Below are 56,861 nucleotides of genomic sequence, written 5' to 3'. Positions count from 1 at the left end.
CCAGATGCTGCACACCGCCATCCGCAACGACCGCGACCGCCAGCGCCTGTCCATCGCCACCCGCATCGGCATCCGCCACCCCCGCCTGGCGACCGTGGTGGAACGGATCGAGGCGAATCTGGAAACCCCGGTCAGCCCGTCGCAACTGGCCGCAGACGCGGGCATGTCCACCCGCCAGCTGGAACGGCTGTTCATGCGCTATCTGAACCGCAGCCCCAAGCGCTATTACCTGGAGGCCCGGCTTGCGCGCGCGCGCCACCTGCTGCTGAACACCGACCTGTCCTTGATCGAGATCGCCATCGCCTGCGGCTTCGCCAGTTCCTCGCATTTCTCGAAATGCTATCGGGAACGCTATGGAACCTCGCCCTATCGCGAACGGGGGGTGCAGAAGGCCCTGCCGGCGCTGGAATGGGGCGTGCTGGCGCTGGCAAGCTAGGCGGGCGCGCCAGATCGGACGCGAAGGCTAGACCCCTTCGCGCTGCCCCTTGCGCCATTGCTCCGGCGTCATCCCCATCATGTCGCGGAACACCCGGATCAGGTGCGAGGCGTCGCAGAAGCCCGTCTCGGCCGCGATCTGGCTGATGGTGCGGTCGGGCCGCGACAGCAGCATGCGCACCTGCGACAGGCGGACGCGCATGAAGGCCTCGGCCGGGGACATCGACAGCGACGCCGCGAAATGACGCTCAAGCTTGCGGCGGCTGACCTGCAGGTGGGCGGCGACATCGGCCACGGCGGGCGGGGAATCCATGTTCTGCTGCAGCATCAGAAGCGCGCGGCGGACCAGCGCGTCCTGGGTCTTCAGCTCCAGCGGCAGGCCGGGCTGCGGGTCGTCGGCGGCCATCGCCTCGTCGATGATCATGATGTGCAGGCTTTTCTGCGCCGCCGCCCGGCCAATGTGGCGGTCGATCAGGAAGGCCGCCAGATGCGCGGAACTGGCGCCCCCTGAACAGGTCAGCCGGTCGCGGTCCACCACGAAGATGCGGTCGGACACGGGGCGCAGCCCGTCGAACTGTTCCAGGAAATCCTCGTGGTGGAACCAGCTCACGCAGCAGCGATAGCCGTTCATCAGCCCCGCGCGGTGCAGGATGAAGGCCCCGGTGCAGACGCCGACCAAGGGCACGCCCGCCTTGGCCGCGCGGTGCAGGAAGGCCGTGTATTCGGGCTCAAGCCGCTCGATCTCGTCGATCAGCCCGCCCACCACGACGATATAGTCGAAGCGCGACGGATCGCCCAGCTTCTCGTCCGGCGACACGGCGATGCCGCAGCTAGACTGCACCGGCTGGCTGGATGTCGCCAGCACCCGCCAGGAACAGCGGATCGGGCGGGACCGGTCGCCCTCGTCCGCGGCCAGCCGCAGCACGTCCACGAAGTTGGCGAACGCCGACAAGGTAAAGCGCCGCGCCAGAAGAAATCCGACTCGCAGGCGCAGGGAATCCGCAGGGGCTTGAGGCATGTCGCGCATGACGCAAATGTAACACTGCGCTGGCGCAGGGATCCAGTCGGCAGTGAGGTGTTTCTGTCATTTTCCGCTTATCACGGAATCGCCGCCGAAAGGTTCGCCGCATGACCCGCTTTTCAGCCTTCTCGCTTCTCCAGCAGGCGCTCAACGGCCACAAGGGCTGGCGAGAGCAATGGCCCGACAGCCAGCCCAAGGCCGAATACGACGTTGTGATCGTCGGCGCGGGCGGACACGGGTTGGGCGCGGCCTATTACCTGGCCAAGGAACACGGCATCACCAATGTCGCGGTGATCGACAAGGGCTGGCTGGGCGGCGGCAACACGGGCCGCAACACCACGATCATCCGGTCGAACTATCTGTATGACGAAAGCGCCAAGCTTTACGACCACGCACTCGACCTGTGGGACAACCTTTCGCAGGAACTGAACTACAACGTCATGTATTCCAAGCGCGGCGTGCTGATGCTGGCGCACAACGTCCATGACGTGCAGTCCTTCCAGCGCCACGTGAACTCGAACCGGCTGAACGGCGTGGACAACCGCTGGCTGACGAAAGAGGAATGCAAGGCCTTCTGCCCGCCGCTGAACATCAGCCCCGATGCGCGCTATCCGGTGATGGGCGGCGCGCTGCAGATGCGGGCGGGCACGGCGCGGCACGACGCGGTGGCCTGGGGCTATGCCCGCGCCGCCGCCGCGCGGGGCGTGGACATTATCCAGAACTGCGCCGTGAATGCGATCCGGCGCGGCCCGGACGGGGCGGTGATCGGTGTCGATACCGCCAAGGGCTTCATCCGCGCCAAGAAGGTCGCGGTGTCGGCCGCCGGCAACACCAGCGTCGTGATGGACAGCGCCGGGCTGCGGATGCCGCTGGAAAGCTTCCCCCTGCAGGCGCTGGTCAGCGAGCCGGTCAAGCCGATCTTCCCCTGCGTGGTCATGTCGAACACCGTCCACGCCTATATCAGCCAGTCCGACAAGGGCGAGCTGGTGATCGGATCCGGCACCGACCAATACACCAGCTATTCGCAGCGCGGCGGTATGCCGCTGATCGAACACACCGTGGCTGCCATCTGCGAGGTCTTCCCGATCTTCACGCGGATGCGGATGCTGCGCAAATGGGGCGGGATCGTGGACGTGACTCCCGACCGGTCCGCCATACTGGGCAAGACCCCGATCAAGGGCCTGTATGTCAACTGCGGTTGGGGCACGGGCGGCTTCAAGGCCACGCCGGGTGCCGCGCATCTGCTGGCATACACCGTCGCCAAGGACGAGCCGCACCCGCTGAACGCGCCCTTCACGCTGGAACGCTTCACCACCGGCCGCCTGATCGACGAAGCCGCCGCCGCCGCCGTCGCGCATTGAGGACCAAACCATGCTGCTGATCCACTGCCCTTATTGCGAAGACACCCTGCCGGAACTGGAATTCACCTATGCCGGAGAGGCGCATATCGCCCGGCCCGCCGATCCCTCGGCGTTTTCGGACGAGGAATGGCGCGACTTCCTGTTCATTCGCACCAACGCGCGCGGGCCGCATTACGAACGCTGGCGGCACATCGGTTGCGGGCGCTTCTTCAACGCCCTGCGCGACACGGTCAGCGACCGTTTCCTGATGACCTACAAGGCGGGCGAGGCCCGTCCCACCCTGACCCAAGAGGCCGCAGAATGAGCCGCTATCGCATTCCGGGCAAGGGCCGCGTCGATCATTCCGCGCCCGTCTCCTTCACCTTCGACGGCAAGACCTATGGGGGTCTGCGCGGCGATACGGTCGCATCCGCCCTGCTGGCCCATGGCGTCCACCTGATGGGCCGGTCGTTCAAATATCACCGCCCGCGCGGCGCCGTGACTGCCGGGTCCGAGGAACCGAACGCGCTGATCGGCACAAGCCGCGGGGCGGGCCAGTTCGAGCCGAACACCCGCGCCACCGTCCAGGAACTGCGCGCGGGGCTGGTGACCGAAAGCCAGAACAAGTGGCCAAATCTGTCCTTCGACGTCGGTGCGGTGAACGACCGGGCCTACATGCTGTTTTCGGCCGGGTTCTATTACAAGACCTTCATGTGGCCGAAATCCTTCTGGGACAAGGTCTATGAACCCGTGATCCGGGGCGCGGCGGGCCTTGGCAAGTCGCCGACCGAACCCGATCCCGACCGCTACGCCTCGCGCTATCTGCACACCGACGTTCTGATCGTCGGCGCGGGCCCCGCGGGGATTGCGGCGGCGCTGGCTGCGGCGCAATCGGGCGCGGATGTGACGCTGGTGGATGAGAACCCGGAGATGGGCGGATCGCTGCTGTCCGATCCGGCGGTGCAGATCGACGGCAAGCCGGCCTGGGACTGGGTGGACGCGCAACTGGCGCGCCTGCGCGCGGCCGGGGTACGGCTGATGACGCGGACCACGGCCATCGGATATTACCACCAGAACATGGTGGGCCTCTGCCAGCGGCTGACGGATCACCTGGACAACCCGCCCAAGGGCGCGCCGCGCGAACGCATGTGGCGGGTGCGCGCGGGCCAGGTGGTTCTGGCGCAGGGAGCGCTGGAAAAGCCGCTGGTCTTCGACGGCAACGACCGTCCTGGCGTGATGCTGGCCGGCGCCGCGCAGACCTATCTGCACAAGTACGGCGTCAAGGTGGGCGACAACCCCGCCATCGTGACCAGCCATGACAGCGCCTGGTACGCGGCCTTCGACCTGGCCGACAACGGCGCCAGGGTGGCGGCGATCATCGACACGCGCGACGTCGTCCGCCCCGACCTGCTGGACGGCGCCCGCAAGCGCGGGATCGAGGCCCTGACCAGCCACACCGTCACCACCACCAGGGGCCGTCTGCGCGTGAAATCCGTCCGCGTTGCCCCCGTCCGTGGCACCCATGTCGGCACGGGCCGCTCCATCCCCTGCGACTGCCTGCTGATGTCGGGCGGCTGGACGCCTTCGCTGCATCTCTTCTCGCACACCAAGGGGTCGCTGGCCTGGGACACGACAAGCCAGACCTTCCTGCCGGACCGCAAGACCGAGGAATGCGAGATCGCCGGCGCGGGACGCGGCCTTTGGGGCTACGAATCCGTGCTGGCCGATGGCGCGGCGGCGGGTCTGCGCGCGCTGCAAGGTCTGGGCCGCGCGGGTCATGACGCCAGCTTCACGGTGGCGAACGACCGCCCCGGCACGGGCGTCAGCCACACCGAGCTGCCGACCGACGGCAATGCCGGCAAGGCGCGCGCCTTCATCGATTTCCAGAACGACGTGACCGCCAAGGACATCCGCCTGGCCGTGCGCGAGGGGATGCGCTCGATCGAGCATGTGAAGCGCTATACCACCAACGGCATGGCGACCGACCAAGGAAAGATGTCGAACATCAACGGGCTGATGATCGCCGCCGATGCGTTGGGCAAGGCGCCGCCGCAGGTGGGCCTGACGACCTTCCGCCCGCCCTATACGCCGACCAGCTTCGGGGCCTTCTGCGGATACCTGCGGGGCGACACCTTCCAGCTGACCCGCAAGACGCCCATCGACCCCTGGGCCGAGGCGAACGGCGCGGTCTTCGAACCCGTCGCCCAATGGCGTCGCGCCTGGTATTTCCCGAAGCCGGGCGAGGACATGCACGCCGCCGTGCTGCGCGAATGCAAGGCCACGCGCGCATCGCTGGGGATCTTCGACGCCTCCACCCTGGGCAAGATCGAGGTCGCGGGCCCCGATGCGGTTGAATTCATGAACCGCATGTACACCAACCCTTGGACCAAGCTGCAACCGGGCCGCTGCCGTTACGGTCTGCTGCTGGGCGAGGACGGCTTTATCCGCGACGACGGCGTGATCGGGCGGCTGTCCAGTGATCTGTTCCACGTCACCACCACCACCGGCGGTGCTGCGCGCGTGCTGACCATGATGGAGGATTACCTGCAAACCGAATGGCCCGAGCTGGACGTCTGGCTGACCTCCACCACCGAGCAGTGGGCCACGGTCGCGCTGAACGGGCCGAACGCGCTGAAGATGCTGAAGCCGTTGGTCGAGGGCGTGGACTGGGAGGACTTCCCGCACATGTCCTGCGCCGAATGCACGGTGGCGGGCCTGCCCGCGCGCCTGTTCCGCCTGTCCTTCACCGGAGAGATCGGCTTCGAGGTTAACGTTCCCGCCCGCCACGGCCTGACCCTGTGGACCGCGCTGATGGAGGCCGGGAAGCCTTACGACATCTGTCCCTATGGCACCGAGACGATGCACGTCCTGCGCGCCGAAAAGGGCTATATCATCGTGGGCCAGGACACCGACGGCACGGTGACGCCAGCCGATGCGGGCCTGGAATGGGCCATCGGCAAGGCCAAGAAGGACTTTGTCGGCAAGCGGTCGCTGTCCCGCCCCGACATCGTGGCGAAAGGCCGCAAGCAGCTGGTCGGTCTTCTGACCGAAGACGGCAGCCTGCTGCAGGAAGGCGCGCAGATCGTGCTGGATCCGAACCAGCCCAAGCCCATGAAGATGGTGGGTCACGTGACCTCGTCCTATCAGTCCACCATGGGTCATCCGATCGCCATGGCGGTGATCGAGGGCGGGTTCGACAAGATGGGCGAGACGGTCTTCGTCCCCATGCCGGACGGCGTGCGGAAGGCCAGGATCACATCGACCGTGTTCTACGACCCGTCGAACGAACGGCTGAAGGCGTAAGGAGACAAGCGATGACCAACCAGAAGCATCAATTCGACGCCTCGCCCGTCCTGGTCGAGGACATGGCCCCCGTCCTGCGCCTGTCGCTGCGCGTCAAGCCCGCGCATCGCGCGAGCCTGGGCCAGGCGCTCGGGCTGGACCTGCCCACCCGCGTCGGCGCCCGCGTGGCGGCGGGCGGGACCGAGGCGCTGTGCCTCGGCCCCGACGAATGGCTGATCACCGCGCCCGAGGGCACGGACCTGACCACCCCTGCCCGCGCCGTCTATGCCGATGCCCCGCACAGCCTGGTGGACATCAGCGACCGAGAGGTCACGTTGCGGCTTTCGGGACCTTCGGTTCTGGATCTGCTGGCGGCCTGCTGCCCGCGTGATGTCGCGGCCATTCCCGTGGGCTCGGCTGCGAGAACGGTCTTCGACAGCGCCACCGTAGTCCTCTGGCGCGACGGCCCGACCGATTTCCGCATGGACATCTGGCGCAGCTTCGCCCCGCATGTCCGCGCCTTGCTGGCGCAGGTTCAGGAGGAGTTCGTGGCCGGGCTCTAGTCCCGGCATGGGAATCCTGCCTGGGGGCATCCCATTCCCAGTGTGCGCGGGGCACGAGGGCTGACAGGCCGACGCTTCTGCCCAGACCTGCCCGGCAATCCCCGCGCGGCGCCTCGGGCAGGTCATCGCGGCAAGGCAGCAGCCGCAGATTCTTGCGGTCCGGCATGCCCCCGGCGGGGCCGTGGCAAGGTTTCGCGGGCGCCGGGACTTGACGCCCCCGCACCGATCGGCGCTGATCTGCGGAAGGCGGCAAGGGACGGCCCATGACGAACCAGCGACAAATCCGGCCGGGATTCATCCTTCGCGGGCTTGCGGGCAATGTCTCGGGCATGGGCCTGGTCCTGGGCGCGCTGTTTCTCGCGGCCTCGCTGACCCCCAGCCTGATCCCCCGGGGCGAGGCCGTGCAGGGCGCCCTGGCCGGGATCTGCTTCGCGGCAGGATACGGGATCGCGGTGCTGCTGCGCTGGATCTGGGTCACGCTGGACCTGCCGCGGATCGGCGAGCGCGCGGGCCACCGGCTGCTGATCGGCTCGGCCATCGTGGCGGCGCTGATCGCAGGGGCCTTCCTGTTTCAGGCGGCGGACTGGCAGAACTCGATCCGCACCGCCATGCGGATGGAGCCGGTGCCACCCGAACTGCCGCTGAGGATCGGCGCCATCGCCCTGGTGGTGGCGGCGGTGCTGCTGGTCACGGGCAAGCTCATCGCGTTGTTGCTGCGCCGCCTGATCCGGCGGATCGAACGGGTGATCCCGCGCCGTGCGGCCATCCTGCTGGGGCTGGTCATCGGCGGCATCCTGCTGTGGACGCTGGCCAACGGCGTCTTGTTCAGCGGCTTCATCCGGGTTGCCGACAGTTCGGCCCGCGCGCTGGATGCGGTCATCCCGCCCGACATCCAGCCGCCCGCCGATCCCCTGCGCACCGGCAGCCCCGCTTCCCTGGTCGCGTGGGAGGACCTGGGCCGCGAAGGGCGCAACCATATCGCCACCACCCCGACGGCCGTGGACATCGCCGCCGTCACCGGCGGCGCCACCATGCAGCCCCTGCGCGCCTATGTCGGCCTGAACGCCGCCGGGACGACCGAGGATCGGGCGGCCCTGGCCGTGGCCGAACTGGCCCGGATCGGCGGCTTCGACCGGTCCATCCTGGTCGTCGCCATGCCGACCGGCACCGGCTGGCTGGACCCCGCCGCCATGACCACCCTGGAATACCTGCATCGCGGCGACGTGGCGACGGTGGCGCTGCAATATTCCTATCTGCCAAGCTGGATTTCCCTGCTGGTCGAGCCCGAATATTCGGCCGACGCGGGGCGCGCCCTGTTCAGCGCCGTCCGCCACCACTGGCTGAGCCTGCCCCCGGACCGACGCCCCAGGTTGTATCTCTATGGCCTCAGCCTGGGTGCCTACAGTTCGCAGCAATCCCTGCGGCTTTACGAGATGATCGACCAGCCTTTCGCGGGCGCCCTGTGGGTCGGCCCCCCCTTCGTCAGCCCGCTGTGGCAGACGCTGGTGCGGGAACGCGACCCCGCCTCGCCCGAATGGCTGCCACGGATGGACCAGGGGCAGACGGTACGCTTCACCAATAGGCAGCAGGGGCTGTCCCTGCAGGACCCCTGGGGCGGGATCCGTATCGTCTATCTGCAATACGCCAGCGACCCGGTGGTGTTCTTCAGCACCGGATCGCTGCTGCGCCGCCCCGACTGGATGAATGCGCCGCGCGGTCCCGACGTTTCGCCCGACCTGCGCTGGTATCCGATCGTCAGCTTCCTGCAACTGGCCTTCGACATAGCCCTGGCGCTGCATGTGCCGATTGGCCGCGGGCATACCTATGCCTATGCCGACCATATCGACCCCTGGATGGCCGTGACGCAGCCCCGGGGGTGGGACGACGCCGGGCTTGCGCGGCTGCGCCGGCACTTCCTGGCCGTGCAGGGCGCCAATGGGGACAGCGGCGACTAGCTTTCCCCGATGGAAGCGGCCGCCGGAACCCGGCAGGACGGATCACGTTGATAGGGCGCAGGACGCCCGCCTTCTGCGCACAGCCACGCCGAACGAGGTTCCGATGTATGTGATGCACATCGTCCTTGGCGGATGCATCACGCAGCCGCCGACCGGACACCCCATGACCCTGGACGGCCATATCGCCTATGTCCTGGGCGCGGCCACAGCGCAGGCGCGCCTGCCCGAGATGTCGCGCGTAGATATCCTGACCCCGATGTTCGACGACCCCTCGCTTGACCCCGATCATGCCATGCCCGTCCAGCAGATCGGCCCCAAGCTGCGCATCCTGCGGCTGAAGGGCCCCTCCAGCGGCCATCCGGACCGGAAGGTGCCGGAGGCCGAGCTGCCTGCCCTGACCGAAGCCTTCCTGGACCTGCTGTCGCTCTTGCCGCGCAAGCCCGACATCCTGCATTGCCATGTCGCGGATTCCGCCGAACTGGGGGCTGCGGCGCGGGCGCGGTTTCACATCCCGATGCTCTATACCCCCCACGCGCTGGCCACGGGCTGCGCCGCATCCGACTGCCACGCCCGGCTGCGGCGCGAGCGGGCGGCCATCGTCAGCGCGGATGCCATCATCACCTCAACCCGCGACGAGGCCGAACACCAGGTCGCCGCCCATGACCAGGACGGCCCGGGCCGCGCGTGGTGCATCAATCCGGGGACAAGCCTGCCCCCTTCCGCGGCCGATGGGCAGGCCGCGCGGATGCTGGAGGAAGGGCTGGACCGGCCCGCCCTGCCCTTCCTGCTGGCCATCGCCCCGCCCGTGGACAGGAAGAACCTGACGGGCCTGATGCAGGCCTACCTGGCCTCGCCCGAACTGCAGGCCCGCGCCAACATGGTGATCCTGGCCGGACAGGGTGGCCCCCAAGCCGAACATCGCGCGGTGCGCAAGGAACTGGCCCGGATGGCGGCATCCCTTCCGGGCAAGGTTCTGCTGCCTGCCTGCCACGACGCGGCGCTGGTCGCGCAGCTTTACCGGCGGGCGGCGGCACAGGGCGGGGTCTTCGTTAACGCCGCACTGCACGAGCCCTTCGACCTGGCCCTGGTCGAGGCCGCGCGCTTCGGCCTGCCGGTGGTCGCCACGCGGAACGGCGCGCCGGCCGAGATCCTGGCCAGCCTGTGCCACGGGCTGCTGGTCGATCCGCAGTCGCCCGAAGACATTGCCGGGGCCTGCCTGCGCCTGATCCGGGATCCCGGCGAATGGCGCCTCCGGTCGCAGAGCGGCCTTGCCCACCACGGGCAGTTCGACTGGACGGCGTGGGCGCGGCGTGTGTCGCTGATCAGCCGCCGCCTGACCCTTCGATCCGCGCCGCTGCGCCCCACGGCCTTGCCGCAGGCGGTGCTGGCCTTCGACATCGACGGCACCCTGACCGGCTGCCGGGACGGCGCGCGGGCCTTTGGCCACTGGATGGCGGGCGCCCATGCGCGCCGCCAGCACCTGGTCATCGCCACCGGCCGTTCGCTGCCCGAGGCGCGACGCATCCTGGCCGACTGGTCGCTGCCCGAACCCGCCGTGATGCTCACCTCGGTCGGCTCCGAGATCTGGCGCGCCGACCGGCGCGGGTCGCTGGCGCTTTGCGCAGACTACGCCGACTGGATCAGCCAAGGCTGGCAGCCGGACCGGATCCGCCGGGTGCTGGACCGGCTGCCGGTCGCCTGCCAGCCCCACCGCGACGAGCGGCGCTGGAAGATCGGCCTGCTGGGCCCGGAAGCCGAGGCATGGGTGATCCAGGACGCGCTGTGGGACGCAGGCCTTGCGGCGCGGGTGATCCCGTCGCACGGGCGGTTCATCGACATTCTGCCGCAGCGCGCGGGCAAGGCGGGCGCCCTGTCCTTCGAGGCCCGCCGCCTTGGCCTGACGCTGGCCGACTGCGTGGCGGCAGGCGACAGCGGCAACGACGCCTGCATGTTGTCGGCGGCGGGCCGGGCGATCGTGGTGGGCAATGCCTGGGCGGAACTGCGGCTTGCCGACCGGCCGGGTCTTTACCGCGCGCAGGCCGCCCATGCCTCGGGCGTGATCGAGGGCCTGGATCATTTCGGCCTGACCGACGCGCAGGCAGCAGGCGTCATGCCCGCCGAATGACATGACCGCGTGAGGCGCCATCCTCCACGCATCCCGGACACGGAAATCTGCACGATCTGCAAGCCGCCCCTTGTGGCCCGGCGCCCTGCGTCCTAACGATGGGCTGCCCGACAAGCCCATGGTTTTCCGACCCATGCCCCACCAGAACCCGATGCAGGGCATCCTGCTGAAATGCGCCAGCGTCGCCGTCTTCACGGTCATGGCCGCGCTGGTCAAGGCCACGTCCGAGGGTGCCTCGGTCCCCGCGGGCCAGCAGGTCTTCTTCCGATCGCTGTTCGCCATCCCGGTGATCCTGGTCTGGCTTGCCATCCGGGGCGAGCTTTCCGTCGGGCTGCGCACCGTGCGGCCCTTGGGGCATTTCTATCGCGGCATCGTCGGCACTGCGGCCATGGCGCTGAACTTCTCGGCCCTGGCGCTGCTGTCCTTTCCCGAAGTCACGGCGATCGGCTATGCCGCGCCCCTGCTGGTGGTCATCTTCGCCGCGATGTTTCTGGGCGAGGATGTGCGCCTGTTCCGCCTGTCCATGGTCGGCCTGGGGCTGACGGGCGTGCTGATCGTGCTGTCCCCGCAGCTGCGGCTGCATGGCGATCCCGATCCCTACCGGATGCTGGGCGCTGCCGTGGCCATGGGCGGCGCGGTCGGATCGGCGCTGGCGCAGATCTTCGTGCGCAAGCTGGTGCAGGAGGAACGCACCTCGGCCATCGTGTTCTGGTTTTCCTTCACCTCGACCGTTCTGGGGCTGATGACGCTGCCCCTTGGCTGGGTGATGCCCGACGCGACAACCGCGGCGCTTCTGGTCGGCAGCGGCCTTTTGGGAGGCGTGGCGCAGATCCTGCTGACCTCGGCCTATCGCCATGCCGATGCCTCGCTGGTGGCGCCTTTCGAATATGTCTCGATGCTGCTGGCCATCGTCATCGGCTGGTATGTCTTCGGCGAGGCGCCGACGGGCGTGGTCCTGACCGGCGCGGTCCTGGTGATCGGGGCAGGCATCGGGATCATCTGGCGCGAACGCAGGCTGGGCCTGGAGCGAAACCGGCAAAGAAAGGCAATGACCCCGCAGGGTTAGGGCAGCCCCGCGCGGGAACCGAAAGCCCGCATCCGCGCTATATCGTCAGCGCCCCGGAGGGGGCACGAACCGATAACGGAGGGCCATCCGATGGTCAGGAAGATGCTTTCCGCGGCCTTTGTCGCCGCGACGCTGACGACGCCGGTGCAGGCGCAGGATCTGGGAGATATCGTCGGCGGTGTCGCCCGGCAGTACCTGCAACAGGAACAGGACCGCGCCGCCTTCGCACAGGCGCAAAGCCAGAACACGATCCGGGGATATCAATCCTATTTGCAGCAGTTTCCAAGCGGGCTTTACGCCGCCGAGGCACGCCAGCAGATCTCGCGCTTGGGCGGATCGGTGGACACGCGGGACGATCCTTATGCGGGCGGCAGCAACAGTGCCGGGCTGTCGCGCGACCAGCGCGTCGCCGTGCAGCGGCGCCTGAACGCGCTCGGCTACAGCACCAACGGGGCGGACGGCAATTTCGGCCCCGGCACGCGCCGCGCCATCGCGCTGTGGCAGCGCGACCGCAACTATACCCAGACCGGCAGCCTGACCACCGCACAGGCGAACGAAATCCTGCGCGGCACCGCGGTCGCCGGCAGCAGCAGCAGTTCGGCCGGCGCCTCCAGCGGCAGCGCGGCGCGGGCCGAGGACGATATCGGCCTCAGCCGGTCGCAGCGGGCGGCGATCCAGGCCGAACTGACGCGGCGCGGCTATGACACGCGGGGCATCGACGGCGTGTTCGGGCGCGGCACACGCGGTGCCATCGCCTCGTGGCAGCAGGCCAATCGCATGAGCGCCACGGGCTATCTGACCGTGCAGCAAGCGGATCAACTGGCCCGCTGATCACGCGCCTCGATCCTGTCGCAGCCCTCTGAAGCGCGCGCCGGGGGGCCGCTTTCGCACAGGCGCAGCCGCAGTTCCGCCCGGAGCCCGCGCCCGTCGGGCCTGTCCAGCAGCGCGAAACTGCCACCAAACAGCGCCGCGATCTCGGCTACGATGGCAAGGCCAAGGCCAAGCCCCTCGGCACCCTCGGTCCCGCGGGCAAAGCGGGCGCCCAACCGGGCACGGGCGTCGGGCGGGATACCGGGACCGTCGTCGGTCACGGCCAGGATCGCCCGGTCACCCCTGGTCCCCACGCTGACCGTGACCACCGCGCCCCGGCCCGCATAGGCCAGGGCGTTGTCGATCAGGTTCGCCAGAGCCTCGGCCAGCAGGACGGGTTCGGCGCGGATCTGCGCTTGTTCCCCTTCAAAGCCCAAGTCGATCCCGACCTCGGCCGCCCGCGGTATCGCCTCGCCCGTGACCTCACGCGCCAAGGCGGCCAGATCGACGGCAGCCAAGGCGCCCTGCCCCGGCGCGGCATCGACGCGTGCCAGCAGCAGCAGTTGCGCCAGGACCCGTTCGGCATGGGCCAGCGCCGCGTCGCCCTTGGCCACCGCCAACCGCACCGCCTGCGGCGTCTCGGCCCGGTCGGCCAGGGCCAGTTGCATGCGCAGCACGGCAAGGGGGGTGCGCAGCTGGTGGCTGGCATTGCCGGTGAAGTTGCGCAGCGCGTCCAGCGCCGTGCCAAGGCGGGCCATGAACGAATTGACCGCCTCGACCAGGCCCTGCACCTCGACGGGCACCGGTTCGCGGATCGGGGACAGGTCGTCGGGGGATCTGGCCGCGATCGCCTCTCCCAGGCGGTGGAGGGGGCGCAGCGCCAGCGGCACGGCGATCCAGACGATCAGCGCGGCGCCGATGATCATGCCGGCCAGCCGCAGGGCGGACCGGATCAGGATAGACTGTGTCAGATCGCGCCGCGCCAGCGTCGATTCCGCGACCGTCACCGTGAAGGGGATCGACTCGACCCCGGTCGAGACCGTGCGCGCCAGGGTGGCGATGCGGATCCGCTCGCCCGCGTGAATGCCGTCGGCGAAGCCGCGCCCGTCGCGGTCGGTCGGCGCCAGCGCCAGATCGCGATAGCCGGTCAGGAACCCCAAGGGCCCATCGACACGATAGAACACCCGGTCCTGCGCGGTGGATGCCAGCATCTCCAGCGCGGAATAGGGAATGTCCACCTGCAGGCCCCGATCCTCGTCCACCGTCACGCGTTCGGCGATGGCCAGCGCCGACCCGGCCAGCACGCGGTCGGACACGCGGGTGGCCGTGGTCACGGCCTCGCCCCAGGTATCGGCCAGGGCCAGCAGGCCAAGCAGCGCGGTCGCGGCCAGCAGCCAGCCCAGCAGCCGGCGGCGCAGCGATCCCATCAGGCGGACCTGTCGATATAGTAGCCGATGCCGCGCGCGGTGCGCAGATGCACGCCGTGGGGCGCCAGCCTTCGGCGCAGCCGACTGGCATATTGCTCGATGGCGTTTTCGGACAGGCTGTCGTCAAGGCTGGTCAGCGACTGGACGATGGCGTCCTTGGTCACGACCTTGCCGGCGCGCATGAACAGCAGCTCCAGCAGCGCCAGTTCGCGGGCCGGCAGGTCCAGGGGCGCGCCCCCGGCGGTAAAGCGCCGCGCCGCCAGATCCAGCGTGACGCCGCCTACGGTGACGATGGCCGCGCGCAGCCCCGCCTGCCTGCGCAGCAGGGACCGGACGCGAGCCTCGAACTCTCCGATGTCGAAGGGCTTGACCATGTAGTCGTCGGCGCCAAGATCCAGGCCGCGGATCCGGTCCTCGGGCGTGCCGCGGGCCGTCAGGATCAGCACCGCCGCCTGGTTGTTGCGCGCCCGCAGCGCGCGCAGCACCGAGAGCCCGTCCATCTGCGGCAGGTTCAGGTCCAGGATGATCAGGTCGAAGCGTTCGGCGGCGGCCAGCGCCTCGGCCGAGGCGCCGTCGGCCACGCGGTCCACGGCATAGCCCGCGCCCGCCAGCAGGAATTGCAGCGCCTCGGCCAGCTGTTCATTGTCCTCGACCAGCAAAAGCCGCATCGCCGCCCTCCCTCGCCCGGCCACGATAGCCGCGCGCATCGGCGTTGTGAACCGGCCCCGCCGCTGCCATGATCGGGCGATGATCCTGCGCCTGATCGCCGCCCTGACGCTGCTTGCCCTGCCCGCCCGGGCCGAGCTGTTCACCTATCCCGGCGGGGACCAGATCCTGACGATCTATTCCTCGCTGGACAACCACCTGGCCGCGCCGCTGATCGCGGGCTTCCAGGCGCAGAACCCCGACGTGACCGTTCGGTACGAGGAACTTCTGACCGGCGAGCTGAACGACCGCATCATCAGGGAAACCGACGCGGGGCAGCCCACGGCGGATTTCGCCTTTTCCTCGGCCATGGACCTGCAGATCAAGCTGGCAAACGACGGCTATGCGCAACCGGCCGTGACCTCCGACAGCGCCGGCTGGCCCCGGTGGGCGAACTGGCGCGACACCGCCTATGCCCTCACCTTCGAGCCAGCGGTGCTGGTCTATCACCGCCCTGCCTTCCGCGACCGGCCCCCGCCGTCGTCCCGGTTCGAACTTGTGGATTGGCTGGCCCATGGCGGGGCGGCGGTCCAGGGCCGTGTCGGCACCTATGACATCGAAAGGTCCGCCGTGGGATACCTGTTCCTGGCCCGCGACCAGGAACATTTCCCCGACATCTGGTCCGTCATCGCCGCCATGGGGCGGGCGGGCGTGCAGCAGTTCACCACCAGCCAGCAGATCCTGGAGCGCGTGGGCGACGGGCGGCTGCTGATCGGCTACAACATCCTCGGGTCATACGCCGCCGACTGGGCGCGCGACCATCCCCATGTGGGCATGGTGCTGCCGCGCGACTTCACGGTGGTCGTCTCTCGGGTGGGGCTGGTGCCGCGCGCGGCGGCGCGGTCCGACCTGGGGACGCGGTTCCTGGGCTTCTTCATGTCGCGGGCGGGCCAGACCATCCTGGCGGAAGAACTGCGCCTGCCCGCCGTCAGCCTGGAGGTCGCCGACGAGAACAGCGCGCGCGCCATGCAGGCGGCGCTTGGCGCGCAACTGCGCCCGGTGCCCGTCAGCCCCGGCCTGCTGGTCTATCTGGACCAGGCCAAGCGCGCCCGGCTGATCCAACGCTGGCGGGGCGCGATCAGGGGCGATTAGGTCGAAAAGGCGGCACGTTCCCCTATTTTCGGGCGCCCGTGTCAGCTTGGTGACAGGTTCATCCTGTTTGGTGGGCCGCATCCGGGCTGGAGGGTCCGGCCCGCGCTTGCGCATTCGGGAGGATAAGACAAACATGAAGCATACCCTTTTCGCGGGGCTGATCGCTGCCGCCCTGGCCGTCCCGGCCTACGCCGAGAATTACACCATCATCGCTCCGGCGGCCCCCGGCGGCGGTTGGGACCAGACCGCGCGCACCATGCAGGAAGCCCTGCAGGGCGAGGGCATTTCCGACACCGTGCAAGTCCAGAACGTGCCCGGCGCGGGCGGCACCGTGGGCTTGGCTCAGTTCGTGGCCTCCAGCCAGGGCAAGCCTGACCAGCTGATCGTCGGCGGCTATGTCATGGTGGGCGCGATCCTGACCAATGCCTCGCCGGTATCGCTGGCCGACGTGACCCCGATCGCGCGGCTGACCGGCGAATACGAGGCCATCGTGGTTCCCGCCGCGTCCGAGATCCAGGACATCGGCCAGCTGATCGAGAAGCTGAAGGCCGAACCGGGCGCGGTCAGCTGGGCGGGCGGCTCGGCCGGCGGCGCCGACCACATCGCCGTGGGCCAGATCGCCAAGGCGGCGGGGGTCGATCCGACGCAGATCAACTATATCGCCTATTCCGGCGGCGGCGAGGCCCTGGCCGCGATCCTGGGCAGCCAGGTGACGGCGGGGATTTCCTCGCTTGGCGAATTCAAGGCGCAGGCCGATGCGGGCACGCTGCGGATCCTGGCCGTGTCCTCGGACGAGCGGATCGAGGGCGTGGACGCGCCCACGCTGAAGGAAGCGGGCCTGGACGTGTCCATGCAGAACTGGCGCATGGTCGCCGCCGCCCCCGGCATCACCGACGAACAGAAGGCCGCGATCTCGGCGGACATCGAAAAGATGGTCCAGTCCAAGACCTGGCAGGACGCGCTGGCGACCAAGGGATGGGCGAACACCTATCTAGCAGGCGACGAGTTCAAGGCGCAGCTGGAGAAGGACATCGCCACAACCGAAACCGTCCTCAAGGACATCGGTCTGGTGAAATGAGCGGGTCCACCCCCGGAACGCGTCGCCCCGATGGGGCGACGCTGGTCGTCGCCGTCATCCTGGCCGTCATCGCCGTCGTGATCTGGCGGGACGCCGCGCGCCTGCCGCAGGCGGGCGGCTATGCCGGCGTCGGCCCCGCCGATGTCCCGCGCTGGATCGCCCTGGGCCTTGGCGGCCTGTCGCTGTGGTCCGTGATCGAGGCCTTCCGGTCGGGCAAGGTCGAACGTGAGGCGCAGAACACCGGCCCGATCCTGTGGATCGTGGGCGGGCTGGCCGCGCAACTGGCGTTGCTGACCACGGTCGGCTTTTCCATCGCCACGGGCCTTCTGTTCGCCGCGACCGCGCGGGCCTTCGGCAAGCGCAACCTGTTGCTGACGGTGCCGGTCGGCATCGCCTTTGCCCTGGTCGTCTATCTGATCTTCGCGGGGCTTCTGAAGCTCAGCCTGCCCGCCGGTCCGCTTGAAGACCTGGTCTGGGGCCTGTTCCGGGGGACACCTGCGTGAACACATTCGATTTCCTGCTGCAGGGCCTGTCGGTCGCGCTTGACCCGATGATCCTGCTTTACGCGCTGATCGGCGTGACGCTGGGCACGGCCGTGGGCGTCCTGCCCGGCATCGGCCCCGCGCTGACCGTGGCGCTGCTGCTGCCGGTGACATACGGGCTGGATCCCGCGGGATCGCTGATCATGTTCGCGGGCATCTATTACGGGGGGATGTATGGGGGATCCACGACCTCGATCCTGCTGAACACGCCGGGCGAAAGCGCGTCCATCGTGACCGCGCTGGAAGGCAACAAGATGGCACGGGCGGGGCGCGGCGGGCCCGCGCTGGCGACCGCCGCCATCGGCTCCTTCATCGCGGGCCTTGCGGCCACCGTGCTTCTGGCCTTTGTCGCGCCGACGGTGGTGAAGCTGGCCCTGGTCTTCGGCCCCCGCGATTACTTCGCGCTGATGGTGCTGGCCTTCGTCACCGTGTCCTCGGCCTTCGGGGAAAGCGCCAGGAAGGGGCTGATCTCGCTGTTCATCGGCCTGGCGCTGGCGCTTGTGGGCATCGACCAGCTGACCGGGCAGGCGCGCCTCTCCTTCGGCGTGCCGCAGCTTCTGGACGGGATCGAGGTCACGACCCTGGCTGTCGCCATGTTCGCCGTGGGCGAGGCGATGTTCGTCACGGGCAAGCGCGATGCCGTCGATGACGAAGTGATCGCCGTCAAGGGATCGGTCTGGATGACCGCGAAGGACTGGGCGCGGTCCTGGAAGCCCTGGCTGCGCGGCACGATCATCGGCTTTCCCATCGGCGCCATGCCCGCGGGCGGGGCCGACATCGCCACCTTCCTGTCCTATGCGGCCGAAAAGAAGATGTCGAAGCACCCCGAGGAATTCGGCAACGGCGCCATCGAGGGCGTCGCAGGCCCCGAGGCCGCGAACAACGCATCCGCCGCAGGCACCCTGGTGCCGCTGCTGACGCTGGGCCTGCCCACCACGGCCACGGCGGCGATCATGCTGGCGGGCTTCCAGCAGTTCGGCCTGCAACCGGGGCCGCTGCTGTTCGCCACCAATCCGCAACTGGTCTGGGGGCTGATCGCCTCGCTTCTGATCGCGAACTTCATGCTGCTGGTGCTGAACCTGCCGCTGATCGGGCTGTGGGTAAAGCTGCTGACCATCCCGCGCCCCTGGCTTTACGCAGGCATCCTGGTCTTTGCGACCCTGGGGACCATCGGGGCCAACCCTTCGCCGGTCGAGCTGTCGATGCTGCTGATCTTCGGCGTCATGGGCTATGCGATGCGGCTTTACGGCTATCCGATCGCGCCCGTCGTGGTGGGCCTGATCCTGGGGCCGATGGCCGAACAGCAATTGCGCCGGGCGCTGTCCATCAGCCAGGGCGACCTGACAACGCTGGTCGGATCGCCGGTTTCGGCCACGCTGCTGGCACTGTCGGCGCTGGCGCTGATCGTGCCGCTGATCCTGCGCGCGCGGGGCAAGGGCGCGGTGCTGAACCAGCTTGCCTCGGACGAGGACTGAGGAAAGGCCCCGCATCGCCGGGGCCTTTTCGTTTCAGCCGAATCCCTGCCGCGCCAGTTCGCCGCCGATGCGGCCGCGCGCCCTGTCGTCGCGCAGCGGGAAGGCGGTGAAGAACAGCTCGCGGCTGGCATCGGGACGCAGGGCGCGCACATGGCGCCCCCAGGTTCCGGCCTGATCGTCGCGCCCCGCCAGGCCATTCGCGGCCATCGCGATCATGCCGATCAGGAAATGGGCATGCGGCGCCGATGCGGCGCGGTCCGCCCAGTCTGCCGCGCCTTCGGGGTCCTCGCCCTGCAGCAGGCGCAGGGCCCGGGTGCCGAACATGCCGTAAAGCAGCGGATCCAGGGGGCTCAGCTGCAGGGCCCGGTCCACCCCCTCGTCCGCCTGCTCGGGGCGGGCCAGGATGGCGGCCAGGATCGCGCGGCCATAGAAACCCTGCGCATAGTTCGGGTTCAGATCCGTGGCCCGCGCCAGCCAGCCCGCCCCCACCTCGACCTGGTCCGTCAGCCAGTAGGACCGGCCAAGCGTCAGGGCCGCGAAGGGATCCAGCGGGTCCAGCTCCAGGCTGCGTTCGGCATGGGCGCGGGCGGCGTCGGTGGCCCGGTCGCGGTCGGGGCCATAGCGCAGGAAGGCGTCCTGGAAGCTGGTGAAGGACAGCCCGGCATGGGCCCGCGCGAAACCGGGATCCAGCCGGATCGCCCGGTCGAAGCAGGCCGCGGCCTGGCGGTTCCCCTCGGCCGTGAAATGGAACATCTGCCGCAGCCCCAGGTGATAGCTGGCCCAGGCATCCAGGCTTTCGATGTCGCGCCCTTCGGCCAGCCGCGCCTCGTTCAGGGGCAGATGCAGTTCCAGGGCTGTGCAAAGCGCGGAGACGATGGTCTGCTGAAGTTCGGCCAGCCTGTCCAAAGGCTCGGACAGCCGGTCGGTCCACAGGATGCGGGCGCTTTCGGCCTCGACCAGCTCCGGGCTGACGGCCAGGGTGTTTCCCGACAGCTCGACCGTGCCGGTCAGCAGATAGCGCACCCCAAGTCGCGCGCCGATGGCCGACAGGTCGGCCCCCGCACGGGCAAAGCGGAACGACGACCCGCGCGAGATCACCACCAGCCAGCGCAACCGCGACAGGGCGCGCAGGATCTCGTGGGCAAGGGCCTCGGTCAGGATGGCGCGGTCGCGCGGCAGGCCGATGGCCCCGAAGGGCAGCACGGCCAATGATGGGGCGGCAAGCGCGGGACCCCCCTGCGGCGCGGCGCGGACGGGCTGCATCAGCCGGAAGCCCCGGCCGTGGACCGTCCGGATGACGGCCTGACGTTCGCCGTCGTCGCCCAGGGCCGCGCGGGCGGCGCGGACGCGGCTGGCGATGCTGGCATCGGACACGGCCCCGCCCCAGACCACATCGGCCAGCTGTTCCTTGCCGACCAGTCGCCCGCCTGCCCGCAAGAGTTCGCGCAAGACTAGGAACACCTGCGGCTCGACCGGAATGGACCGGCCATTCCGCCGCAGCTCGAACCGCTGATCGTCCAGTTCATGATCGCCGAAGCCGTAGATCATGCCGCAGTATACCGCCGAACGGGGCTTTCTGCATGATTCCTTCATGAACCCGTCAAGCTTTTCGGTGCCCCGCGGGCTAAGATGCGACCAGTTTCATTTTGGGAGGATCCGTTCATGTCACAGACCATCAGGACGACCCGGGGGCGCGGGCGGCTGTATGACAGCATCCTGGACACCGTGGGCGACACGCCGACCATCCGGGTCAACAACCTTGGCCCCGACGGCGTGCAGATTTACGTCAAGGCCGAGTTCTTCAACCCCGCGGCCTCGGTCAAGGACCGGCTGGCCCTGAACATCATCGAGGCCGCCGAACGATCCGGCGAACTGACGCCCGGCCAGACCGTGGTCGAGGCGACCAGCGGCAATACCGGCATCGGCCTGGCCATGGTCTGCGCCCAGAAGGGCTATCCGCTGGTCGTGACCATGGCCGACAGCTTTTCCGTGGAACGGCGGCGGCTGATGCGGATGCTGGGCGCCAGGGTGGTGCTGACGCCGCGCGCGCAAAAAGGCACCGGCATGTACAACAAGGCGGTGGAACTGGCGCAAAAGCACGGCTGGTTCCTGGCCCGACAGTTCGAGACCGAAGCCAATGCCGACATCCACGAAGCCACCACCGCGCAGGAGATCCTGGGCGATTTCGCGGGCGGGCGGCTGGACTATGTCGTCACCGGCTATGGCACCGGCGGCACGGTCAGCGGCCTGGCCCGCGTCCTGCGCCGCGAGCGGCCCGACACGAAGATCGTCCTGACCGAGCCCGCCAACGCCGCCCTGGTCGGCAGCGGCATCCCGCAGGAGCGCGGCGAAGGCCATGGCCCCGCCGCCAGCCACCCGGCCTTCGAGCCGCATCCGATCCAGGGCTGGACCCCCGACTTCATTCCGTTCGTCCTGCAAGAGGCGCTGGACAAGGGCGGCTATGACGAGTTGATCCCCGTCACGGGGGCCCAGGGCATGGAATGGGCGCGCAAGCTGGCGTCCCGGGAGGGCATCCTGACCGGCGTTTCGGGCGGGTCCACCTTTGCGGTGGCGATGCAGATCGCCGAGCGGTGCGAACCCGGCACGGTGATCCTGGCCATGCTGCCCGACACGGGCGAGCGCTACCTCACCACCCCCCTGTTCCAGGACATCCCCGAGGACATGGACGAGGCCGAACGCGCCCTGTCCGAATCCACCCCCGGATATCGGATGGAATAGCGCCATGGAAACGCTGGACCCCACGGACTGGGGCGAGTTCGCGCGCATCGCCCACAAGGCGGTGGACGAGGCCATCGCCCGCACCGCCGCCCTGCGCGACCGCCCCGTCTGGCGGCCCATGCCGCCTGCGGCGCGCAAGGCGCTGCGCCAGCCCCTGCCGGTGGAACCGACGCCGCTGGATCATGTGGTGGACGAGGCTTGGGACACCATCCTGGCCTATCCCATGGGCAACACGCATCCGCGTTTCTGGATGTGGTACATGGGCGCCTCCAGCCTGACGGGCGCGCTGGCGGATTTCCTGGCCGCCGCAGACGGCTCGAACCTGGGCGGCGGCGATCATGCCGCCGCCGAGTGCGAGCGGCAGGTGATCGACTGGCTGCGCCAGATCGCGGGTTTCCCCGAAGGCAGCAGCGGAACCCTGACCAGCGGCGGGTCCGAGGCGAACCTGATCGGGCTGACGGTCGCCCGCAACCGCGCCATCCCCGGCATCGACCTGCGCGAAGGGGGACTGGCCGCCCTGCCCCGGCCCCTGCGCTTCTATGCCTCGGACCAGGTGCACGGCTGCCACCAGAAGGCCGTCGAGTTGCTGGGCCTGGGCAACCGCGCCCTGCGGCGCATTCCCACCGGCCCCGATTGCCGCATGGATGTGGAGGCGCTGGCGCGCGCCATCGAGGAGGACCGGGCCCAAGGCTGGCAGCCCGCCTGCGTGATCGCCACCGCCGGCACCGTGAACACGGGGGCGATCGACCCGCTGCCCGCCATGGCCGACCTGTGCCGCGACCGGGGGCTGTGGCTTCATGTCGATGGCTGCATCGGCGCGCTGACCCGGCTGTCGCCCCGTCACGCGCACCTGCTGGACGGGATCGACCGCGCCGACAGCCTGGCGCTGGACCCGCACAAAAGCCTGCATGTCCCCTTCGAGGCCGGATGCGTGCTGGTCCGCGACGCGCGCGCCCATCTGGGCAGCTTCGCGCTGCATTCCGAATATCTGGATCCGGCCCTGCGCGGCATCGCGGCGGGCGGCTGGCTGCTGGATCTGGGGCTCCAGACCTCGCGCGGGTTCCGGGCGCTGAAGATCTGGATGATGCTGCGCGAACATGGCACCGCGCGCCTTGGCCGGATCATCGGCCGCAACATCGACCAGGCGCGTCGGCTGGCGGCCTTGGCCCAGGCCCATCCCCGGCTGACCCTGCTGTCGCCGGTCACGCTGGACATCGCCTGCTTCCGCTACGACCCCGGCGGGCTGGACCCTTCTGCCCTGGCCGGGCTGAACGCAGAGATCATGATGCGCCTTCAGGAGGACGGCACCGTGGCCTTTTCCGACACCACGGTGCATGGCGAACACGGGCTGCGGGCGGCGATCTGCAACCACCGCACGACGGACGAGGACATCGGCATGGCCCTGGCCGCGGTGGTCAGGACCGGAGATGCGCTGGCGACGACCCATGCCCCGACCCATGCAAGTCCTGCATGACGGATCTTCCGATTTGCTGCGTTGCGGCATGGCGTTGAAGGGCCCATCTTGAGCCTGTCAACCAAGGACAGAAAGAGAGACCTGCCATGACCGCCCTCCGCAACGCCATGATCCGCATTTTCGCGCTTCTGGACGTGATGGATGCCGCGATTTCCGCCTCGGCCGCCGTGCGCTCGCACCACGCGCCCGCCGCTGGCGACCTGCGCCGCCTGGGCATCGAGCCGACCCGCGCCGCCATGGCGGCGATGTCGCGCGCCTGATCCGCGCAGACCGCAAGACGTTTCCGGCCCGCCGTTGGCGGGCCTTCTGTTTTTCCGGACCCGCGATCCATGACGGGCGCTTGCCCTGAGCGGGTCCCGGAACAAATTCAGCACGGGATCGTTCTCCTCCAGGCGCCCGGCCAGCGCAGGCCCGCGTCGCAGCAAGGGAGAAGACCCGTGGCGCACAATCTGGAACAGACTGCAGGAACCGGACGGCCCTTTGTCATCATCGCGGTCTTTGCCGATCGGGACGGGGCCGCCTATGCGACCCAGTCGATGCAGAACGCCGGTGTGAATGGCGCCGGCATCCATGAGGTCGCCGGCCACGGCCCGGCCCATCCCGCCCTTGACCGCCTTCCCGAGGCTGAACGCCGGGCGGTTTCATCCGCCCTGGCAGAGAACGGCGTGGTGCTTGTGGTCACCACCAATTCGCAGAACGAACACGACCTTGCCTTGCAGGCCTTGGACCGCGACCATGACAGCGGCGCTGTGCCAAGCCCCCAGCCCGATGCCGGCACCGGTGACGACACCGCCCTGCCCGACGGCATCCGCGGCACCACACGGGATGTTCCCTATACCAGACCCAAGGACGAACATGCAGGCTATGGCGATACCTTCCCCGACCATATGCCCCAGGCCGCGTCCGGCAAGGGGCGGCGCGGCCTTTATATCGTCGATGGCGGCGCCTGATCCGAGGGTTTCATGAACGACATCAAGGTGCGGGCGCAGGAACTGGGCCTGCAGGCCGATTACGAGGGCGTGGGCGGCACCCGTCACCAGGTGCCCGCCGAGACGCTGGAAAAGCTGGTCGCGGCCTTCGGGGACGCCCCCGCCATGCGTCCCCAGGTTCTGGAAGCGCCGGAAGGGGTGCGCTGCCACCTGCCCGACCGGCCCAGGGGCTGGGGCGTGGCAGTGCAGCTTTACCAGGTCCGGTCGGCGCGCAACTGGGGCATCGGCGATTTCGCCGATCTGGAAACGCTTGCCACCATTCTGGCTGCGGAAGGGGCCGATTTCATCGGCCTCAACCCTCTGCACGCCATGTTCCTGTCCGATCCGGCGCGATGCAGCCCGTTCTCGCCCTCGAACCGGCGCTTCCTGAACCCGCTCTACATCGCCGTGGACCGGGTTCCGGGCTTTACCCCCGACATGGCCGACCCGAACGAGATCGCGCGCCTGCAGGCCACGGATCTGGTGGACTATCCCGCTGTCGCCGCTGCCAAGCTGCACGCCCTGCGGATGGTCTGGCAGGCCGTCGGCGCGCCGGACGCCGGCGAGGCCTTTCGCAGCCGGGGCGGAGAGGATCTGGACCGCCACGCGCTGTTCGAGGCGGTCTCGGCCCGCATGGTGGTTGAAGGGCATGGCGCGGGCTGGCGCGACTGGCCAACCGCCTGGCAGGAGGCAGGCAGCCCCGAGGTTTCCGCCTTTGCCCGCGACCACGCGCCAGACCTGGCCTTTCACCGTTGGCTGCAGGACCAGGCGGACCAGCAGCTTGCCCGTGCGCAGGATACTTGCCGGGCGGCGGGCATGGCGATCGGGCTTTACCTCGATATCGCGGTCGGAGAGGCGGCGGACGGGTCGGGCAGCTGGGGCCGCCCTGATGTCCTGGGAAGCGTCCGCATCGGCGCGCCGGCCGATTATTTCAACGAAAAGGGGCAGGACTGGGGACTGGCCCCCTTGTCCCCCGCCACCATGGCCGCCACGCAGGCGGCACCCTTCGGCGCCCTGATGGACCGCGTGATGCGCCGCGCGGGCGCCGTCCGGATCGACCATGCCATGGGACTGTGGCAATTGTTCCTGATCCCCGACGGCGCGGATGCCACCGCCGGCACCTATGCCCGCTATCCGCTGGACGACATGCTGCGCGCCCTGGCGCGTGCCTCGAACGAAAACGGCTCGGTGGTCATCGGCGAGGATCTGGGCAATGTTCCCCCCGGCTTTCGCGAGATGATGGAGGCGGCGGGCGTCCTGTCCTATCGCATCCTGTTCTTCGAACGCCACGAAACGGGCTTCATCGCACCGCAGGATTATCCGGCCAACGCCCTGGCCTGCCTTTCGACCCATGACCTGCCCACCTTCCAGGGCTGGTGGCGCGGAGACGACGTGCGGCTGCGCCAGCGCTTTGACCTGGTCAGCGAGGAAACGGGACGCGAGCAGGCGGATGCCCGGCCCGCCGAACGGCAGGCGCTGGTCCAGGCGCTTGCGGACGCCGGCCTGCTGCCAGAGGGGCAGGCTACCGATGGCGACGCTGCGCCGCTGGACGTGGTGGTGGCCGCGCACCGCTATCTGGCGCGCACGCCCTGCCGCCTGATGGCCGTGCGGCTGGAGGATCTGGCCGGCGAGATCCGCCCGGTCAACGTCCCAAGCACTTGGGACGAATACCCGAACTGGCGCCCGAAGCTGGGGCAAGCCCTCGACGATATCGTCCGCAGCGACACCTTCCGGGCCGTCACGGAGGGCATCAGGGCCGAACGCCCGCCCGCTGGGGACTGATCTATGTTTAGCCGTCCTTTCGGAACGATGCACCGGCGGGCGGGTTCAACGATATGTGCCGGCCCGAAGCAGCGCCGGTTTCTTGCAGAGGATGAATCCCATGACCAATGCCGCCGCACATGATCTTTTCGTTGACGGCCTGCGCAATGCGCATGCCATGGAGAACCAGGCCCTGTCGATCATGCAGCCGCAGCTGAACCGCCTGGAGCATTACCCCGAGGTCGCGGCCCTTCTGGATCGCCACATCCGCGAAACCGAGGGCCAGATTGCCCGCATCGACCAGATCCTGGACAGCATCGGGGAATCGCCCTCGGGGCTGAAGGATACCATGCTGTCCTTCAGCGGATCGATGGCGGCGGTCACCCACAGCCTGACCAGCGACGAGATCCTCAAGAACTCGATGGCGAACTTCGCGTTCGAGCATTTCGAGATCGCGGCGTATACAGCGCTGATCACGGCGGCGGAACTGGACGGCCAAACCTCGGCCATCCCGCTGCTGCGGCAGAACCTGGACGAGGAGCTGGCCATGGCCGCCGCCATCGACGCCGGCCTGCCGGACGTGGTTCGGCAATATGTCAGCCTCTCGGCCAGCGGCGAACGCGCCGACATCTGATCCGGGAAAGGGGGTCGCATGTCCTATTCCGAGATCCTGGCCCTCTCGCGTCAGGCGGCAGCCGGGGGCCTCGGCCCCTGGTTCGACGACCGCCTGAAGGCGCAGATCGACGCAGGCCTCTTTCTTGGGGAAGACCAGCTTGGCAAGGTGCGGGACAGGATCATCCGGCAACTTGCGGATTATCGCGACCAGGCCGGGGTGGGCACCGCCGTCCTTGGCATGTCGGGCGGGGTCGATTCCGCCGTGACGGCCGCGTTGTTCAAGCAGGCGGGCTGGCGGGTCGTCGGCTTTACCCTTCCGATCCGCCAGGACCCGGTCGAAACCGAACGCGGCGTCGAGGCCTGCGAGGCCCTGGGCCTCGAGCACTTCCACCTGGACCTGTCCCCCGAATACGAGGCGATGGTTGCGGCCCTTGGCCGCGTCGATGAGGCGCTGCCGCAAGCCGACACCAACCCGGCCAGGACCCGCCGCGGCAACCTGCGGGCCCGCCTGCGGATGATCGCGCTTTACGACCAAGCGCATCGCTTTGGCGGGATCGTCGCCAGCACGGACAACTTTTCCGAACTTTGCGCGGGCTTCTGGACGCTGCACGGCGACGTGGGCGACCTGGCGCCGGTGCAGGGCCTGATCAAGTCATGGGAAATCCCCTGGCTGGCCCGAGAGGTCGGCGTGCCGGAAAAGACCTGGCGGGCCAAGCCCACGGATGGTCTGGGTATCGGCGGAGGGGACGAGGCGCAGATCGGCGCGACCTATCTGGAATGGGACATCACCATCTTCGCCATTGCCGAGGCGCTGCGCGAGAATCCGCAGCTTACGGCCACGTCCCTGGCGGATGCGCTGGAACTGGGCGGCGACGATCACGCGCGCCGGATCCTCGACACGGTGCTGGCGCGGCTGCGGATGACCTGGCACAAGCGGGTCAATCCGATCCGCTTCGACCATCCGCTGGCCCACCGCTTCGCCCTGATCGACCGGACGGACGAAAGCCTGTTCCGGCCCGCCGTGCTGCGCCAGCAGGATGCTACGCTGGCCCCTTCCACCGATCGAGGGGGGGCGCTACTCACACCGGAAGCCAATGGAAGCAACGCACTTTGATTGCGCCGTCCTGGGGGGCGGCCCGGCGGGGATGACCGCGGCCATCTATCTGGCCCGGTTCCGCCGGCGCGTCGTGCTGATCGACGGGGGCGAAAGCCGCGCATCGCTGATCCCCAGGTCCCACAACCATCCGGGCTATCCCGACGGGATCCACGGCAACGACCTGCTGGACCGGATGCGCCGGCAGATGGACAAGTTCGGAGTCTCGGTGCTGCCGGAAAAGGCCACGGATGCCGTTCTGGGTCCGGACGGCAGCTTCCGGATCACGGCGGGCCAGACCCTTGTGGCGGATCATGTCATTCTTGCCACCGGATCGCGCGACCGCCTGCCGCCGCTGGACGACGCGCTGTCCCATATCCGCGAGGGCCTGCTGCGCCAGTGCCCGATCTGCGATGCCTATGAGCTGAGCGGCCAGCCCGTGGCCGTGATCGGCACGCGCGATTGCGCGGCAGGCGAGGCGCTGTTCCTGCGCCATTACACCCCCGATATCGCCATCCTGACCCTGGGCGACAGGCTGGAGGTCTCGACGCCGGTCATGGAAAAGCTGCAAAAGGCCGGGGTTCGGATCATCCCGGACAAAGCCTCGGACTGGGACTTTGGCGATCAGGGCGTCAGCGTCAGGCTGGGGCAGGATGTGGTCCGCTTCCGGGCGGTCTATTCCGGGTTGGGGATCGACCCGCAGAACGACCTGGCCCGCCGCCTCGGGGTGGAGCTTGCCGACGACGGCCGCATCGTCACGAACGCGCATCAGGAAACATCCGTGAAGAAGGTCTTCGCGGCCGGGGATGTCGTGACCGGGCTCAACCAGATCGCCGTCGCCATGGCGCAGGGAGAGGTGGCCGCGACGCATATCCACAACCTGCTACGGATGCAGGAGGACCGCTGCGTGGCAGACAGCCTCTAGCGGCCGGCCCTTTCGCGGATCCCGGACAGCGCCATTCCGCTTCTGGGCAGAGCCGGGATGCGCGACAGCGAGACCGTCGCGTCCTGCCGCGGCACTGCATAGTCCATCGCCTCGACCAGCAGCCGGGTGGCGTGCCGGATCACGGCGACCGTCAGACGCTCTCCCGGGCAGCGATGCCCACGGTGCGGATCGCCCGCGCCCTGCGGAACGAAATCGAACCCGAAGGACCGCCAGGACAGATCCCGCCCCGCATCGAAATCCCGGGGCGACGGGAACAGCCGGGGGTCGTGGCAGGTGCCGAACAGATCGACCATCAGCCAGTCGCCCTTCGACATCTCCAGCCCGCCCTGCCGGAAATCCCGCCGCGCGATGCCGCCGATGGCCGGGAAGAAGGGGTAGAAGCGCCGCACCTCCTCGGCAAAGCGCTGGAAGCTGTCCTCCCGGGCGCTGCGCAGCGCGTCCCGCCAGGCGGGATGCTGGTGCAGGGCAAGGGCCGCAAAGGTGACATAGCGCCCCACCGCCACGGTCGGGCGCAGGATGTTGATCAGCTCCACCGTGGCCTTGTCCGGCGACAGAAGGCTGCCATCGGCGTCGCGAAAGCCTGCGACACGGTGCAGCGGCGTCGCATCGTTGGCCCCTGACGCCCGTGCCTGGTCGATCACCCGGCGGATCCGCTTTTCGACCCGGTGCCGGCGAGCCAGGGCCAGCCACATGCGCGGGCCGATACGGCCGGTGTTCTCGACGGCCGAGGACAGATCGCCCGCCATCTGGCGCGGATTGTCCAGCGGAACGCCGGCCCACCGAAAGATCGCCCGGGTCAGGACAAGGTTCACCTCGTCGAACAGGGTGATGCGGCCCTTGGCGGTCCAGTCCCGCAGCGCGAGGCGCCATTCGGCATCGAAAACCTCCAGGAAGGACCGCTCGGCCTCGTCCGTCATCAGCAGGCCGGCGAACAGCGCCTTGCGGTGGCGGTGCGAGGCGTCGTCCAGCAGTTGCACGCTGCCCTTGTCCTGCAGCAGCCGCAGCACCGAAGGCGGCATGGCGCCGTTGCGGGTGAACAGGTCGGGGTCATAGATCAGCCGCGCGGCATCTTCGCCCCGCGCGCAGATCACGGGGCGCAGCATCAGGCGGGCGCGGAACCGGTCGGACCCCAGCCGGTCGCAGGCATTGCCGATGAAGCGATAGCCCTGCCGCAGGAAGGCCAGCGTATGGTCCGGACCCGGAAGACGGGGCAGCAAGGCGCTCATGCGGTCAGGCGAGCCGCGGCATAGCGGCTGTCATGCGGCAGGCCGAGCGCGGTGAAGTTCCGCGCCAGTTCGTTCAGCGCGGCCTGGAACTCGGGCCCCTCCACGGCAGGGCCGTGGCCGGCGATCATCGCCTGGGGATGCAGGGCCGCCAGACGGCGCACCGATTCCCCCGCCGCTTCCCAGTCGGTGGTGAAATAGGCGGGCGGCCCTTGCAGCTTCGGTATTTGCAGCGCCGCGCTGCACAGCGATTCCTGTTGCGTGGTGCTGATGGCGTCCCCCGCGATCAGCCGTCCCGTCGCCTCGTGCCAGAACGAGACATGGCCCGGCGTATGGCCGGGCGTATGGATCCAGCGCCAGCCCTCCAGGCCGGGGATGGACCCGTCCTGCGGCAACTCGCGAAGCCTGTCGCGGATCTCGATCGGCCTGCGCGGGAACAAGGGGGAAAGCTCCGCCATCAGCCCGCCGCCGACTTCGGGCGCGGGCGGAAGATAGGACCAGCTGCCGTCCAGGAAGGGCTGCTCCAGGGGATGGGCATAGACCGGCGCGTCCCAGTCACGGGCAAGCTGCTCCAGGGCGCCGACATGGTCGAAATGGCCGTGGGTCAGCAGGATGGCGGCGGGGCGCGCATCGCCATAGCGATGGCGTGCCGCCGCGCGGATGAAGGGTGCGGACCCGGCGATCGCCGCATCGACCAGGAACCATTCGCGGTCCCCTGCCCCGGGCTGGCCGATGAAGGCCACGTTCACGATGCCGCAGCGCAGCCGGGCCAGGTCGGGGCCGATGGCCTCGGCGCCGGCCACCGCGGTGGCGGGCAGGGCCACGCCCTGCGGACCCGGCGGGCCGCTCAGCGCGGCGGCGGCCAGCGAGAACTGTCCATAGCCCGTCAGGAAGGCGCGCGGTCCGGGTCTTTCCTCGCGCAGCCCCGCCGCCAGACAGGCAGCGCCTTGCGCTGCGTCCAGCAGCCGGTGCTGGGCCAGGCCGATGCCCCTGCCGGGCCCCTCGCGATACCGGGTGGCCAGCGAATAGGCCGCGACCCCCAGGCCAGCCAGCGCCAGCGGGCGCGACAGGCGGCCCGGCCAGCGCAGCGCAAGCAGCACCAGCCCCGCCGCCGAGGCGGCATCAAGCGCGGCATGAAGGCGGGGCGGGATCATGGCATGTCTCCGATAAGGGCGGGCAGGGTCATGTCGGTCTTCCTCCGTCTCAGGCGCGCGCCCAGCTGAAGCAGCCGGCTGGCATCCCCGCGCCGCTGACCATCAACGCGCCGGCAAGATAGAGTTTCCACGGATTTCCCGACTCCAGCCGCGCCCAGGTCACTTGCGACAGGGGATCGGTCCAGATGACCCGGGCATCGGCAAGACCCGCGCGGGCCAGCGCGGCTTCGGGCTGGATGCCGGGCGCGAAGACGATGGCCGTGACAGGCTGGCCGGCAGGCGGCTGCGCGGCCCAGATCCCCGCGCCCGTGGCGACCAGCCCCAGAACCAGCACAAGTGCCGCGGGTGGCGGGCCGCCCGGTCCCGCGCGGCGAAGGGCCAGCCAGCCCAGCACGATCGGCACCAACCCGAAGGCCAGCAGCCAGGCCAGGTCCCAGGCTAGCGGAACGGCGCTGTCCAGCCTGATCCGGTGGATGCCCAGCAGCCAGTGCGACAACAGCGCGTCGATGACATGCCAGGCGCCAAAGCCCGCCAGCAAGGTCCCAAGCGTCGCGCCCGCCGCAGGCGCCTGCTTGCACCCGCGCCACAACCCCCACAGCGCCAGAACGGCCAGGGCGTACATCAGCGCATGGAAATAACCGTCCCACAGGATCTGCAGCCGCAGGTCGGTCATGCCGGGCACGAGGCTCAGCAGGTGATGCCACTGCAGGATGTGGTGCAGCAGGATCCCGTCGAAGAACCCCCCAAGCGCGAAGCCAAGGACAAAGGTCCAGCGCAGCCACCGCGATCCCGTCATGGTCAGGCCCCCTTGATGAAAAGGCCCGCCGGACCCATCCGGCGGGCCATGCGATCAGCCTGCGATCTGTTCGGCCTGCGCGCCGCTGTTGGGCTTGGCAAGCCCCAGGTCGGGCTTCTGGTCGGACGGGTGCAGCTTGCCCGTGGTGAAGGTGCCCTTGCCGTCGATCGAGGTTCCCTCGGCCCAGCGGCCCGGAACCGGCGCGCTGCCATCGGCCTGGAAGCCCAGATAGGCATAGCTGAAATCGGTCTTTTCCTGCGCCTGCGGGAAGCTGTTCGGGATCGGGAAGGCGCCGGTCATGCCGCCCAGTTCCTCAAGCGCGGCCAGCCACTGGTTCTGGTGCATCGTGTCGCGGGCGATCAGATAGGACAGCATGTCCTTCATGCCGGAATCGTCCGTCATGTTGTACAGCCTCACGGCCAGCGTGCGCCCCGTGGACTCGGCGGCGACATTGGCCGTCATGTCGGCGGCGATGTTGCCGCTGGCATAGATGTGGGACATGTCGAAGGGCACGCCGTCGCTGTCCACCGGCATCGCCGACAGGCCCGAGGACAAGAGGTTCTTGAGGTTCATGCCGCCCATGATGGCGGCCACGGCGCGGTCGCCCGCCGCCATGTCCTCTTTCATCGACAGGGGCGCGCCTTCCAGGTTCATGGCCACGGCGGTCGCCAGCATCTCGATATGGCCCAGTTCCTCGGCCGCGGTATTCATCAGAAGGTCGCGGAACTTGGGATTGCCGCGCGCGCCGCAAGCCTGGAAGAAATACTGCATCGCCACGCGGATCTCGCCCTCGACCCCGCCGATGGCCTGCTGGAGGGCACGCGCGAACAGCGGATCGGGGGTATCGACCCGAACGGGATATTGCAGCTTGTTATCGGTATAAAACATCGAATGGCTCCGGCTGTGGATTGAGGACAAGCTCCCGGCAGGACCGGATGCCCCGCCCGCACGCCTGCATGGGTGCTGTCGCCCAGAAAACAGCCAAACCGCCCGGATGTTCCCCGAAGATCGTGCCGCTAAAACTTTATCAACCGGTCAGGAACAAGGACGGGCCGGTGACGGGATGCGGCGACCTCAGTCGTCGCGGCGCTTGCCGGCCTCTGCCAGGGTCCTCTTCAGTTCCTCGGCAAGCGCCTTCAGGCGGGGCGGGATCGGTTGCGCGCCGACATCGCCCAGAAGCTCTGCCAGCCTAGGGTCCGGCTCACGGTCGGCAAAGGGGCCGTCGTCGTTGTTGTCCATGATTCTTGTCTTCAAGCTGACCCGGCGCGACAAGCGCAAGTGACGATGCAAACCGGCGCCTGACCTCCTTTTTACGACGATCATGGTGCCCTGAAAACTGTGGCTTGCCAAAATGTGATATTTTTTTGCCCCGAATGGGAACAATAATGCGGAAAGACGGTTCAGGACGCCGTCAACCGGCATGGAATGGCTGCGGGGGCGAGAAGTGCATGTCCCGGAACCCGGAGGCAAAGCAACACAGGAGGAGCCGCATGGCTGATCATATGGATTCCCTGGACGTTGCAGCGCCCCGTCCCCGGACGGGACAGGCCCTTCCCCACCATGCCGCCTCTGTCCTGGGAACCAGTTCGGCGCCGGGCATGTCGGACGACATCCTGGACTATCTGCCCGCGCTTCGGGCCTTTGCGCGGGGATTGTGCCGCGGGGCGCAGGATCCCGACGACCTGGTGCAGGAAACCCTGCTGCGCGCCATCGAATATGCCGACAGCTACCGGCCCGGCACGAACCTGCGCGCCTGGCTGTTCACCATCATGCGCAGCCGGTTCTACAACAACTGCAAGCGCGTCAACCGCGAAACCATCGGGCAGATCGACTGTGTCTCGGCCCTGCCCAAATGCCAGCCCACCCAGGAATGGCACCTGCGGCACAAGGAGATGCTGCACGCCCTGGACCGGCTTCCCTCCCATTACCGCGAGGCCCTGATGCTGATCTCGGTCCTGGGGGAAAGCTATATCAACGCGGCGGTGATCCTGGACTGCGACATCGGCACGATCAAGAGCCGCGTCAGCCGTGCCAGGCGCATCCTGCGCGACATGCTGAACCCCGAGTTCTAGCCATGTCTTTTGAAACCACCATCGCTGCGGCACGGGGTGCAGGATCGGTCGGAACCGTCAATCAACCGGCACTCATTTGCCGCCAAAAAGGGTTGGAGCATGCCTTCCGGGGCTTATGAAGCGGAACGCGACATGGATGCAGAGCTTGAGGAGTGGGGACACAGGCTCCAGCGCGAGAGGGTGCCTGAACGGCTGCAGGACCTTGCGGCGCAATTGCGCAAGGTTCTCATGCAGCGGCAGGCGGCCGACCGAAGGGGCCAAGACCACTGACCGCCCGGCGGCACGTCACTGAAGATGTGTCTTGCCGCGTTCCTGGTACTCGATCTCCAGCATGTGAAACAGCCAGCCGTGCAGGTCCTCGATGGGCGGCGCGTCGGCCTGTTCGTGGATCGCGCGCAAAAGCACCGCCTCGACCAGCCGCTCGACCGAGGCCTCGTCCGGCATCATGCCGCGCGCCCGATGCAGCATCTCGATCACCACGGTTTCCAGGGAATCCTCCTGCCGGTGGGCGATCCGCGCGTGTTCGCGATGCAGGCTGTCCAGCAGGGGCGCGGCGCAACTGGGCTTGGTATAGACGCCCCGTCCCGAAAAGCGGGGCGGAATGACGCAACGGTCGTATCCGGTCAGGAAGACAAAGGGAATTCCCACATGGGTCAGGGAATCCGCCAGCTGAAAGGAATTCTCGTCCTGCACGCGGATATCCAGGATGGCGGCCTGCACCAGGCCCACGCGGTGGATCGCCTCGTGGACATCCGCGAAAGGCCCCACGACATGGTCGCCATGGGCACGGATCTCGTTTGCCAGCCTCTGTGCGGCAAAGAAGTCATCCTCGACGACCAGTATCCGCAACGAATTGTTTGTCATCCTTAGACCCGATCAGAAAAGCTGCAGCAACGAGACACCCTCACCTGAATATAAATCGACCGAGTAAAGACGCGTCGGCAATCTCAGGGTTTATCATTAACGCAAGGCCTCTCAACCGCCAGTGAATTTGCCTGCTCATGAAACCATCATTGGCAAAAATCCGCCCGGCGGCCGGTACCGCCATCACAGGGCCGTTACCCGCTGTCGAAGGTTTGCTTGTCAGGCAGGACGGGAACATTTCGAACCAACGGCTGTTGCTGCCGGGTGGTTCCAAGAGGGAGATGGCCATGGCGACAGACCGTGAGGAAAGGATAAGGCAGCGTGCCCATCAGTTGTGGGAGGAGCAGGGCCGCCCCGAAGGCAAGCATGCCGAACATTGGCAGCAGGCCTCTTCCGAGGTCGGAGAGGATGACACCCCCGCGCACCAGCTGCAACAGGACCCGCCGGAAGGGGACCGCGACACGATCGAATCCGAACTGGCCCGTCGCCAGTATGACGAACTGGAAAACGGCAAGCCTCAAGGCTGAACAAGACGGGGGCGCCCTTCGCACCGGCCCAGGGCGGCCGAGGACGCGCGCCCCCGCGCACCACGCCCTGGCACTTGGCGCCTCAGCCCGTCAGCCATTTCAATGAGCGTTCCAGGGACGAGGCCCCGTCCCGGTCGAACCAGCGGCCATGGGCAAAGATCACGCGGTCGGGGCGGGTGCCGACAAGGCGCCGCCCCGCCTCGCGCGCATCTTTCCCGCCAAGCTTGACGACGGCGCGCAGATAGGCCGGGGCGCGGCCCTCCGGCGCCAGCACGCCTGCCGCCGCGGCAAGGGGGCGCAGCAGCGCCGGCAGCTTCTGCCGTTCCAGGTTCTGCACCAGGTCGGCCAGGATCAGCGTCCTGCTGGGGCGGTGATGCAGGGCGACCTCGCAGAAGCCTGCCCCGCCATGAACGGCGATCTGTTCCAGTTCGGGCGGCCAGCTTTCGGGCGGGGGATTGCCGAGATCGTGGTCCAGCCGCAGCCCTGACGCCCTGACCTGGGCGCGCTTGCGCAGGCCGGGGGCGGCCCAGGTGGTGGCCTCGGGCAAGGCTTGCTGCCAATCCTTCAGAAAGGTCCAATGCGCGATGTTGGGCGCGACAAGGTGGCGGATCGGGCTGATCTCCTCGATCTGCCGGCGCAGGTCCGGGGTCAGGCGGGATGGCGAATGGACCATCACCCCGTGACCGGGCAGCCGGATCACCGTTGTCCTGACCGGAATGGGGATCATCCCCATGGCCTTCATGGGCCCGCTGTCCACGACCCAGACATTTTCGGCCACGGGCTTCAGCACGTCCAGCGGCGGATAGGTGACATCGGCCATCTATCGCCTCCCCCGCAGCGCCACCGCCACGACCGCCAGCGCGCCCAGGCCAAGCGCCAGGCCCGCAACCCCCGTCCGCTGCGCGGGCGAACGAAGCCCCCCGTCGATTCCGCCCGCGTGTTCGGGCGGCTGGAACAGGTGGCCGCTGTCGATCGGGGCTTGCGGCGCCCGGCGGAAATAGCTTTCCAGGAACAGCGCCATGGCCCGCGTGGTCAGTTCGGGCGAGATCGCATGCCCCAGCCGTATCAGCGCCGTCGGTGCGCCGATCATCGTGGTCGGTTTGGGCCGCACCGACAGGCGCACGATCGCGTCGGCCACGCGGCGGGCGTCCAGGACCGGCGGCGGGGCCGAAAGCTCTCTCCCGGTATAGTTCGCCCCGTGCGCGATTCCGGGCGTGTCCACGAAGGACGGGTAAACGTCGCAGATGTGGATATCCCGGTGATGGATCAGCTCGCCCCGCAGGGCCTCGGCAAAGCCGCGCAGGCCGAACTTGCTGGCGCTGTAGGCCGCCGCGAAGGGCGTCGCCGCGAAGCCGCCAAGCGAGATCATGTTGATGAAAACGCCGTGGCCCTGCTCCAGGAAGATCGGCAGGACGGCATAGGCGTCGTTCATGTGCCCGATCAGGTTGGTCCTGATCACCTGCTCATGGGCTTCCAGCGGCACCTCGTGAAAGGCACCGACCGCGCCGGTGCCAACATTGCTGACCCAGACATCGATGCCGCTGCCGAACTCGGCGGCCTGCTGGGCGACCTCGGTCATGGCGACGGCATCGGTGACATCCGCGGCGATGGCCAGCGTCTCGGCCCCCAGGTCGCGGCAGCCATCGGCCACCTCCTCGATCGCGTCGGGATCCCGCGCCACAAGGACCAGCCGCGCACCCTCGCGCGCGAAAGCCTCGGCCGTGGCCCGGCCGATCCCGCTCGAGGCGCCGGTGATGACAACCGTGGCCCCGCGCAATTCCCTCATGTGCCTGCCCATCCGCCGATTCCCCCGCAATGATGCCCGCGTCAGAACGGCGAACGCCGTGCAATGTTCCCAAGCGCGACGTTTCGGCCGGCCGCGCAGCCTGATTGCCTTTCTGCGGGAACATCCTTGCGCCGGACCGGTTGGCAGCGGTCGGTCCAGCAGCGAAACCCTCCGTTCCTCCGGTCATCACGCCGCTGGGCCGACACGGAACCGATGTCATTGCCCCTGCGCCGCCTTCATCCCCCGGCGCGCAGATCCGGATCGGAGCGCTTCCCTCGGCTAGTCGTCGATCCCGTCGAACAGGCCCGGCGCCATCTCGCGCCAGAAGCCGGCGATCCGCGTGGCGTTCAAGGGCGACATCCAGCCATGCCGCTCGAAATCGTCGCGCAGCCGCGCCTCGGGAAGCTGGCTCATGAACAGGCGGCGGTCGGCATCGCGCTGCGTCGGCGTGCGCGCCTTCACCGCCTCGAGGATCCGGCGCAGGCGTTCGGCGCGGGGCGAGGGTGCGGGCGCCGGCAGGGCGGGCGCCCCCCCTGCCCTTTCCGTGCGCCCGTCGCCCTCCAGCGCCGCGCTCAGATAGCCGATGCGGCTTCGCACGCCTTCCTTCGCCTCGACATAGGCAAGCTTGGCCAGCACCTGTTCCTCTCCGTGAGAGGTCAGCCATTGCCGGGCCAGGCGGTCGCTCACGCCAAGCGCGCGCAGCCGGGCATAGACGGGTCCGTGGCGCGCGCCCTCGCCATCGTCGATGTCCAGGATCGCAAGCTGCGGGTTTTCCTTGATCCGGAAGCGGATGTCGGTGGCGGCCCGGCCGGTCTTCTTCGTCTCGGGCGTGACGATGATGTTGCTGGTGCGGTTCACCTCCGCCACGGCGGGCTTGATGATCTTGGCGTTCAGGTGCTTGAAGGTCTCGTAGTAGGCCGAACCGTCCACGCCCATCAGCCGCCGGAACAGCTCCAGCGGCCACCAGCCGGTCGATCCGGTCCTGACGAAGCGGTAGCAGTTTTCATAGAGCGCCAGCGCGTGCCCGCTGGTGAAGCGGCGCTGGATGTTGAGGTTGATCAGCGCAAAGACCTTGGGGTCATGCAGCTTTTCGGCCAGCGCGGGGGAATAGGCGTATTCGCAGACCCCGCCCTTCAGCTTGGCATAGGACAGAAGGCTGGACACGCCCCATTCCTGCTGGCCCTTTTCATCCAGCATGTCCCATTCGGCCACCGTCTCGGCCAGGCCGCGCAGCGACTGCTTCAGCGTGTCCATGTCGTTCGAGTTGTAGCCGATCATCAGGCACAGGGTGCGCGCGTCGATCTGGTGGCGCGTGCTGCTGGTCAGCGTGTCATAGGCATTCAGCAGCAGCACGTTCGACAGCTTGCGCTGCAGAAGCGTCAGCTTGCCCGACACATGGATCGCCGCCACGTGCTTCTTGACCGCGCCGCGGCGCAGGGCGCCACTCAGCTGGTCTCTCGGAATATCGTCCATCGGTCCTGCCCTGTTTTCGCGATTATGCCTCAGAGGGTACCCGCCGACAATCGCCACATGGGCACCGCAGCGTTGCGTGTTCCGGAAATGCAACGTCCCGGAAACGGATACCTAAGCCTGTCTGGCGGGTCGAAAGGCACCCGTTTCCGGGACGCAGGGACAGGTTTTCACGGCCCATTGGCGCTGTTCAGGCCTCGATTCGCCCCTAAAACGCCTTTTCCTGCGAATCGGCGCCCCTGCTCCCGGAATCGGGGACCCTTGATCCCGTGGACGGGTGCCCTTGGTCCTGTAAACAGGTCCCGGATGCCACAGAGCCGGCTGATTTGCCTACATAATCTGCACCCGAAAGATCCTTAAAGAATCAAAGAGTCTCTAAATTCATGACGGCTTCTCCGGTTCAAAAGGGGGTTTTCGCCGCGAAACCTCGCTTGCGCGATTCACTTGCGCGGGGTCATGTGCAATAGATTGCGAAAACACCGCGTCCAAGCAGCACATCGCCGAGAGTGTAACATGTCATCAGGCAAAGATCCCCTTCCCCCCTATTTCAACATCGATCCGGCCAGGGCGGCAAAGCGGCTGTCCGATCCTATCGACACCGCCCGATTCGCCAAGGCCGCCGCCTTCGCCGCCCGCGGACGTCAGGACCTTGCCGAGCGCGGCTATGCCCCCGATGGCCAGAAGCGCCTGCGCCGCTTTTCCACATGGGAGATCTGCCGCTACCTGATCCCCGTTGCGCCCGCCCACTTCCGCCGCGTGCTGCGCAAGTTCCCGGACCTGCCGCAGGGCACCGGCGAGGGAAACTCGAAATGGTTCACGCTCGAGGATGTGCTGCGGCTGCGCGACCATTTCGCCGCGGAAGGCGCCGCCGGGCGCGAATACCGCCCGTGGCGTCCGGAGGGCCTGCCCGCCAAGACCATCGCGGTCGCGAACTTCAAGGGCGGCGTCGGCAAGACCTCGACGGCGGCGCATCTGGCCATGTCGGCCGCGCTGGACGGCTACAAGGTGCTGGTGGTCGATCTGGACAGCCAAGGCAGCCTTACCTCGATCATGGGGGGGCGGGTGGCCGACGAATGGTCCACGGCCTTCCCGCTGATCGCCAAGGACTATGCCCTGGCCCTGCAGCAGGAAAACCGCGTCCGCGAGGCGGCGGGTCAAGCCCCCCTGCCCTTCGACGAGACGCTGACCGAGGCGCTGAAGATCACCGCCCGCGATGTCATCCAGACCACCCACTGGACGAACATCGACCTGCTGGGCGCGCAGCTGAACCTGTACTGGGCCGAGTTTCAGGTGCCCGTCTGGCGGATGGGGTTGCGCGGCTGGCCCCTGTGGGACGCGCTTGGCAACGCGCTGGCCAACGATCGCATCGTTAACGATTACGACATCATCATCCTGGATACTCCTCCCGCGCTTGGCTACCTGACGATCAACGCCTTGGCTGCCGCCGATATCCTGCTGGTGCCGCTTGGCGCCTCGTTCCTGGAATTCGACTCGACGGGACGGTTCTTCGACATGCTCTATTCGACCTTCGCAAGTGTCGAGGAAGGCGAGAACGCCGCCCGTCGCCGTGAGGGGCTGCCCGAGATGAAGTTCGAATGGGATGCGGTGCGCGCCCTCATCACCCGCTTCGATGCCGCCCAGCAGACCGACCTTGCCAATGTCATCCAGGCCTATTTCGGCGATTTCATGACCACCTTCCGCCAGGAAGTCACGGCCATGGTGGGCCAGGCCGGCGAGCAGGTGAACGGCATCTACGAGGCGGACTACCGCGAGTTCAACCGCGACACCTATGTCCGCGGCCGCGAGACCTTTGATCGCACCTGGGCCGAGGTCAAGGAACTGATCCTGGGCACCTGGTGGCGCGATCTGCAGATGGAACAGGCTGAGCAGGCTGGCAAGGAGAAGGCCAATGGTTAAGCGCAGGCGTCTGGAAACCCCCAGCAACGACGATCTGACCCGGATCGAGGAACAGTTTCGCCGCGAAACCCTGGGGCGGCCCTCAATCGGTCCCGGCATCGCGCCGATCGCCCAGGTGGCCGCCGAAACCGCTGCGCTGAGCGCCGCGGGCGATGCCGACGCGCGGGCCGCGCGGGCGCGCGACCAGGTCGATGCGGAACGGTTGCGCCAGGCCGAAGAGCAGGGACTTCTGATCGTGGAACTGCCGCTGGACCAGATCGACGAAGGCGCGATGATCCGTGACCGAATGGTCATGAGCGAGGACGAGATGCAGGAACTTCGCCTCTCCATTGCCGCCAACGGACTGCGCCTGCCGATCGAGGTCTTCGCGCTTGGCACGCCGGAGGGACGGAAGGCGGGCTATGGCCTTCTGTCGGGTTATCGCCGGCTTCATGCCGTCCGTGCGCTGCGCGAGTTGACGCGGGACGCGAAATACGACCGGATCCGCGCCCTGATCCGTCCCAAGGCCGAGGCGGACGCCGCCTTTGTCGCCATGGTCGAGGAAAACGAGGTCCGCGAGGAACTGAGCCATTTCGAGCGCGGCCGCATCGCCGTGATCGCCGCCAATCAGGGCGCCTTTGCCAATGTGGAGGATGCCGTAAACCGGCTGTTCGCCACCGGATCGAAGGCCAAGCGGTCCAAGGTCCGGTCCTTCGCCCTGATCTTCGAGGAACTGGGCGACATGCTGCGCTTTCCCGAGGCGCTGACCGAAAAGCGCGGCCTGCGCCTGTCGGCGGCGCTGCGGGAGGGCGCCGAATCCCGGCTGCGCAAGGCGCTGTCCGCCGGGTCGCCGGGCGATGCCGAGGAAGAGTGGTTGCTGCTGGAACCCGTCCTTGCGCAGGTCGAGGGCGCACCCCGCAGCCCTGCCCGCGGCGGCCGTCCCCGCACCAAGGCGCCGGTGCAATATGGCTGGATCGACGACCTGACGATCAGGACCACCAGCGGCATCACCATCCGCCGCGCCCGCGACGGCAATGCCCATGTCCTGCGGCTGGAAGGCGCGCCCATCAACTCGGACCTGATGGACATGCTGATGACCGAGATACAGGCCTTGCTGGAGAAGTAGGTTTCGCGGCGAAACCTAGAGGGGCTGATACGCAACGGCGTCGGGGCAGGGTGCTTTCATCGCCCCAGCTTGGGCGCCCGGAAGATGCGCGTCTTCGCGAAGACGTCCTCCAGCCGGTTGAGGCGATCCTGCACCTGATCGGCGCAGTGGCCTTGCACGCGGCCCAGCAATGCCTCGACCAGCATGAGGATCGTGATGGTCGAATCCCATGCGGCCGGCATGTCGATGCGGCAAGGCAGGGTGTGATGGGCGTGTCCCGCGGCAGGGGAAAGCCAGTGATCGGTGATCAGGACGACCCGGGCGCCCTGCCGTGCCGCCAATTCGGCCATGTGGACGGCATTCGCTTCGTACCGCCGGATGTCGAAGATCACCACCACATCCTCGGCTCGCAGGTCCAGCAGGGCCTGCTGCCAGTCGGTCAGATGATCCGACACATAGGTGACGCCCGGCCGGATCACGCGCAGCAGCGTTGCCATGTAATCGGCGTGGGCATGTGTCAGGCGTCCCCCCATGACGGCGACATGGCGTGCGGGGTCGGACAGAAGCGCGGCCGCCGCGTCGAATTCCTGTGTCGCGATCTGATCCAGCGTCGCCTGGATGTTCGTTATCGCCTGCGCCGCAAAGGATTGCATGGGGTGACGGCGCGGCTCGTGTTCCGGCAGGGACAGGGGCGCTGCCAGAAGGCGCCCGACCTCGGCCCGCAGCGCGGCCTGATAGTCGGCATAGCCCTTGAAGCCCAGCTTCTGGACCAGCCGCACGATGGTGGGCGCCGAGACTTCGGCCGCACTGGCCAGCATGGTGATCGACCCCAGGGCCGACATCGGAAAGTGCGACAGGATATGCGTCGCGGCCTGCCGCTCGGCCCGGGTCAGGGAGACCAGCTGTGCGCGCATCCGGTCTTCGATGGTCATGACAGCCTCCTGCCCGCTTCTGAAATGATCCTATCAGGAAGCAATGAAATGAAAAATTCTTGACAGAACGCAAGAACAGAGAGGACGCTGAGCCGAAAGCAGGGAGAAGAATCGTGGCGGGCCTGCCATTTCAGCGCGTTTTCGCGCCCGGTATCCTGTTGTCCGAAGGGGGCCAATGATGCCTGACATGGCCATTGGCTTTGTGCGCGTGGTCGAGGCGATCAACCATCGGGTCGGCCGCATGGCCATGTATCTTCTGTTCGTTCTTGCCGGGGTCCTGACCTGGTCGGTGATCGCCAAGGCGTTCTTCCGTCCGGCCTTGTGGACCCAGGAAATGGCGCAGTTCACGATGATCGCCTATGTCGTCCTGGGGGGTGCCTATTCGCTGATGCTGGGCGCGCATGTGCGGATGGACCTGCTTTATTCCCGCTGGTCGATCAGGACCCGCGCAGCCGTGGACAGCGTGACGGTCTTCGCCCTTGTCGTCTTTCTGGGGGTGATCCTGTGGGGCGGCATTGAAAGCACCATCTATGCCCTGGAGATCGGCGAGCGGTCGCGCACCGTCTGGCGGCCCTACATGGCGCCCATCAAGATCGTGATCTGCGCGGGCGTCTTCCTGATGCTGCTGCAATCGCTGGCCTTCCTGATCCGTGACATCGCGACGCTGCGCGGCATTCCGATGCCCGAGGGACGCGTCTGATGTCCTATGAACTGATCGCCGTCTCGATGTTCCTGGGCATGGTGGTGCTGCTGATGACCGGGCAGAGGGTCTTTGCCAGCATCGGTTTCGTCGCCGTGATCGCGGCGATCGCCCTGTGGGGGGATCGGGGCGGCTATGACCTGGCCTTTACCAGCGCCATCAAGCTGATGAACTGGTTTCCGATGCTGACCCTGCCGATGTTCGTCTGGATGGGCTATGTCATGTCGGAAACCCGCATGGCGGACGACCTTTACAGGATGTTCCATGTCTGGTTCGGGCCGGTGCCGGGCGGGCTGGCGGTCGGGACCATCCTGCTGATGGTGCTGGTCTCGGCCATGAACGGGCTGTCGGTGGCGGGACTTGCCATCGGCGCCACCATCGCCCTGCCCGAGATGCTGCGGCGCGGATATGACAAGGTGATGGTCACCGGGATCATCCAGGGCGGTTCGTCCCTGGGCATCCTGGTCCCGCCGTCCATCGTGCTGGTGCTGTATGCCATGATCGCGCGCCAGCCGGTGGGGCATCTGTGGCTGGCAGGCGTGTTTCCCGGCCTGCTGATGGCGGGGCTGTTCATCGTCTATGTCCTGATCCGCTGCGGCCTGGACAGGCGCCTTGCCCCGCGCCTGCCGGCCGAGGAACTGGCCGCCATCACATGGGGTGAAAGGCTGCGCCTGCTTCGCGCGGGCATCATCCCCTTCGTCATCTTCGCCGCGATGATGGGGCCGTTCGTGGCAGGCTATGTCAGCCTGGTCGAATCCTCGGTCATCGGCGCGGCCATCGCCTCGCTTGTCGCCGTTGCCAAGCGCCGCTGGACCCGCGCCGTCTGGGAAACCTGCCTGCGCGGGACGCTGGCCGTGACCTCCATGTTCATGTGGATCCTTCTGGCGGCGCTTGCCTTTGGCGCGGTCTTCGACGGTCTGGGGGCGGTGCGCGCCATCGAGTCCTTCTTTCTGGACGAACTGGGCCTCACGCGCTGGCAGATCATCATCCTGATGCAGGTCTCGTTCCTTGTTCTTGGAATGTTCCTGGACGACACCGCCATGCTGGTCATCGTCGCGCCGCTGTATATCCCGCTGGTGCGCGCGCTGGAATTCGATCTGATCTGGTACGGGGTGCTTTACACGATCACCTGCCAGATCGCCTATATCACGCCCCCTTTCGGATATAACCTGTTCCTGATGCGGGCGCTGGCCCCAAGCCACGTCACGCTGGCCGACATCTATCGCTCGATCGTGCCCATCGTCGGCATCATGATCCTGACGCTGGCGATCATCATGGCCTTTCCGCAGATCGCATTGTGGTTGCCGGGGCAGGTCTACGGACAATGACGAGGGGCGGCGAACCGCCCCTTTCCAAACAAACGGAGGTTCGGATGACGACAAGACGCAAGTTTCTGATGACCGCCCCCCTTGCCGCCGGCGCCGCCACGCTGGCCGCGCCCGCCGTCCACGCGCAGGGCGCGCCGATCCGCTGGCGGATGCAGACCTATGCGGGCGCCGCCCTTGGCGAACATGTGGTCAAGCCCGCCATCGACAAGTTCAACGCCATCGCCGAGGGCGAGATGCAGATCGAGCTGTATTACTCCGACCAGCTGGTTCCGACATCCGAGCTGTTCCGCGCCATGCAGAACGGCACCATCGACGCGGTGCAGTCGGACGACGATTCCATGCAGTCGCCGACCGAGGTGACGGTGTTCGGCGGCTATTTCCCCTTTGCCAGCCGCTACAGCCTGGATGTGCCGGTGCTGTTCAACCAGTACGGACTGAAGGAAATCTGGGAACAGGAATACGCGGCGGTCGGCATCAAGCACATCTCGGCCGGGGCGTGGGATCCGTGCCATTTCGCGACAAAGGACCCGATCAACAGCCTGGCCGACCTTGAAGGCAAGCGCGTCTTCACCTTCCCGACCGCAGGCCGCTTCCTGGCGCAGTTCGGCGTCGTGCCCATGCAACTGCCCTGGGAGGATATCCAGGTCGCCCTGCAGACCGGAGAGCTGGATGGCGTCGCATGGTCGGGCATCACCGAAGACTATACCGTCGGCTGGGCCGATGTGACCAACTACTTCCTGACGAACAACATCTCGGGCGCGTGGATCGGGCATTTCTTTGCCAATGCCGACCGCTGGGCCGAGGTGCCCGACAAGCTGAAAATGCTGATGGAGGTCTGCTTCGAGCAGTCGCATTATTACCGCCAGTGGTGGTACTGGGGCGGCGAGGCCGACCTGCGGGTGAACGGTCCCAAGCTGGAACTGACCTCGATCCCGGACGCGGAATGGGCCACCGTCGAGGAACGCGCCCGCGCCTTCTGGGACGAGATCGCCGCCGAATCCGAAGTCAAGGCCCGCGTGGTCGAGATCTTCAAGAAATACAACGACGTCATGGCCAAGGCAGGCCGCCCTTATCGCTACAGCTGATGTCGCCCGCTGCCGGGCGCTCGTGCCCGGCGGCATGATCCTTGGATTGGACGATCATGCCTGCAAACCTGACCTTAGACAGCCTGAAGACGGCCTTTGACGCCGGTGAGATCGACACCGTCCTGGTGGTCTTTCCCGACATGCAGGGCCGCCTGATGGGCAAGCGTTTCCACGCCGGTTTCTTCCTGGACGGCGGCCACAGGGAAACCCATTGCTGCAACTATCTGCTGGCCCTGGACATGGAGATGAACACCGTCCCGGGCTATCGCAGCGCTGGCTGGGAACAGGGCTATGGCGATTATGTCATGCGCCCCGATCTGGAGACGCTGCGACGCCTGCCCTGGCTGCCCGGCACCGCCATGGTGATCTGCGACGTGCTGGATCACCACACCCATGAGGAGGTCGCCGTTTCGCCCCGGGCGATCCTGAAACGCCAGATCGCGCGGGCCCGCGAGATGGGCTTCGAGGCCATGATGGCGACCGAGCTGGAGTTCTACCTGTTCGACAACAGCTATGAAAGCCTGCGCGGCGGCGTCAGTGGGCTGACGCCCTGTTCGGGCTACAACGAGGACTACCACATCTTCCAGACCACGCGCGAGGAAGGCGTGATGCGCGCCGTGCGAAACCACCTGTACGGCGCCGGCATCCCGATCGAAAGCACCAAGGGCGAGGCCGACGCGGGCCAGATCGAGGTGAACTATCGCTTTTCCGACGCGCTTGATACCGCCGACAACCACACGATCATCAAGCAGGGCATCAAGGAGATTGCCTGGTCGCGCGGCAAATCCGTGACCTTCATGGCGAAATACGACACCGCCAAGGCGGGATCGGCCGCCCATGTCCACCAGTCGCTGTTCGGGGACGGCCAGCCTGCCTTCCATGACCCCGGCGACGGCCACGGCATGTCGGCCACGATGAAGCATTTCCTGGCGGGCCAGCTGGCGGGCGCGGACCAGATGATGGTGTTCCTGGCGCCCTATGTGAACAGCTACAAGCGGTTCTGCACGGGGCTTTTCGCGCCGACCAAGATCGCCTGGTCCTGCGACAACCGCACCGCGGGCTTCCGCGTCTGCGGCGAGGGGACCAGGGCCGTGCGGATCGAATGCCGCATCCCAGGTGCCGACGCCAACCCCTATCTGGCCTGCGCCGCGCTTCTGGCCGCGGGCCTTGAGGGAATCGAGCGCAAGCTGGAACTGGGCCCCGAGATCCGCGGCGATCTCTACCAGGCCAGGGACCTGTGCGAGGTTCCCCGCACCCTGCGCGACGCCGCGGGACGCCTGAAGGCCTCGGAGCTTTACAGGCGGGCCTTTGGCGATGACGTGGTTGATCACTATCACCACGCCGCGGAATGGGAGATCGCCGAAACGGACCGCGTCGTGACCGATCATGACCTGCGCCGATTGCTGGAACGCGCCTGACAGGACCGACCATGAAAGACATAGAGCTGATTTCCCCGATCGACGGATCGGTGCTGGTCCGGCGGACGCCGCTGGACCCTGATGGCGCGCAGGCAGCCGTTGCGCGGGCGCGCGGCGCGCAGGCGGCATGGGCCGCCCGCCCGCTGGAGGAGCGCGTCGCCATGGTCAAGGCGGGCGTTGCCGCCCTGACCGCGATAAAGGACGATATCGCGTCCGAACTGGCCCGGCAGATGGGCCGCCCCATCCGCTTTGGCGCAGGAGAGATGGGGGGCGTGAACGCCCGCACCGACTACATGGCTTCCATCGCCGCCGAAACGCTGGCGCCCCGGGTCATCGAGGACAGCGCCAGCTTCGGCCGCCGGATCGCGCGCGAACCGCTGGGCGTGGTGTTCGTGATCGCGCCCTGGAACTATCCCTATCTGACGGCGATCAACACCATCGTTCCGGCCCTGATCGCGGGCAATGCCGTGGTGCTGAAACATGCCAGCCAGACCCTGCTTGCGGGCGAACGCCTGGCCCAAGCCTTCCACGCGGGCGGCGTGCCGGCCGACGTGTTCCAGAACGTCGTCCTGGACCACGCGACCACCGAAGGCCTGATCGCGGCGCGCGCCTTCGATTTCGTGAACTTCACAGGCTCGGTCGCGGGCGGCCGCGCCATCGAGCGGGCCGCGGCGGGCACATTCGTGCCGCTGGGGCTGGAGTTGGGGGGGAAGGACCCCGGCTATGTGCGCGCCGATGCCGATCTGGATGCGGCAGTCGAGGGGCTGATGGATGGCGCGATGTTCAATTCGGGCCAGTGCTGCTGCGGGATCGAGCGGATCTATGTTCATGACAGCCTGTATGACGCTTTCGTCGAAAAGGCCGTGACCTGGGCAGGCGCCCTGACGCTTGGCGATCCGTTGGACCCGGCGACGACGCTTGGCCCGATGGCGCATGTCCGCTTTGCCCGGACGGTCCGCGACCAGATCGCCGAGGCGGTGGGGCAGGGGGCCCGCGCGCTGATCGACCCTGCGGCCTTCCCCCGGGACGACGGGGGCGCCTATCTGGCCCCGCAGGTGCTGGTGGATGTCGATCATTCGATGCGGGTGATGGTCGAGGAAAGCTTCGGCCCGGTCGTGGGCATCATGCGCGTGGCGGACGACGATCAGGCGATCCGCCTGATGAACGACAGCCCCTATGGCCTGACCGCCAGTATCTGGACGCGCGACGACGCGGCGGCGGCCGCGATCGGGTCCCGGATCCAGACCGGCACCGTCTTCATGAACCGCGCCGATTACCTGGACCCGGCCCTCTGCTGGACCGGCTGCAAGGACACCGGCCGCGGCGGCAGCCTGTCCTATCTGGGTTACCTCGCCGTGACCCGCCCGAAATCCTATCACCTGAAAAGGGCGTGACATGAGCCATGATGTCCCCAAACGCAACTGGTCCTATCCGACCGCCATCAAGTTCGGCGCAGGCCGGATCGCCGAGCTTGCCGACCATGCCAGGGCCGCGGGGCTTGGCCGTCCGCTGCTGGTGACGGACAGGGCGCTTGCCGCGCTGCCCATCACCGCCGCTGCACTGGACGTTCTGGAGAGGGCAGGGCTGGGCCGGGCGGTATTTTCCGACGTGGACCCCAACCCGACCGAGGCGAACATGCAGGCGGGCATCGCCGCCTACAGGGCGGGCGGGCATGACGGGGTGATCTGCTTCGGCGGCGGATCGGCCCTGGACCTGGGCAAGATGATTGCCCTGATGGCCGGGCAGCGCGCGGAACTGTCGGTATGGGATCTGGAGGACGTGGACGACTGGTTCACCCGCGCGGATGCCGATGCGATTGCCCCCGTCGTCGCCGTGCCGACCACCGCGGGGACGGGCAGCGAGGTCGGCCGCGCGGGCGTGCTGACCAATGCCGCGACGCATCGCAAGAAGATCATCTTCCACCCCCGGCTGATGCCCGCCGTCGCCATCTGCGACCCTGAACTGACCGTCGGCATGCCCCCCTTCGTCACCGCGGGAACGGGCATGGATGCCCTGGCCCATTGCCTCGAGGCCTATTGCTCGCCCCATTACCATCCGATGAGCCAGGGCATCGCGCTTGAGGGCATGCGCCTGGTCTTCGACAACCTGCCCGTCGTTTATCGCGAACCGGGCAACCTGATGGCGCGGGCCCATATGATGAGCGCGGCGATGATGGGCGCGGTGGCCTTCCAGAAGGGGCTCGGCGCGATCCATTCGCTGTCCCACCCGGTCGGCGCGATCTATGGCACCCATCACGGCACCACCAATGCGGTGGTGATGCCCGCCGTCCTGGACTTCAATCGTCCCGCCATCGAGGAGCGCATCGCCGCCGCCGCCGCCTATCTAGGCATCCCCGGCGGGTTCGACAGGTTCCGCGCGCGGGTCGTGGCCTTGTGTGAGGAACTGGGTATTCCGAAGGGCTTGGCCGCGATGGGCGTCGAGGCCGACCGCCTGGACGAGCTGACCGCGATGGCGCTGGAGGATCCCTCCTGCGGCGGCAACCCCCTGCCGATGACTGCCCAGAACACTCGTGCGCTGTTCGAGGCGGCCCTGTGAAACCCGCCAACAGTCGGCACCGCAAGAAGGCGCGGCAACATCCCTGTTTCGGGCCTTGCGGGCGGTTGTCGGAGGATGCGGTTCGGTGAAGTGCCTGGCAGGCCTGTCAGGGGGGCTCGGGCGGGCAGGCATCGGCACCGCGACTACCCTGTGGCCAGAACTGGAAAATCCGGGGCCAGGCGGCCCCGGATCCTGGCTGCTTTGGACGGGTATCAGGCGGCATCGTTTGCGGCACGCCCGCTGTCGCGGATGGTCGGCACGACCTGGTCGCCCCAGGATCCGTTGCCGCCGTGATGGCGCGAGACGCGCACCAGCTCGACCGAGACGCCCTCGTTGACGGCGCGCTGGATCGCCTCGTTCAGGCGGTGGACCGCGTCGGCCACGCGGTGGATGGCGCGGTCGCGGGGATCAAGGTCGGGACGCTCGACACGTTCGAAATCCGGCTTGTTCATGGGTTCCTCCGGGGGGTTGGGGGCCTGCCCCGGCGCGGGACAGGCCGCTGGCTGCTATTCGGCCGCGAACTGGTTCATGGTGTTGGCGTGGCCGCCCGCCTTCAAGGCCCGTTCGCCCGCCACCATCTCCTTGAAGCTGTCGCCCAGGTCGGACCCGACCTCGTGCTGGTGCTTCACGGCGCTGATGCCGCGGCGGATCTCCTCGCGCTGGACCGTCTTGACATAGGCCAGCATCTTTTCCTCGCCGAAATAGCCGCGCGACAGTTCATCGACCGACTTGGCGGTCAGGTGGAATGTCGGCAGCGTGATCAGGTTGTGGAACACGCCCGCCCGGGCCGCGATGTCGGTCTGGAAGCGCTGCAGGCGGGCATCCGCCTCATGGCCGAGGTCTGTGTCGTCGTAGTCGGCCTTCATCAGCTCGTTTCCGTCAGGGTAATCGGCGTCGGTGATCCTGCCTTCGGCCAGCCACTGCGCGCGGACCTGCTTGCGCAGGTTCAGCGTCCAGTTGAACGACGGCGAGTTGTTGTAGGTCAGCTTGGCGTTCGGGACTTCCTTGCGGATCTCGTTCACCATGCCGGCGATCTCGTCCACGTTGGGGGTGTCTGTCTCGATCCACAGCAGGTCGGCCCCGCCCTGGGTCAGGGACGCGATGCAATCCTCGATTACGCGCTGCCTGCCGGTGTTTTCCTGGAAGGGGAACAACCCGTTGGGCAGGCGCATGGGGCGCACGAACTCTCCGCCCTGGTAGATGGCCAGCTCGCCCTCGCGGATCGGGTTGGCTGCGGTGATCTGCTCGGTCTTGAGCCACTTGATGTACTGGCTGGCCAGATCGCCCGGCTGCTGGCTGACGGGCACCTTCTGGGTCAGACCCGCCCCCAGGCTGTCGGTGCGCGCGACGATCACGCCATCCTCGACCCCCAGTTCCTCGAAGGCCAGGCGGCAGGCGCGCAGCTTCTCGATGAAGTCCTCGCGCGGAACGGTGACCTTGCCGTCCTGGTGGCCGCATTGCTTGGCGTCCGAGACCTGGTTCTCGATCTGGAGCGCGCAGGCGCCCGCCTTGATCAGCTCCTTCGCCAGCAGGTAGGTCGCGTGTTCGTTGCCGAAGCCCGCGTCGATATCGGCGATGATCGGCACGACATGGGATTCGAAGTTGTCGATCCTGTCGATGATCCTGGCCCGCTCATCCTCGCTGCCGGCCTTCTTCAGCTCGCGGACCAGGTCGTTCAGCGCGACCTCGTCCGCCTGGCGCAACGAGACATAGATCTCCTGGATCAGGTCGGCCACGGCGGTCTTTTCGTGCATGGACTGGTCGGGCAGGTGGCCCCAGCGGTTGCGCAGGCCCGCGACCATCCAGCCGGACAGATAGACATAGGTGCCCTTGGCGGTGCCGCGCATCCGCTTGACGGCCTTGATCATCTGCTGGGCGTGAAAACCCGACCAGCAGCCCAGCGACTGCGTGAACTTGGCGGGGTCGGCGTCATAGGCCGCCATGTCGGCGCGCATGACCCTCGCCATGTCGCGGGCGATGTCCAGATGGGTGTCATAGGTGTTCTGCAGCCGCAGTTGCACGATGTCATCGACCGAAACGCCAGCCGGGGTATGACCGGAGGGGTAGCGCGACAGCACGTCGGATCGGATTTCCGAAAAGGTCTTTCGGTTGGTCATGGCGTTTCCTTTCAGCAGCATGGTCTTGGGGCAGGGTGGGTCGGGGGTGCATGTCGCCCTGGGTGCCGGGTTCCGGACCGCCAGGGGGCATGTCGTCTATCGGGTGCATCGCGTTCGCCAGGATGGTTCGGGACGCAGTTGGCGATGATCGGCAAGGGGCATGGTCCGCTCCGATGATTCCTCGTAATGTCATGTCAGTAATGTTACGCTGCAGATGCAGCATTGGCTGCATGCAAACGGGTTGTGTTGTCAGTCAGGTCACGAACACAGCTTCAGGGTTGTAAGATTGTAAGAAGGAACCGCCGCAATGCCCGCCCGCCCGGAAAAGCTCATCATTGGCCAGCGGCTGCGCGTGCTGCGCCAGTCTTTGGGCCTGACGCAGGCGCAGATGGGCGCGGAGCTGGGCGTCTCGGCCAGCTACATCACCCTGATCGAGGCCGATCAGCGCCCCGTATCGGCACGCCTGCTGCTGCGGCTGGCCGAGGTCTATGACCTCAACATCTCGGAACTGGCGCCGTCGGCGGATGCGCAGTTGTCGGCGGATTTCGCATCGGCCCTGAAGGACCCGGCGCTGGAGGCAGGCGGCGCGTCGCGCGCCGAGATCGAGGCCGTCCTGCAGTCCTCGCCCCGGATCGCGGCAGCCTTCGTGCGCCTGCATGACCGCTATCGCGAGGCCATGTTGCGCGCTCAGGGCGACGGCAACCCGATGACCGACCGCGACAAGGTCGAGGTGCTGACGGAAAGCTCGCGCCCGGTCGAGGAGGTGCGCGGCTGGTTCTATGCGCGCGGCAACTATGTCGAGGCCCTGGACGAGGCGGCCGAAGCCCTGGCGAACGACCTGGGCCTGCATCGCGGCGAGCCGCATGTGGCGCTGTCGATGCGCCTGGCGGCCCATGACATCCAGGTCCGCATCCTGCCCGCCCCGGTGATGGGCGACCAGTTGCGCCGCTTCGATCCGCACCGCAAGGAACTGCTTTTGTCGGAACTGCTGGGCCAGCCAAGCCGCCGCTTCCAGATCGGCGTCCTTCTGGCCAAGCTGGAGGCCGACGACGCCGTCTCGGCCCTGGTGGCCAAGGCGGGGCTTGTCGATCCCGCCGCGATCGGCCTGCTGCGGGTCAGCCTGGCCAACTATTTCGCCGCCGCGCTGCTGATGCCCTATGGCCGCTTCCTGACCGCCTGCGAAAGCACTCGTTATGACGTCGAACTGCTGAGCCACCGCTTCGGCACCAGCTTCGAGCAGACGGCCCACCGCATGTCCACCCTGCAGCGCCCGCAGGCGCGCGGCATCCCGTTCTTCTTCGTGCGGGTGGACCGGGCGGGCAACATGTCCAAGCGTTTCAGCGCGGGGCGCTTTCCCTTTTCGCGTTTCGGCGGCAGTTGCCCGCTGTGGAACATCCATTCCGCATTTGAGACGCCCAACCAGGTCCAGACGCAGGTGATCCGCATGCCCGAGGGCGCCAGCTATTTCTCGATCGCGCGCACCGTGACCCGCGCCGGAGGCAGCTATGGCGCCCCGTCGCAGCGCCTGGCGATCGGGCTTGGCTGCGACATCGCCTATGCGCCGCGCCTGATCTATGCCGACGGGATCGACCTCGGCCGCACGAGGCCGGTCGATATCGGCCTGAACTGCTATCTGTGCGAACGGCAGAACTGCCCCGCCCGCGCCCATGCGCCCATCAACCGCAAGATGGCCGTCAACGAACGCGAACGCAGCCTGGCGATCTTCAGCTTCGAAAGTCCGTAAGGCAGCATCTGGAGAGAACCTCTTGGGTCAGGACCCCAGGATCTGCTGCGGCATTCGACACCGTTCAAACTGCACTTCTGAAGACCAAGCCCGCATTTGCCGCGCTCAGGCGGAAGGTGGGTCAGCTTGCGATGGCGCAGGATCCTGCCGGGAAAGCACAACGGTTGCCGATCGCGCATGCCGCACGCCCGCACCGCCATCCTGTGGTCAGCCCCGCCTGGAACAAGCGGTCGCCCGCATCGCTTCCGCATCCTTAGTTCGAGCCGTCTTCGCCGGAAGCTCGCTTTCCGCTCTCTCTGTTCGGATGAGCTCAATCACTATCGAAGTCTCCATTCCGCCTTGGCCATGAGGCACTTCTCTGAAGCGCAGGGGAGCCCGGTCGATGCAGAGATCAGGATGGCTGCTTCAAGTTGACAGCTGTCAACACTGCCGGAAGCATCCCGGACTGAGGCTGCTGCGAGTACTGGCAATTCAGCCTGAGGTTAGCTCGGGCATGGCCTGGCGCATACCCGCCACAATCGCCAACAGCCGGTATCGGGACTGCGCTGCGGCGCAAGCTCGCGAACCGTCTGGAGCAACACCAGATCTGCCATGACAAACCTCTGCCCTGCCTGCCCCAGCACAGGGAATACAATCTGACGTGATGAGTAAAAACGGTCGTTTATAAGTAACTTCTTACCGGCAGCGCTCACCTACGGCTGATCATCATTTCACAGCAACGGCAGGGCAGGGGAGGGCCAGAGCATTCTTGGCCGCCCACCTGACCCGACAACACGTGATTTCCGGCGAGAGGGCCAGAGCGCCGGTTTTCTTTGCCTTTTAGAATTACCCATACAAGTATAGATAAAAGTCTTTTGCATAACTCCTAGCTTGATAGTCACGGAGATACAGGTGGATAACGGTGCACTTCTCCTTCGTTGTGAGATCGCGGCTGGACGCATCGATGGCATCCTCCTTGCCGACCCCGATCTGGCGACGCTCTGGAGGACCGAGGTGGCGCTTCTCGAGGCGTCGGCCTCGGTTGGCCTGGAGGGCGAGAGGATCTCGACCGCCGGCATGGTCATGCGCCTGACCAGCAACCTCGCGATCGAGGAGGAGTCGCGAACAACGGAAATGGCGCTGAGGGTGCTGTCCGTCATCAAGCGGCCGGGAAACATCTTCAACGCGCCTGTAGAGACGCTTCGCAGGATGGAGGCTGCGGCCAGCCCGGTGGGTCAAGCGCGGGACGAAACGGACCGGCTCGAGGACAGGGAGTTGTCGCTCGTCGTGGACGAGGGCCGGAGATGGGCCCATTTCCCCATTCTTGCCGGATGGCGGGCGGCGGCCGTCTATGCCTTCAGGTCACGGCGGGAAAGCCCGGCCGCCGAGCGGCTCGTCTTCATGGCCGTGGAAGGCGCGGCCCGGCACCTGATCGGGCTTTCACCCGTTCAATCGGCCCCACCCCAGGACGATGGCGATGCGCAGGCAGCGCTCATCATGCCTGCATCGGCCGGCTGGATCCTTGCCCCATCGGTGGCAATGGCCCGCAACGGCCTGCGCATATGGTCGCCCCTGTCCGGTATCGAAGGCTTCCTCGAGGCGTCGTCACGAGCGCTTTCGCAGGATCTCGGCCACCTCGGCACGCTGAGGCATGAGCTTGCCCGCCTGGACAAGGCAGCGGCAGGCGCTAGCGGCCGCTCGCGCCTGGGGGACCTCGCGGCGCTTCTGAAGAAGCAGCCGGTCGTGAACTCGGCCATGGTCTGCGAACGGCTGAGCGTCAGCCGCAGGACAGCGCTGGCTCTCATCGAGGAGCTGGAGAAAGCCAGTTGCCTCGTGAACGTGACCGGCAGGCGGTCGGCCAGGTTCTGGGCCTTGCCATCTTTAGCATCGCAGATGAAGCCCTCGGCCAGGGTCCGCCGCGAGTTGCCGAGAGCTGCGCCGCCGGCCAAGGCGGCAGTCAGCCTGGAGGCTGTAGTTCGGCCCGGCCATCTCCACGAACAGTTCGACGAGGACCGGCTGAACCGCATCATGGAGAACCTGGATGCGGCCATGGTCGGGCTGGAGGCGGTTGTCAGGCGGCGGCCCGGCGACGGGGAAACGTAAAGCCTAGCTCACAGCCCGAGGCTCGAGCTCATAGATGGCAGTTCTCCCGGAGGTTCATTCCATGATCTGGGACTTGTCCTCCGGATTGATGTAGTTGAGCCCCCACGGACCTCGAGCGCTGATCTGAATGACTGTCTCTTGGTCCGTATGCGCGAAGTGAGCGACAGTGGTTGGCAGTGTGGCTTGGCCTCCTGCCGTGAGAGCCGTTGTCTCGCCTTCGTCGAACTCTTCGCCAATGGCGATATTGAACTCGCCAGAGATCACGGTGATTGCCTCATCAACCGGGTGAGTGTGGGGCGGAACCCGGTAGTTTGCAGGAAGCTTGAGGCGGGCCACAAACATGCCTTCCTAACTGGGGTCCCCGCAGAGCACTGCCATCTGCGTCCCCGGAAAGACTGCCGGCCCCTCAGTCCACTCGATATCCTCGGCATTCGTCAGGGCGTGCTGAACTTCCTGGGCCAGCGCGGAGGACAGGGTGAGTGCCAGAACTGCTGTTGCAGAACCAATTTCACTGGACCCTCCCATGGGGTTAGTATCTGAGGAGCGCCGGCCTGGTCGTGTCGCGAATGTGGTGGAAATTGCCGGGCAGCGGGCTCCGGGCATGTGACGTTGGCTCCAGTCAGGCCGCGAGGTCAAGGGACATCGGCACGAGTGGCTGAGAAAGGGTTTCCCAGCCGTCGACCTTTCGCATCTGGATTTGGCCGGAGGCCAGGAGCGCCCAGAGCAGCATCGGCACGGTCTCGGCGCAGGGCAGCACGGTCTGGGTCTTGATGCGGCGGCGGAACTCTTCGTTCAGGCGCTCGATGGCATTGGTGGTTCTTGCGGATTTCCATTGCGAGGGATCGAGGCGGGTGAAGCTGAAGAGGCGGTCGCCTGCTTCCTCAAGGCTGTCGGCCACGGCCCGGCACTTCAGGGTCCATTTGCGAAGGAAAGCCTTGCGACGCTTCTCGATCTCAGCGGCTGTGTCAGCGTAGATCATGTCGCGATAGTCTTCACTCAGCTCGTCATGCAGGCGCTTGGGCGCGTGGCCGAGCAGGTTGCGGTGCTTGTGAACCGTGCAGCGCTGGATGGGCAGGTCCCCGCCCCAGAGCGCCACAAGCGCGGCCTCAAGGCCGGGGGCGCCGTCAACGATCACGAACTCGGGCCGCCGCAGGCCCCGGGCATCCAAGTCGGTGAGGAACCTGCTCCAGGCAGCCGTGCTTTCGCCGCCCATGTTCCTGATGGCGAGAAGAACCTTTTGCCCGTCGCGCCGCACCCCGATCGCCGCCAGCACCGAGATATTGGTGGCCTTGCGGTCCAGCCGGGTCTTGATCACGGTGCCATCGAGAATGAGCCGCACGATCTCTTCGCCGGCCAGGTCGCGGGCAGACCAGGCGTCCCAGTCGACCTTCACCTTGCGCCAGGCGCGGCTCACCACATCCTTGCTCACTGCTCCTTCGAACAGCCCGAACAGCGCCCGCTTGACGCGGCGCGTGTTGGTGCCAGCCAGGTAGA

General features: G+C 67.4%; 51 protein-coding genes (1 of these 51 running past the window's edge). 33 read left to right on the top strand and 18 right to left on the bottom strand.

Annotated elements, in window-relative coordinates; genetic code table 11:
* Positions 1-436: the final stretch of a GlxA family transcriptional regulator gene (locus OU682_RS04895; RefSeq protein ID WP_268940956.1), read on the top strand. 569 nt of this gene lie to the left of the window's left edge; 436 of the gene's 1,005 nt are visible here — the last part of the coding sequence; its start codon lies beyond the left edge, outside the window; the stop codon is at positions 434-436.
* 27 nt (positions 437-463) lie between these two features.
* On the opposite strand, the gene OU682_RS04890 is transcribed toward OU682_RS04895, so the two are convergent.
* Entirely contained in the window at positions 464-1,453 is a 990-nt protein-coding gene (locus OU682_RS04890) for a GlxA family transcriptional regulator (RefSeq protein WP_268940955.1), read from the bottom strand.
* 110 nt (positions 1,454-1,563) lie between these two features.
* Between OU682_RS04890 and OU682_RS04885 the strand changes: the two genes are divergently transcribed.
* From OU682_RS04885 to OU682_RS04850, 8 genes are all read left to right on the top strand, one after another.
* Positions 1,564-2,817 carry a sarcosine oxidase subunit beta family protein gene (locus tag OU682_RS04885; protein WP_268940954.1) on the top strand — a complete coding sequence of 418 codons (1,254 nt, stop codon included), beginning with the start codon at positions 1,564-1,566 and terminating at the stop codon, positions 2,815-2,817.
* A gap of 10 nt (positions 2,818-2,827) precedes the next feature.
* Positions 2,828-3,121, top strand: a complete 294-nt coding sequence (locus OU682_RS04880) for a sarcosine oxidase subunit delta (protein WP_268940953.1) — start codon at positions 2,828-2,830, stop codon at positions 3,119-3,121.
* Entirely contained in the window at positions 3,118-6,099 is a 2,982-nt protein-coding gene (locus tag OU682_RS04875; RefSeq protein ID WP_268940952.1) for a sarcosine oxidase subunit alpha, read from the top strand. Before OU682_RS04880 ends, OU682_RS04875 begins: the two co-directional genes overlap by 4 nt.
* An 11-nt stretch (positions 6,100-6,110) precedes the next feature.
* Positions 6,111-6,641 (top strand): sarcosine oxidase subunit gamma, encoded by a 531-nt coding sequence (locus OU682_RS04870; protein WP_268940951.1) that lies wholly within the window; start codon positions 6,111-6,113, stop codon positions 6,639-6,641.
* A gap of 263 nt (positions 6,642-6,904) precedes the next feature.
* Positions 6,905-8,596 (top strand): alpha/beta hydrolase, encoded by a 1,692-nt coding sequence (locus OU682_RS04865; RefSeq protein WP_268940950.1) that lies wholly within the window; start codon positions 6,905-6,907, stop codon positions 8,594-8,596.
* A 103-nt stretch (positions 8,597-8,699) separates the two neighbouring features.
* Positions 8,700-10,721 (top strand): HAD family hydrolase, encoded by a 2,022-nt coding sequence (locus OU682_RS04860; protein ID WP_268940949.1) that lies wholly within the window; start codon positions 8,700-8,702, stop codon positions 10,719-10,721.
* 133 nt (positions 10,722-10,854) lie between these two features.
* Positions 10,855-11,787: a DMT family transporter gene (locus OU682_RS04855; RefSeq protein WP_268940948.1), complete on the top strand. Its 933-nt coding sequence runs from the start codon at positions 10,855-10,857 to the stop codon at positions 11,785-11,787.
* Between the two features lie 90 nt (positions 11,788-11,877).
* Positions 11,878-12,618 (top strand): peptidoglycan-binding domain-containing protein, encoded by a 741-nt coding sequence (locus tag OU682_RS04850; protein WP_268940947.1) that lies wholly within the window; start codon positions 11,878-11,880, stop codon positions 12,616-12,618.
* On the opposite strand, the gene OU682_RS04845 is transcribed toward OU682_RS04850, so the two are convergent.
* Positions 12,603-14,024 (bottom strand): sensor histidine kinase, encoded by a 1,422-nt coding sequence (locus OU682_RS04845; RefSeq protein WP_268940946.1) that lies wholly within the window; start codon positions 14,022-14,024, stop codon positions 12,603-12,605. The two genes, OU682_RS04850 and OU682_RS04845, sit on opposite strands and share 16 nt — an antisense overlap.
* Complete coding sequence (locus tag OU682_RS04840) at positions 14,024-14,692, bottom strand: response regulator transcription factor (protein ID WP_268940945.1); 669 nt, start codon at positions 14,690-14,692, stop codon at positions 14,024-14,026. The genes OU682_RS04845 and OU682_RS04840 overlap by 1 nt, the downstream gene beginning before the upstream one ends.
* A gap of 79 nt (positions 14,693-14,771) precedes the next feature.
* Here OU682_RS04840 and OU682_RS04835 point away from each other — a divergent pair, with 79 nt between their 5' ends.
* From OU682_RS04835 to OU682_RS04820, 4 genes are all read left to right on the top strand, one after another.
* The gene (locus OU682_RS04835) at positions 14,772-15,821 is read left to right on the top strand and encodes an ABC transporter substrate-binding protein (protein WP_268940944.1); all 1,050 of its coding nucleotides are present in this window, start codon (positions 14,772-14,774) and stop codon (positions 15,819-15,821) included.
* Between the two features lie 133 nt (positions 15,822-15,954).
* A complete protein-coding gene (locus OU682_RS04830; protein WP_268940943.1) occupies positions 15,955-16,899 on the top strand; it encodes a tripartite tricarboxylate transporter substrate binding protein in 945 nt (314 codons plus the stop codon).
* Positions 16,896-17,402: a tripartite tricarboxylate transporter TctB family protein gene (locus OU682_RS04825; protein WP_268940942.1), complete on the top strand. Its 507-nt coding sequence runs from the start codon at positions 16,896-16,898 to the stop codon at positions 17,400-17,402. The genes OU682_RS04830 and OU682_RS04825 overlap by 4 nt, the downstream gene beginning before the upstream one ends.
* Positions 17,399-18,916, top strand: coding sequence for a tripartite tricarboxylate transporter permease (locus OU682_RS04820; RefSeq protein WP_268940941.1), 1,518 nt, complete (start codon positions 17,399-17,401; stop codon positions 18,914-18,916). The genes OU682_RS04825 and OU682_RS04820 overlap by 4 nt, the downstream gene beginning before the upstream one ends.
* A 33-nt stretch (positions 18,917-18,949) precedes the next feature.
* Here OU682_RS04820 and OU682_RS04815 read toward each other — a convergent pair whose 3' ends face one another.
* Positions 18,950-20,464 carry a winged helix-turn-helix domain-containing protein gene (locus tag OU682_RS04815; RefSeq protein WP_268940940.1) on the bottom strand — a complete coding sequence of 505 codons (1,515 nt, stop codon included), beginning with the start codon at positions 20,462-20,464 and terminating at the stop codon, positions 18,950-18,952.
* Positions 20,465-20,578: 114 nt separating this feature from the next.
* Between OU682_RS04815 and OU682_RS04810 the strand changes: the two genes are divergently transcribed.
* The 8 genes from OU682_RS04810 to OU682_RS04775 all read left to right on the top strand — a co-directional run bounded on the left by OU682_RS04810 (position 20,579) and on the right by OU682_RS04775 (position 28,491).
* Positions 20,579-21,655 (top strand): PLP-dependent cysteine synthase family protein, encoded by a 1,077-nt coding sequence (locus OU682_RS04810; protein ID WP_268940939.1) that lies wholly within the window; start codon positions 20,579-20,581, stop codon positions 21,653-21,655.
* Between the two features lie 4 nt (positions 21,656-21,659).
* Complete coding sequence (locus tag OU682_RS04805) at positions 21,660-23,129, top strand: pyridoxal phosphate-dependent decarboxylase family protein (protein ID WP_268940938.1); 1,470 nt, start codon at positions 21,660-21,662, stop codon at positions 23,127-23,129.
* Between the two features lie 86 nt (positions 23,130-23,215).
* Positions 23,216-23,389, top strand: coding sequence for a hypothetical protein (locus OU682_RS04800; RefSeq protein WP_268940937.1), 174 nt, complete (start codon positions 23,216-23,218; stop codon positions 23,387-23,389).
* Between the two features lie 177 nt (positions 23,390-23,566).
* Positions 23,567-24,079, top strand: a complete 513-nt coding sequence (locus OU682_RS04795; protein ID WP_268940936.1) for a hypothetical protein — start codon at positions 23,567-23,569, stop codon at positions 24,077-24,079.
* Positions 24,080-24,091: 12 nt separating this feature from the next.
* The gene (gene malQ / locus OU682_RS04790; RefSeq protein WP_268940935.1) at positions 24,092-25,879 is read left to right on the top strand and encodes a 4-alpha-glucanotransferase; all 1,788 of its coding nucleotides are present in this window, start codon (positions 24,092-24,094) and stop codon (positions 25,877-25,879) included.
* A 100-nt stretch (positions 25,880-25,979) separates the two neighbouring features.
* Positions 25,980-26,492, top strand: a complete 513-nt coding sequence (locus tag OU682_RS04785; protein WP_268940934.1) for a ferritin-like domain-containing protein — start codon at positions 25,980-25,982, stop codon at positions 26,490-26,492.
* Positions 26,493-26,510: 18 nt separating this feature from the next.
* On the top strand, positions 26,511-27,587 hold the full coding sequence (gene nadE / locus OU682_RS04780; RefSeq protein WP_268940933.1) for an NAD(+) synthase: 1,077 nt from the start codon (positions 26,511-26,513) through the stop codon (positions 27,585-27,587).
* Complete coding sequence (locus OU682_RS04775) at positions 27,568-28,491, top strand: NAD(P)/FAD-dependent oxidoreductase (protein ID WP_268940932.1); 924 nt, start codon at positions 27,568-27,570, stop codon at positions 28,489-28,491. The genes nadE and OU682_RS04775 overlap by 20 nt, the downstream gene beginning before the upstream one ends.
* On the opposite strand, the gene OU682_RS04770 is transcribed toward OU682_RS04775, so the two are convergent.
* The 5 genes from OU682_RS04770 to OU682_RS04750 all read right to left on the bottom strand — a co-directional run bounded on the left by OU682_RS04770 (position 28,488) and on the right by OU682_RS04750 (position 32,924).
* A complete protein-coding gene (locus tag OU682_RS04770; protein ID WP_268940931.1) occupies positions 28,488-29,738 on the bottom strand; it encodes a cytochrome P450 family protein in 1,251 nt (416 codons plus the stop codon). The genes OU682_RS04775 and OU682_RS04770 overlap by 4 nt on opposite strands.
* Positions 29,735-30,889: an MBL fold metallo-hydrolase gene (locus OU682_RS04765; protein WP_268940930.1), complete on the bottom strand. Its 1,155-nt coding sequence runs from the start codon at positions 30,887-30,889 to the stop codon at positions 29,735-29,737. The genes OU682_RS04770 and OU682_RS04765 overlap by 4 nt, the downstream gene beginning before the upstream one ends.
* 49 nt (positions 30,890-30,938) lie before the next feature.
* On the bottom strand, positions 30,939-31,685 hold the full coding sequence (locus OU682_RS04760) for a DUF2243 domain-containing protein (protein WP_268940929.1): 747 nt from the start codon (positions 31,683-31,685) through the stop codon (positions 30,939-30,941).
* Between the two features lie 54 nt (positions 31,686-31,739).
* Positions 31,740-32,573 (bottom strand): manganese catalase family protein, encoded by an 834-nt coding sequence (locus OU682_RS04755; protein ID WP_268940928.1) that lies wholly within the window; start codon positions 32,571-32,573, stop codon positions 31,740-31,742.
* A gap of 186 nt (positions 32,574-32,759) precedes the next feature.
* Positions 32,760-32,924 carry a hypothetical protein gene (locus OU682_RS04750; protein ID WP_268940927.1) on the bottom strand — a complete coding sequence of 55 codons (165 nt, stop codon included), beginning with the start codon at positions 32,922-32,924 and terminating at the stop codon, positions 32,760-32,762.
* 251 nt (positions 32,925-33,175) lie between these two features.
* Here OU682_RS04750 and OU682_RS04745 point away from each other — a divergent pair, with 251 nt between their 5' ends.
* On the top strand, positions 33,176-33,757 hold the full coding sequence (locus OU682_RS04745) for a sigma-70 family RNA polymerase sigma factor (protein ID WP_268940926.1): 582 nt from the start codon (positions 33,176-33,178) through the stop codon (positions 33,755-33,757).
* A 285-nt stretch (positions 33,758-34,042) separates the two neighbouring features.
* On the opposite strand, the gene OU682_RS04740 is transcribed toward OU682_RS04745, so the two are convergent.
* Positions 34,043-34,621: a response regulator gene (locus OU682_RS04740; RefSeq protein ID WP_268940925.1), complete on the bottom strand. Its 579-nt coding sequence runs from the start codon at positions 34,619-34,621 to the stop codon at positions 34,043-34,045.
* A gap of 287 nt (positions 34,622-34,908) precedes the next feature.
* Here OU682_RS04740 and OU682_RS04735 point away from each other — a divergent pair, with 287 nt between their 5' ends.
* The gene (locus OU682_RS04735; RefSeq protein WP_268940924.1) at positions 34,909-35,148 is read left to right on the top strand and encodes a DUF2934 domain-containing protein; all 240 of its coding nucleotides are present in this window, start codon (positions 34,909-34,911) and stop codon (positions 35,146-35,148) included.
* Between the two features lie 82 nt (positions 35,149-35,230).
* On the opposite strand, the gene OU682_RS04730 is transcribed toward OU682_RS04735, so the two are convergent.
* The 3 genes from OU682_RS04730 to OU682_RS04720 all read right to left on the bottom strand — a co-directional run bounded on the left by OU682_RS04730 (position 35,231) and on the right by OU682_RS04720 (position 38,407).
* Positions 35,231-35,968 carry a DUF4336 domain-containing protein gene (locus tag OU682_RS04730; RefSeq protein ID WP_268940923.1) on the bottom strand — a complete coding sequence of 246 codons (738 nt, stop codon included), beginning with the start codon at positions 35,966-35,968 and terminating at the stop codon, positions 35,231-35,233.
* Positions 35,969-36,934 (bottom strand): SDR family oxidoreductase, encoded by a 966-nt coding sequence (locus tag OU682_RS04725; protein WP_268940922.1) that lies wholly within the window; start codon positions 36,932-36,934, stop codon positions 35,969-35,971. It lies immediately after the preceding gene.
* A 279-nt stretch (positions 36,935-37,213) separates the two neighbouring features.
* Positions 37,214-38,407, bottom strand: a complete 1,194-nt coding sequence (locus tag OU682_RS04720; protein WP_268940921.1) for a replication initiation protein — start codon at positions 38,405-38,407, stop codon at positions 37,214-37,216.
* Between the two features lie 510 nt (positions 38,408-38,917).
* On the opposite strand from OU682_RS04720, the gene OU682_RS04715 reads away from it, so the two are divergent.
* A complete protein-coding gene (locus OU682_RS04715) occupies positions 38,918-40,321 on the top strand; it encodes an AAA family ATPase (protein ID WP_268940920.1) in 1,404 nt (467 codons plus the stop codon).
* Positions 40,314-41,426: a ParB/RepB/Spo0J family partition protein gene (locus OU682_RS04710; RefSeq protein ID WP_268940919.1), complete on the top strand. Its 1,113-nt coding sequence runs from the start codon at positions 40,314-40,316 to the stop codon at positions 41,424-41,426. Before OU682_RS04715 ends, OU682_RS04710 begins: the two co-directional genes overlap by 8 nt.
* Positions 41,427-41,482: 56 nt before the next feature.
* On the opposite strand, the gene OU682_RS04705 is transcribed toward OU682_RS04710, so the two are convergent.
* Positions 41,483-42,337 (bottom strand): MurR/RpiR family transcriptional regulator, encoded by an 855-nt coding sequence (locus tag OU682_RS04705; protein ID WP_268940918.1) that lies wholly within the window; start codon positions 42,335-42,337, stop codon positions 41,483-41,485.
* Between the two features lie 178 nt (positions 42,338-42,515).
* On the opposite strand from OU682_RS04705, the gene OU682_RS04700 reads away from it, so the two are divergent.
* Genes OU682_RS04700 through OU682_RS04675 form a run of 6 tightly spaced genes read left to right on the top strand, consistent with a single transcriptional unit; the run spans position 42,516 to position 49,424 of the window.
* Positions 42,516-43,037 (top strand): TRAP transporter small permease subunit, encoded by a 522-nt coding sequence (locus OU682_RS04700; RefSeq protein WP_268940917.1) that lies wholly within the window; start codon positions 42,516-42,518, stop codon positions 43,035-43,037.
* Positions 43,037-44,365, top strand: coding sequence for a TRAP transporter large permease (locus tag OU682_RS04695; RefSeq protein ID WP_268940916.1), 1,329 nt, complete (start codon positions 43,037-43,039; stop codon positions 44,363-44,365). Before OU682_RS04700 ends, OU682_RS04695 begins: the two co-directional genes overlap by 1 nt.
* A gap of 44 nt (positions 44,366-44,409) precedes the next feature.
* Complete coding sequence (locus OU682_RS04690) at positions 44,410-45,450, top strand: TRAP transporter substrate-binding protein (protein ID WP_268940915.1); 1,041 nt, start codon at positions 44,410-44,412, stop codon at positions 45,448-45,450.
* Positions 45,451-45,506: 56 nt separating this feature from the next.
* Positions 45,507-46,868, top strand: coding sequence for a glutamine synthetase family protein (locus OU682_RS04685; RefSeq protein WP_268940914.1), 1,362 nt, complete (start codon positions 45,507-45,509; stop codon positions 46,866-46,868).
* A gap of 11 nt (positions 46,869-46,879) precedes the next feature.
* Positions 46,880-48,262, top strand: a complete 1,383-nt coding sequence (locus OU682_RS04680; RefSeq protein ID WP_268940913.1) for an aldehyde dehydrogenase family protein — start codon at positions 46,880-46,882, stop codon at positions 48,260-48,262.
* 1 nt (position 48,263) lies between these two features.
* Positions 48,264-49,424 carry an iron-containing alcohol dehydrogenase gene (locus tag OU682_RS04675; RefSeq protein WP_268940912.1) on the top strand — a complete coding sequence of 387 codons (1,161 nt, stop codon included), beginning with the start codon at positions 48,264-48,266 and terminating at the stop codon, positions 49,422-49,424.
* 212 nt (positions 49,425-49,636) lie between these two features.
* On the opposite strand, the gene OU682_RS04670 is transcribed toward OU682_RS04675, so the two are convergent.
* Together OU682_RS04670 and OU682_RS04665 are read right to left on the bottom strand one after the other, a co-directional pair.
* A complete protein-coding gene (locus OU682_RS04670; RefSeq protein ID WP_268940911.1) occupies positions 49,637-49,876 on the bottom strand; it encodes a hypothetical protein in 240 nt (79 codons plus the stop codon).
* Between the two features lie 54 nt (positions 49,877-49,930).
* Entirely contained in the window at positions 49,931-51,541 is a 1,611-nt protein-coding gene (locus OU682_RS04665; protein WP_268940910.1) for an isocitrate lyase, read from the bottom strand.
* A 307-nt stretch (positions 51,542-51,848) separates the two neighbouring features.
* Here OU682_RS04665 and OU682_RS04660 point away from each other — a divergent pair, with 307 nt between their 5' ends.
* Both OU682_RS04660 and OU682_RS04655 read left to right on the top strand, forming a co-directional pair.
* Positions 51,849-53,285: a helix-turn-helix domain-containing protein gene (locus OU682_RS04660; RefSeq protein ID WP_268940909.1), complete on the top strand. Its 1,437-nt coding sequence runs from the start codon at positions 51,849-51,851 to the stop codon at positions 53,283-53,285.
* Between the two features lie 891 nt (positions 53,286-54,176).
* A complete protein-coding gene (locus tag OU682_RS04655) occupies positions 54,177-55,367 on the top strand; it encodes a helix-turn-helix domain-containing protein (protein WP_268940908.1) in 1,191 nt (396 codons plus the stop codon).
* Positions 55,368-55,421: 54 nt separating this feature from the next.
* On the opposite strand, the gene OU682_RS04650 is transcribed toward OU682_RS04655, so the two are convergent.
* Complete coding sequence (locus OU682_RS04650) at positions 55,422-55,709, bottom strand: cupin domain-containing protein (RefSeq protein WP_268940907.1); 288 nt, start codon at positions 55,707-55,709, stop codon at positions 55,422-55,424.
* Positions 55,710-55,986: 277 nt separating this feature from the next.
* The coding region (locus OU682_RS04645) for an IS256 family transposase (RefSeq protein WP_268940906.1) at positions 55,987-56,861 on the bottom strand (875 nt) is incomplete at its 5' end.

The organism is Paracoccus benzoatiresistens (assembly GCF_026913015.1).
In the GTDB taxonomy this organism is placed as follows: domain Bacteria; phylum Pseudomonadota; class Alphaproteobacteria; order Rhodobacterales; family Rhodobacteraceae; genus Paracoccus; species Paracoccus benzoatiresistens.
Note: the sequence above shows the minus strand (reverse complement) of the source record. Positions and strands in the feature narration are given on the sequence as shown.

Bases quoted from the DNA above. Each gene is read 5' to 3' on its own strand.
- OU682_RS04730 (WP_268940923.1), bottom strand. From the start codon at position 35,968: ATGGCCGATGTCACCTATCCGCCGCTGGACGTGCTGAAGCCCGTGGCC.
- OU682_RS04805 (WP_268940938.1), top strand. From the start codon at position 21,660: ATGGAAACGCTGGACCCCACGGACTGGGGCGAGTTCGCGCGCATCGCC.
- OU682_RS04890 (WP_268940955.1), bottom strand. From the start codon at position 1,453: ATGCCTCAAGCCCCTGCGGATTCCCTGCGCCTGCGAGTCGGATTTCTT.
- OU682_RS04760 (WP_268940929.1), bottom strand. From the start codon at position 31,685: ATGACGGGATCGCGGTGGCTGCGCTGGACCTTTGTCCTTGGCTTCGCG.
- OU682_RS04695 (WP_268940916.1), top strand. From the start codon at position 43,037: ATGTCCTATGAACTGATCGCCGTCTCGATGTTCCTGGGCATGGTGGTG.
- OU682_RS04845 (WP_268940946.1), bottom strand. From the start codon at position 14,024: ATGGGATCGCTGCGCCGCCGGCTGCTGGGCTGGCTGCTGGCCGCGACC.
- OU682_RS04710 (WP_268940919.1), top strand. From the start codon at position 40,314: ATGGTTAAGCGCAGGCGTCTGGAAACCCCCAGCAACGACGATCTGACC.
- OU682_RS04650 (WP_268940907.1), bottom strand. From the start codon at position 55,709: ATGTTTGTGGCCCGCCTCAAGCTTCCTGCAAACTACCGGGTTCCGCCC.
- OU682_RS04840 (WP_268940945.1), bottom strand. From the start codon at position 14,692: ATGCGGCTTTTGCTGGTCGAGGACAATGAACAGCTGGCCGAGGCGCTG.
- OU682_RS04660 (WP_268940909.1), top strand. From the start codon at position 51,849: ATGCCCGCCCGCCCGGAAAAGCTCATCATTGGCCAGCGGCTGCGCGTG.
- OU682_RS04700 (WP_268940917.1), top strand. From the start codon at position 42,516: ATGCCTGACATGGCCATTGGCTTTGTGCGCGTGGTCGAGGCGATCAAC.
- OU682_RS04665 (WP_268940910.1), bottom strand. From the start codon at position 51,541: ATGACCAACCGAAAGACCTTTTCGGAAATCCGATCCGACGTGCTGTCG.
- nadE (WP_268940933.1), top strand. From the start codon at position 26,511: ATGTCCTATTCCGAGATCCTGGCCCTCTCGCGTCAGGCGGCAGCCGGG.
- OU682_RS04875 (WP_268940952.1), top strand. From the start codon at position 3,118: ATGAGCCGCTATCGCATTCCGGGCAAGGGCCGCGTCGATCATTCCGCG.
- OU682_RS04690 (WP_268940915.1), top strand. From the start codon at position 44,410: ATGACGACAAGACGCAAGTTTCTGATGACCGCCCCCCTTGCCGCCGGC.
- OU682_RS04810 (WP_268940939.1), top strand. From the start codon at position 20,579: ATGTCACAGACCATCAGGACGACCCGGGGGCGCGGGCGGCTGTATGAC.
- OU682_RS04885 (WP_268940954.1), top strand. From the start codon at position 1,564: ATGACCCGCTTTTCAGCCTTCTCGCTTCTCCAGCAGGCGCTCAACGGC.
- OU682_RS04705 (WP_268940918.1), bottom strand. From the start codon at position 42,337: ATGACCATCGAAGACCGGATGCGCGCACAGCTGGTCTCCCTGACCCGG.
- OU682_RS04835 (WP_268940944.1), top strand. From the start codon at position 14,772: ATGATCCTGCGCCTGATCGCCGCCCTGACGCTGCTTGCCCTGCCCGCC.
- OU682_RS04735 (WP_268940924.1), top strand. From the start codon at position 34,909: ATGGCGACAGACCGTGAGGAAAGGATAAGGCAGCGTGCCCATCAGTTG.
- OU682_RS04765 (WP_268940930.1), bottom strand. From the start codon at position 30,889: ATGATCCCGCCCCGCCTTCATGCCGCGCTTGATGCCGCCTCGGCGGCG.
- OU682_RS04670 (WP_268940911.1), bottom strand. From the start codon at position 49,876: ATGAACAAGCCGGATTTCGAACGTGTCGAGCGTCCCGACCTTGATCCC.
- OU682_RS04855 (WP_268940948.1), top strand. From the start codon at position 10,855: ATGCCCCACCAGAACCCGATGCAGGGCATCCTGCTGAAATGCGCCAGC.
- OU682_RS04720 (WP_268940921.1), bottom strand. From the start codon at position 38,407: ATGGACGATATTCCGAGAGACCAGCTGAGTGGCGCCCTGCGCCGCGGC.
- OU682_RS04715 (WP_268940920.1), top strand. From the start codon at position 38,918: ATGTCATCAGGCAAAGATCCCCTTCCCCCCTATTTCAACATCGATCCG.
- OU682_RS04880 (WP_268940953.1), top strand. From the start codon at position 2,828: ATGCTGCTGATCCACTGCCCTTATTGCGAAGACACCCTGCCGGAACTG.
- OU682_RS04770 (WP_268940931.1), bottom strand. From the start codon at position 29,738: ATGAGCGCCTTGCTGCCCCGTCTTCCGGGTCCGGACCATACGCTGGCC.
- OU682_RS04815 (WP_268940940.1), bottom strand. From the start codon at position 20,464: ATGATCTACGGCTTCGGCGATCATGAACTGGACGATCAGCGGTTCGAG.
- OU682_RS04825 (WP_268940942.1), top strand. From the start codon at position 16,896: ATGAGCGGGTCCACCCCCGGAACGCGTCGCCCCGATGGGGCGACGCTG.
- OU682_RS04775 (WP_268940932.1), top strand. From the start codon at position 27,568: ATGGAAGCAACGCACTTTGATTGCGCCGTCCTGGGGGGCGGCCCGGCG.
- OU682_RS04755 (WP_268940928.1), bottom strand. From the start codon at position 32,573: ATGTTTTATACCGATAACAAGCTGCAATATCCCGTTCGGGTCGATACC.
- OU682_RS04745 (WP_268940926.1), top strand. From the start codon at position 33,176: ATGGCTGATCATATGGATTCCCTGGACGTTGCAGCGCCCCGTCCCCGG.
- OU682_RS04860 (WP_268940949.1), top strand. From the start codon at position 8,700: ATGTATGTGATGCACATCGTCCTTGGCGGATGCATCACGCAGCCGCCG.
- OU682_RS04740 (WP_268940925.1), bottom strand. From the start codon at position 34,621: ATGACAAACAATTCGTTGCGGATACTGGTCGTCGAGGATGACTTCTTT.
- OU682_RS04685 (WP_268940914.1), top strand. From the start codon at position 45,507: ATGCCTGCAAACCTGACCTTAGACAGCCTGAAGACGGCCTTTGACGCC.
- OU682_RS04785 (WP_268940934.1), top strand. From the start codon at position 25,980: ATGACCAATGCCGCCGCACATGATCTTTTCGTTGACGGCCTGCGCAAT.
- OU682_RS04865 (WP_268940950.1), top strand. From the start codon at position 6,905: ATGACGAACCAGCGACAAATCCGGCCGGGATTCATCCTTCGCGGGCTT.
- OU682_RS04725 (WP_268940922.1), bottom strand. From the start codon at position 36,934: ATGAGGGAATTGCGCGGGGCCACGGTTGTCATCACCGGCGCCTCGAGC.
- OU682_RS04800 (WP_268940937.1), top strand. From the start codon at position 23,216: ATGACCGCCCTCCGCAACGCCATGATCCGCATTTTCGCGCTTCTGGAC.
- malQ (WP_268940935.1), top strand. From the start codon at position 24,092: ATGAACGACATCAAGGTGCGGGCGCAGGAACTGGGCCTGCAGGCCGAT.
- OU682_RS04680 (WP_268940913.1), top strand. From the start codon at position 46,880: ATGAAAGACATAGAGCTGATTTCCCCGATCGACGGATCGGTGCTGGTC.
- OU682_RS04850 (WP_268940947.1), top strand. From the start codon at position 11,878: ATGGTCAGGAAGATGCTTTCCGCGGCCTTTGTCGCCGCGACGCTGACG.
- OU682_RS04870 (WP_268940951.1), top strand. From the start codon at position 6,111: ATGACCAACCAGAAGCATCAATTCGACGCCTCGCCCGTCCTGGTCGAG.
- OU682_RS04675 (WP_268940912.1), top strand. From the start codon at position 48,264: ATGAGCCATGATGTCCCCAAACGCAACTGGTCCTATCCGACCGCCATC.
- OU682_RS04750 (WP_268940927.1), bottom strand. From the start codon at position 32,924: ATGGACAACAACGACGACGGCCCCTTTGCCGACCGTGAGCCGGACCCT.
- OU682_RS04830 (WP_268940943.1), top strand. From the start codon at position 15,955: ATGAAGCATACCCTTTTCGCGGGGCTGATCGCTGCCGCCCTGGCCGTC.